General features: G+C 41.3%; 57 protein-coding genes and 14 pseudogenes (1 of these 71 running past the window's edge). 43 read left to right on the top strand and 28 right to left on the bottom strand.

All coding sequences use genetic code 11. The features are described 5' to 3' along the window. On the top strand, window positions 1-332 hold the 3' portion of the coding sequence (locus tag JCM19055_RS18010; protein WP_042360737.1) for a BsuPI-related putative proteinase inhibitor. The gene continues 40 nt to the left of window position 1, outside the view; only the last 332 of its 372 coding nucleotides appear in the window; the start codon falls outside the window, past its left edge; it ends in the stop codon at window positions 330-332. Here JCM19055_RS18010 and JCM19055_RS18005 read toward each other — a convergent pair. Beyond that, on the bottom strand, window positions 285-791 hold the full coding sequence (locus JCM19055_RS18005) for a GNAT family N-acetyltransferase (protein ID WP_042360736.1): 507 nt from the start codon (window positions 789-791) through the stop codon (window positions 285-287). The genes JCM19055_RS18010 and JCM19055_RS18005 overlap by 48 nt on opposite strands. Before the next feature lie 185 nt (window positions 792-976). On the opposite strand from JCM19055_RS18005, the gene JCM19055_RS30260 reads away from it, so the two are divergent. The 14 genes and pseudogenes from JCM19055_RS30260 (at window position 977) to fabF (ending at window position 15,429) form a co-directional block, all read left to right on the top strand. Then, complete coding sequence (locus JCM19055_RS30260; protein ID WP_265182328.1) at window positions 977-1,375, top strand: cytochrome c oxidase assembly protein; 399 nt, start codon at window positions 977-979, stop codon at window positions 1,373-1,375. Between the two features lie 46 nt (window positions 1,376-1,421). Next, the gene (locus JCM19055_RS30255; RefSeq protein ID WP_265182327.1) at window positions 1,422-1,901 is read left to right on the top strand and encodes a cytochrome c oxidase assembly protein; all 480 of its coding nucleotides are present in this window, start codon (window positions 1,422-1,424) and stop codon (window positions 1,899-1,901) included. Between the two features lie 38 nt (window positions 1,902-1,939). After that, window positions 1,940-2,260, top strand: coding sequence for an SCO family protein (locus JCM19055_RS24550; protein ID WP_081833818.1), 321 nt, complete (start codon window positions 1,940-1,942; stop codon window positions 2,258-2,260). Window positions 2,261-2,645: 385 nt separating this feature from the next. Next, window positions 2,646-3,680: pseudogene (argC, locus tag JCM19055_RS17990) on the top strand (N-acetyl-gamma-glutamyl-phosphate reductase). 42 nt (window positions 3,681-3,722) lie between these two features. After that, a complete protein-coding gene (gene argJ, locus JCM19055_RS17985) occupies window positions 3,723-4,934 on the top strand; it encodes a bifunctional ornithine acetyltransferase/N-acetylglutamate synthase (RefSeq protein ID WP_042360758.1) in 1,212 nt (403 codons plus the stop codon). Between the two features lie 131 nt (window positions 4,935-5,065). Continuing rightward, on the top strand, window positions 5,066-5,695 hold the full coding sequence (gene argB / locus JCM19055_RS17980) for an acetylglutamate kinase (RefSeq protein ID WP_265182326.1): 630 nt from the start codon (window positions 5,066-5,068) through the stop codon (window positions 5,693-5,695). A gap of 16 nt (window positions 5,696-5,711) precedes the next feature. Then, window positions 5,712-6,855 (top strand): annotated as a pseudogene (locus tag JCM19055_RS17975) (acetylornithine transaminase). 25 nt (window positions 6,856-6,880) lie between these two features. Further along, complete coding sequence (locus tag JCM19055_RS17970; RefSeq protein ID WP_052366518.1) at window positions 6,881-7,921, top strand: carbamoyl phosphate synthase small subunit; 1,041 nt, start codon at window positions 6,881-6,883, stop codon at window positions 7,919-7,921. Window positions 7,922-7,944: 23 nt separating this feature from the next. Then, a complete protein-coding gene (locus JCM19055_RS17965) occupies window positions 7,945-11,100 on the top strand; it encodes a carbamoyl phosphate synthase large subunit (RefSeq protein WP_042360734.1) in 3,156 nt (1,051 codons plus the stop codon). A gap of 4 nt (window positions 11,101-11,104) precedes the next feature. Beyond that, complete coding sequence (gene argF, locus JCM19055_RS17960) at window positions 11,105-12,055, top strand: ornithine carbamoyltransferase (RefSeq protein WP_042360757.1); 951 nt, start codon at window positions 11,105-11,107, stop codon at window positions 12,053-12,055. A 58-nt stretch (window positions 12,056-12,113) separates the two neighbouring features. Next, window positions 12,114-12,611, top strand: a complete 498-nt coding sequence (locus JCM19055_RS17955; protein ID WP_152549966.1) for a hypothetical protein — start codon at window positions 12,114-12,116, stop codon at window positions 12,609-12,611. A 75-nt stretch (window positions 12,612-12,686) separates the two neighbouring features. Next, window positions 12,687-13,142, top strand: a complete 456-nt coding sequence (locus tag JCM19055_RS27630) for a hypothetical protein (protein WP_042360732.1) — start codon at window positions 12,687-12,689, stop codon at window positions 13,140-13,142. Between the two features lie 81 nt (window positions 13,143-13,223). Further along, window positions 13,224-14,159, top strand: a pseudogene (locus tag JCM19055_RS17945) (beta-ketoacyl-ACP synthase III). 31 nt (window positions 14,160-14,190) lie between these two features. Next, window positions 14,191-15,429: a beta-ketoacyl-ACP synthase II gene (fabF, locus tag JCM19055_RS17940; RefSeq protein WP_042360731.1), complete on the top strand. Its 1,239-nt coding sequence runs from the start codon at window positions 14,191-14,193 to the stop codon at window positions 15,427-15,429. 35 nt (window positions 15,430-15,464) lie between these two features. Here fabF and JCM19055_RS25810 read toward each other — a convergent pair whose 3' ends face one another. The 3 genes from JCM19055_RS25810 to JCM19055_RS17920 all read right to left on the bottom strand — a co-directional run bounded on the left by JCM19055_RS25810 (window position 15,465) and on the right by JCM19055_RS17920 (window position 19,395). After that, window positions 15,465-15,905 (bottom strand): M15 family metallopeptidase, encoded by a 441-nt coding sequence (locus JCM19055_RS25810; protein WP_370543217.1) that lies wholly within the window; start codon window positions 15,903-15,905, stop codon window positions 15,465-15,467. A gap of 155 nt (window positions 15,906-16,060) precedes the next feature. Beyond that, a complete protein-coding gene (locus tag JCM19055_RS17930; RefSeq protein WP_042360729.1) occupies window positions 16,061-16,984 on the bottom strand; it encodes an LCP family protein in 924 nt (307 codons plus the stop codon). A 404-nt stretch (window positions 16,985-17,388) separates the two neighbouring features. Further along, on the bottom strand, window positions 17,389-19,395 hold the full coding sequence (locus JCM19055_RS17920) for a CBS domain-containing protein (protein ID WP_052366502.1): 2,007 nt from the start codon (window positions 19,393-19,395) through the stop codon (window positions 17,389-17,391). Between the two features lie 215 nt (window positions 19,396-19,610). Between JCM19055_RS17920 and JCM19055_RS17915 the strand changes: the two genes are divergently transcribed. Further along, complete coding sequence (locus tag JCM19055_RS17915) at window positions 19,611-19,865, top strand: hypothetical protein (protein ID WP_052366501.1); 255 nt, start codon at window positions 19,611-19,613, stop codon at window positions 19,863-19,865. 63 nt (window positions 19,866-19,928) lie between these two features. Beyond that, a pseudogene (locus JCM19055_RS17910) lies at window positions 19,929-20,680 on the top strand (DUF3603 family protein). A gap of 245 nt (window positions 20,681-20,925) precedes the next feature. Here the strand turns inward: JCM19055_RS17910 and trpS are convergent. After that, window positions 20,926-21,904 (bottom strand): annotated as a pseudogene (gene trpS, locus JCM19055_RS17905) (tryptophan--tRNA ligase). Between the two features lie 69 nt (window positions 21,905-21,973). Further along, complete coding sequence (locus tag JCM19055_RS17900) at window positions 21,974-22,156, bottom strand: hypothetical protein (protein ID WP_042360727.1); 183 nt, start codon at window positions 22,154-22,156, stop codon at window positions 21,974-21,976. A gap of 55 nt (window positions 22,157-22,211) precedes the next feature. Between JCM19055_RS17900 and JCM19055_RS27625 the strand changes: the two genes are divergently transcribed. Next, window positions 22,212-22,394, top strand: a complete 183-nt coding sequence (locus tag JCM19055_RS27625; protein ID WP_042360726.1) for a hypothetical protein — start codon at window positions 22,212-22,214, stop codon at window positions 22,392-22,394. Next, window positions 22,351-22,707, top strand: a complete 357-nt coding sequence (locus JCM19055_RS17890; protein WP_042360725.1) for a TlpA disulfide reductase family protein — start codon at window positions 22,351-22,353, stop codon at window positions 22,705-22,707. The genes JCM19055_RS27625 and JCM19055_RS17890 overlap by 44 nt, the downstream gene beginning before the upstream one ends. Before the next feature lie 93 nt (window positions 22,708-22,800). On the opposite strand, the gene JCM19055_RS17885 is transcribed toward JCM19055_RS17890, so the two are convergent. After that, window positions 22,801-23,646 carry a sodium:calcium antiporter gene (locus JCM19055_RS17885; protein WP_052366500.1) on the bottom strand — a complete coding sequence of 282 codons (846 nt, stop codon included), beginning with the start codon at window positions 23,644-23,646 and terminating at the stop codon, window positions 22,801-22,803. Between the two features lie 168 nt (window positions 23,647-23,814). Here JCM19055_RS17885 and JCM19055_RS17880 point away from each other — a divergent pair, with 168 nt between their 5' ends. From JCM19055_RS17880 to JCM19055_RS17860, 5 genes and pseudogenes are all read left to right on the top strand, one after another. Then, complete coding sequence (locus JCM19055_RS17880; protein ID WP_042360724.1) at window positions 23,815-24,090, top strand: YciI family protein; 276 nt, start codon at window positions 23,815-23,817, stop codon at window positions 24,088-24,090. Window positions 24,091-24,111: 21 nt separating this feature from the next. Beyond that, a complete protein-coding gene (locus JCM19055_RS17875) occupies window positions 24,112-25,272 on the top strand; it encodes a putative glycoside hydrolase (protein ID WP_265182325.1) in 1,161 nt (386 codons plus the stop codon). A gap of 273 nt (window positions 25,273-25,545) precedes the next feature. Continuing rightward, window positions 25,546-25,942, top strand: a pseudogene (spxA, locus tag JCM19055_RS17870) (transcriptional regulator SpxA). Between the two features lie 313 nt (window positions 25,943-26,255). Further along, entirely contained in the window at window positions 26,256-26,915 is a 660-nt protein-coding gene (gene mecA / locus JCM19055_RS17865; RefSeq protein WP_042360723.1) for an adaptor protein MecA, read from the top strand. Window positions 26,916-27,013: 98 nt separating this feature from the next. Beyond that, complete coding sequence (locus JCM19055_RS17860; RefSeq protein WP_042360722.1) at window positions 27,014-28,141, top strand: competence protein CoiA; 1,128 nt, start codon at window positions 27,014-27,016, stop codon at window positions 28,139-28,141. A gap of 1 nt (window position 28,142) precedes the next feature. Here the strand turns inward: JCM19055_RS17860 and JCM19055_RS27620 are convergent, their stop codons facing one another. The 5 genes from JCM19055_RS27620 to JCM19055_RS17840 all read right to left on the bottom strand — a co-directional run bounded on the left by JCM19055_RS27620 (window position 28,143) and on the right by JCM19055_RS17840 (window position 31,080). Next, window positions 28,143-28,313, bottom strand: a complete 171-nt coding sequence (locus tag JCM19055_RS27620; RefSeq protein ID WP_193745170.1) for a hypothetical protein — start codon at window positions 28,311-28,313, stop codon at window positions 28,143-28,145. 73 nt (window positions 28,314-28,386) lie between these two features. Further along, window positions 28,387-29,289, bottom strand: coding sequence for a ClpXP adapter SpxH family protein (locus JCM19055_RS17855; protein ID WP_052366517.1), 903 nt, complete (start codon window positions 29,287-29,289; stop codon window positions 28,387-28,389). Between the two features lie 27 nt (window positions 29,290-29,316). Continuing rightward, on the bottom strand, window positions 29,317-29,700 hold the full coding sequence (locus JCM19055_RS17850; protein WP_042360721.1) for a globin: 384 nt from the start codon (window positions 29,698-29,700) through the stop codon (window positions 29,317-29,319). A 138-nt stretch (window positions 29,701-29,838) separates the two neighbouring features. Further along, window positions 29,839-30,450 carry a lytic transglycosylase domain-containing protein gene (locus tag JCM19055_RS17845; RefSeq protein WP_042360720.1) on the bottom strand — a complete coding sequence of 204 codons (612 nt, stop codon included), beginning with the start codon at window positions 30,448-30,450 and terminating at the stop codon, window positions 29,839-29,841. A gap of 57 nt (window positions 30,451-30,507) precedes the next feature. Further along, window positions 30,508-31,080 (bottom strand): CYTH domain-containing protein, encoded by a 573-nt coding sequence (locus tag JCM19055_RS17840; RefSeq protein WP_042360719.1) that lies wholly within the window; start codon window positions 31,078-31,080, stop codon window positions 30,508-30,510. A gap of 65 nt (window positions 31,081-31,145) precedes the next feature. On the opposite strand from JCM19055_RS17840, the gene JCM19055_RS17835 reads away from it, so the two are divergent. The 4 genes and pseudogenes from JCM19055_RS17835 to JCM19055_RS17820 all read left to right on the top strand — a co-directional run. Further along, window positions 31,146-31,517, top strand: a complete 372-nt coding sequence (locus tag JCM19055_RS17835) for a hypothetical protein (RefSeq protein WP_052366498.1) — start codon at window positions 31,146-31,148, stop codon at window positions 31,515-31,517. A 16-nt stretch (window positions 31,518-31,533) separates the two neighbouring features. Continuing rightward, window positions 31,534-32,181: a GTP pyrophosphokinase family protein gene (locus JCM19055_RS17830; protein WP_042360718.1), complete on the top strand. Its 648-nt coding sequence runs from the start codon at window positions 31,534-31,536 to the stop codon at window positions 32,179-32,181. Between the two features lie 20 nt (window positions 32,182-32,201). Next, window positions 32,202-32,996 (top strand): NAD kinase, encoded by a 795-nt coding sequence (locus tag JCM19055_RS17825; RefSeq protein WP_042360752.1) that lies wholly within the window; start codon window positions 32,202-32,204, stop codon window positions 32,994-32,996. 68 nt (window positions 32,997-33,064) lie between these two features. Then, window positions 33,065-33,871: pseudogene (locus tag JCM19055_RS17820) on the top strand (RluA family pseudouridine synthase); the annotation flags it as partial. 32 nt (window positions 33,872-33,903) lie between these two features. Here the strand turns inward: JCM19055_RS17820 and JCM19055_RS17815 are convergent. Together JCM19055_RS17815 and JCM19055_RS17810 are read right to left on the bottom strand one after the other, a co-directional pair. After that, the gene (locus tag JCM19055_RS17815) at window positions 33,904-34,314 is read right to left on the bottom strand and encodes a hypothetical protein (protein ID WP_042360716.1); all 411 of its coding nucleotides are present in this window, start codon (window positions 34,312-34,314) and stop codon (window positions 33,904-33,906) included. Between the two features lie 38 nt (window positions 34,315-34,352). Next, window positions 34,353-35,124 (bottom strand): annotated as a pseudogene (locus tag JCM19055_RS17810) (metallophosphoesterase). A gap of 141 nt (window positions 35,125-35,265) precedes the next feature. Here JCM19055_RS17810 and fabI point away from each other — a divergent pair. Together fabI and JCM19055_RS17800 are read left to right on the top strand one after the other, a co-directional pair. Next, the gene (gene fabI, locus JCM19055_RS17805; RefSeq protein ID WP_042360715.1) at window positions 35,266-36,048 is read left to right on the top strand and encodes an enoyl-ACP reductase FabI; all 783 of its coding nucleotides are present in this window, start codon (window positions 35,266-35,268) and stop codon (window positions 36,046-36,048) included. Between the two features lie 53 nt (window positions 36,049-36,101). Next, window positions 36,102-36,338: a hypothetical protein gene (locus JCM19055_RS17800; protein ID WP_152549964.1), complete on the top strand. Its 237-nt coding sequence runs from the start codon at window positions 36,102-36,104 to the stop codon at window positions 36,336-36,338. 77 nt (window positions 36,339-36,415) lie between these two features. Here JCM19055_RS17800 and JCM19055_RS30250 read toward each other — a convergent pair whose 3' ends face one another. Continuing rightward, entirely contained in the window at window positions 36,416-37,126 is a 711-nt protein-coding gene (locus tag JCM19055_RS30250) for an ABC transporter substrate-binding protein (protein ID WP_052366497.1), read from the bottom strand. Between the two features lie 2 nt (window positions 37,127-37,128). Next, complete coding sequence (locus tag JCM19055_RS30245; protein ID WP_052366496.1) at window positions 37,129-38,043, bottom strand: ABC transporter substrate-binding protein; 915 nt, start codon at window positions 38,041-38,043, stop codon at window positions 37,129-37,131. Between the two features lie 470 nt (window positions 38,044-38,513). Between JCM19055_RS30245 and JCM19055_RS17790 the strand changes: the two genes are divergently transcribed. The 4 genes and pseudogenes from JCM19055_RS17790 to JCM19055_RS17775 all read left to right on the top strand — a co-directional run bounded on the left by JCM19055_RS17790 (window position 38,514) and on the right by JCM19055_RS17775 (window position 42,431). Beyond that, a complete protein-coding gene (locus JCM19055_RS17790; RefSeq protein ID WP_042360713.1) occupies window positions 38,514-39,395 on the top strand; it encodes an ABC transporter permease in 882 nt (293 codons plus the stop codon). 12 nt (window positions 39,396-39,407) lie between these two features. Next, window positions 39,408-40,328 carry a nickel ABC transporter permease gene (nikB, locus tag JCM19055_RS17785; RefSeq protein ID WP_042360712.1) on the top strand — a complete coding sequence of 307 codons (921 nt, stop codon included), beginning with the start codon at window positions 39,408-39,410 and terminating at the stop codon, window positions 40,326-40,328. Between the two features lie 49 nt (window positions 40,329-40,377). Beyond that, window positions 40,378-41,425 (top strand): annotated as a pseudogene (locus tag JCM19055_RS17780) (ABC transporter ATP-binding protein). After that, window positions 41,422-42,431: pseudogene (locus JCM19055_RS17775) on the top strand (ABC transporter ATP-binding protein). The pseudogenes JCM19055_RS17780 and JCM19055_RS17775 overlap by 4 nt, the downstream one beginning before the upstream one ends. Window positions 42,432-42,477: 46 nt before the next feature. On the opposite strand, the gene JCM19055_RS25800 reads toward JCM19055_RS17775, so the two are convergent. Beyond that, a complete protein-coding gene (locus JCM19055_RS25800) occupies window positions 42,478-42,582 on the bottom strand; it encodes a YjcZ family sporulation protein (protein ID WP_152549971.1) in 105 nt (34 codons plus the stop codon). Window positions 42,583-42,781: 199 nt separating this feature from the next. On the opposite strand from JCM19055_RS25800, the gene JCM19055_RS17770 reads away from it, so the two are divergent. Continuing rightward, window positions 42,782-43,480: a CotO family spore coat protein gene (locus JCM19055_RS17770; protein ID WP_042360711.1), complete on the top strand. Its 699-nt coding sequence runs from the start codon at window positions 42,782-42,784 to the stop codon at window positions 43,478-43,480. Here the strand turns inward: JCM19055_RS17770 and JCM19055_RS17765 are convergent. Next, complete coding sequence (locus JCM19055_RS17765; RefSeq protein ID WP_042360710.1) at window positions 43,477-43,977, bottom strand: CotY/CotZ family spore coat protein; 501 nt, start codon at window positions 43,975-43,977, stop codon at window positions 43,477-43,479. The two genes, JCM19055_RS17770 and JCM19055_RS17765, sit on opposite strands and share 4 nt — an antisense overlap. A 197-nt stretch (window positions 43,978-44,174) precedes the next feature. Between JCM19055_RS17765 and JCM19055_RS17760 the strand changes: the two genes are divergently transcribed. Beyond that, window positions 44,175-44,405: a hypothetical protein gene (locus JCM19055_RS17760; protein ID WP_042360709.1), complete on the top strand. Its 231-nt coding sequence runs from the start codon at window positions 44,175-44,177 to the stop codon at window positions 44,403-44,405. A 26-nt stretch (window positions 44,406-44,431) separates the two neighbouring features. On the opposite strand, the gene JCM19055_RS17755 is transcribed toward JCM19055_RS17760, so the two are convergent. Then, on the bottom strand, window positions 44,432-44,860 hold the full coding sequence (locus JCM19055_RS17755; protein WP_042360708.1) for a GNAT family N-acetyltransferase: 429 nt from the start codon (window positions 44,858-44,860) through the stop codon (window positions 44,432-44,434). 21 nt (window positions 44,861-44,881) lie between these two features. Then, complete coding sequence (locus tag JCM19055_RS17750; protein WP_042360707.1) at window positions 44,882-45,601, bottom strand: esterase family protein; 720 nt, start codon at window positions 45,599-45,601, stop codon at window positions 44,882-44,884. Window positions 45,602-45,716: 115 nt separating this feature from the next. Between JCM19055_RS17750 and JCM19055_RS17745 the strand changes: the two are divergent. The 3 genes and pseudogenes from JCM19055_RS17745 (at window position 45,717) to JCM19055_RS17735 (ending at window position 48,047) form a co-directional block, all read left to right on the top strand. Beyond that, a pseudogene (locus JCM19055_RS17745) lies at window positions 45,717-46,270 on the top strand (phosphatidylglycerophosphatase A). A 17-nt stretch (window positions 46,271-46,287) separates the two neighbouring features. Beyond that, complete coding sequence (locus tag JCM19055_RS17740; protein WP_042360706.1) at window positions 46,288-46,467, top strand: hypothetical protein; 180 nt, start codon at window positions 46,288-46,290, stop codon at window positions 46,465-46,467. 263 nt (window positions 46,468-46,730) lie between these two features. Then, complete coding sequence (locus JCM19055_RS17735) at window positions 46,731-48,047, top strand: M20/M25/M40 family metallo-hydrolase (protein WP_265182324.1); 1,317 nt, start codon at window positions 46,731-46,733, stop codon at window positions 48,045-48,047. Window positions 48,048-48,110: 63 nt separating this feature from the next. On the opposite strand, the pseudogene fumC reads toward JCM19055_RS17735, so the two are convergent. Further along, window positions 48,111-49,500, bottom strand: a pseudogene (gene fumC, locus JCM19055_RS17730) (class II fumarate hydratase). 415 nt (window positions 49,501-49,915) lie between these two features. Between fumC and JCM19055_RS17720 the strand changes: the two are divergent. Together JCM19055_RS17720 and JCM19055_RS17715 are read left to right on the top strand one after the other, a co-directional pair. After that, window positions 49,916-50,461 (top strand): NADPH-dependent FMN reductase, encoded by a 546-nt coding sequence (locus JCM19055_RS17720; protein ID WP_042360703.1) that lies wholly within the window; start codon window positions 49,916-49,918, stop codon window positions 50,459-50,461. 80 nt (window positions 50,462-50,541) lie between these two features. Next, on the top strand, window positions 50,542-50,724 hold the full coding sequence (locus JCM19055_RS17715) for a hypothetical protein (protein ID WP_042360702.1): 183 nt from the start codon (window positions 50,542-50,544) through the stop codon (window positions 50,722-50,724). 21 nt (window positions 50,725-50,745) lie between these two features. Here the strand turns inward: JCM19055_RS17715 and JCM19055_RS17710 are convergent, their stop codons facing one another. The 3 genes from JCM19055_RS17710 to pdxK all read right to left on the bottom strand — a co-directional run bounded on the left by JCM19055_RS17710 (window position 50,746) and on the right by pdxK (window position 52,089). Beyond that, on the bottom strand, window positions 50,746-50,985 hold the full coding sequence (locus JCM19055_RS17710; protein WP_042360701.1) for a hypothetical protein: 240 nt from the start codon (window positions 50,983-50,985) through the stop codon (window positions 50,746-50,748). A 21-nt stretch (window positions 50,986-51,006) separates the two neighbouring features. Then, window positions 51,007-51,135: a hypothetical protein gene (locus tag JCM19055_RS30240; protein WP_255343403.1), complete on the bottom strand. Its 129-nt coding sequence runs from the start codon at window positions 51,133-51,135 to the stop codon at window positions 51,007-51,009. 117 nt (window positions 51,136-51,252) lie between these two features. Further along, window positions 51,253-52,089: a pyridoxine/pyridoxal/pyridoxamine kinase gene (gene pdxK, locus JCM19055_RS17705; protein WP_042360700.1), complete on the bottom strand. Its 837-nt coding sequence runs from the start codon at window positions 52,087-52,089 to the stop codon at window positions 51,253-51,255. A 291-nt stretch (window positions 52,090-52,380) separates the two neighbouring features. Between pdxK and JCM19055_RS17700 the strand changes: the two genes are divergently transcribed. Next, window positions 52,381-53,013 carry an SCO family protein gene (locus tag JCM19055_RS17700; protein ID WP_042360699.1) on the top strand — a complete coding sequence of 211 codons (633 nt, stop codon included), beginning with the start codon at window positions 52,381-52,383 and terminating at the stop codon, window positions 53,011-53,013. A 38-nt stretch (window positions 53,014-53,051) separates the two neighbouring features. Here the strand turns inward: JCM19055_RS17700 and JCM19055_RS17695 are convergent, their stop codons facing one another. Both JCM19055_RS17695 and JCM19055_RS32180 read right to left on the bottom strand, forming a co-directional pair. Further along, window positions 53,052-54,314, bottom strand: a complete 1,263-nt coding sequence (locus tag JCM19055_RS17695) for an ABC transporter ATP-binding protein (protein WP_370543213.1) — start codon at window positions 54,312-54,314, stop codon at window positions 53,052-53,054. Next, window positions 54,238-54,783, bottom strand: a complete 546-nt coding sequence (locus JCM19055_RS32180) for an ABC transporter transmembrane domain-containing protein (RefSeq protein ID WP_370543212.1) — start codon at window positions 54,781-54,783, stop codon at window positions 54,238-54,240. Before JCM19055_RS32180 ends, JCM19055_RS17695 begins: the two co-directional genes overlap by 77 nt. Before the next feature lie 462 nt (window positions 54,784-55,245). On the opposite strand from JCM19055_RS32180, the pseudogene JCM19055_RS17690 reads away from it, so the two are divergent. Further along, window positions 55,246-55,575, top strand: a pseudogene (locus JCM19055_RS17690) (DUF1516 family protein); the annotation flags it as partial. A gap of 243 nt (window positions 55,576-55,818) precedes the next feature. Here the strand turns inward: JCM19055_RS17690 and fdhA are convergent. Both fdhA and JCM19055_RS17680 read right to left on the bottom strand, forming a co-directional pair. Continuing rightward, window positions 55,819-57,069: pseudogene (gene fdhA / locus JCM19055_RS17685) on the bottom strand (formaldehyde dehydrogenase, glutathione-independent). Between the two features lie 111 nt (window positions 57,070-57,180). Beyond that, window positions 57,181-57,624, bottom strand: coding sequence for a hypothetical protein (locus JCM19055_RS17680; protein ID WP_042360697.1), 444 nt, complete (start codon window positions 57,622-57,624; stop codon window positions 57,181-57,183). Between the last annotated feature and the right edge of the window lie 47 nt (window positions 57,625-57,671).

Raw genomic sequence — 57,671 nt, 5'->3', positions numbered from 1 at the left:
GCGTTACAGTTTGGGTGAGTGTGCAAAACGAAAGTGAGGAAGTCGCTGAACTACTGTTTAACACGAGTCAGCGCATTTCAATCGCGGTATACGATGACAATCAAAAGCGGGTATATCGCTCTGAATCAGAGTGGATGTATTTGCAAGTCGTTGAACATGTGATGTTACAAGCAAATGAAGAAGTGGTGTTTCAAGAAAAGATGCCCTCCTCGTATTTCGAAGAAGGGCATACGTATAAAGGAAGCGTTCGGCTTGCTGTTCATACGATCAATGATGAGAAGACGTTACAGCAACCACAAACTTTCACGTTTACACGTCAAGAACTTTCTTGACGTGTTTTTAAAATTGGAACCATACCGCTTTGAGACGACATCATAAAAGCCTAATGAATTGTAAAGTCGTTTCGTAGCGATGTTATTAATTCCGGTTTCAAGTTCAATCCCTTTGTAATCATGTTGTTCTGCCCAATGGATAATAGCAAGAAGCATTTTTTTGGCGATCCCTTTGTTTCTTTGGTCTTCACGAACGTATAAGTCATTAAGCCAAACGTAGCGTCCACCTTTTCTTATGCTATACATCGTATTAAGAAATGCAGCGCCAACCATGATTCCTTGATCTTCTGCAATGAAGAGCTCTGCGTTTGAATCAGGATCTTTGGCTTCATGCAACGTCGTTAAGATGTTATCATAAGCATGTTCTCCGCCAATTGATTCCATTTGGCCCATGAGTAGCTCTGTCGCTTTTTGTACTGTTTGCTGATCATGTTGTTCAGTTAGTGCGTAGATCTTCATTTCGCACCCCTTATCTTTAATAATGAATGACCCTTTTCCACAAGGGAATACTTATCTATGATAGCATAGCTTGAGGAGATTCGGAATGTCCTTCTCCTGCACAAAAATGTAACAACTTGTTCAAAACTGAAGAGATCTCATGTGGTAAGATGAGAATAGCTCGGTTGATCATTTGGAGGGTCAATATGGAAGAATTGTTTGAAGTATTATCATTTCGGGCACTTTGGACGCCAGAATTGATTGCAATATTAACACTCGTTGCAGTTGCGTATTTTCTAATTACACGTCGTTTTCGATCACGATTTACGACAGAAGCGAAGCAAACACCTAAGCAAGACATTATGTTTTTAGGTGGTCTTCTCAGTTTATATTTAGGATGGGGAAGTCCGCTATATAGTATCGGACACATGCTCGTTTCCATCCATATGATTCAGATGGTTTTTGCTTATTTCTTTGCCGTTCCATTATTCATTTTGGCATTGCCTAAATGGTTGCTCTCCAATGTTTATGAATGGTTAGGAAAGAAAGTCAAGCCTATCAGGGATCTTATGTTTCATCCGATTATCGGCTTAATCTTTTTTTAATGCATTATTTTCTATTTATCATATTCCTGTCGTATTTGACTTTTTGATGCTTAGACCTGGGGTTCATAGCGTCTATGAAATCATCATGTTAGTTGCGTCGTTTATGATGTGGTGGCATATGCTTGCTCCGTTGCCTAGTAAACAATACTTACATGACTTTAGAAGAATCATTTATATATTTGGTAATGGTATTTTGATTACACCAGCGTGTGCGCTTATTATCTTCTCAGGTACTGCGTTATATGATACGTACACAGACCTTAACTATTGGTCACAAGTGATGGCATTTTGTATTCCAGGAGGAGCGGCTGTACCTGCATCGATGTTTGGTGGCTTCGGGTTTTTAGGTGGATTAGATGCATACAGTGATCAACAACTCGGTGGTGTAGCAATGAAAGTCGGTCAAGAGCTCGTTTACGGTACAACGATTGGTTTTGTATTTAAACAATGGCTACAAAAAGAAAGCCACCAAGAAGGTGAACTGACAATTAGTGATATTCCTTCTCACATCAAGACAAACCGCTAGGAGGGATTGTCATCTTAAAGAAACAAGCGCTGCTATTTATGATAGGAGCAATCTTCTTAACTGGTTGCGGCTGGTTGTATGAATCTGGCGCATCAGCGAATAACGGAACGGATACCTCAGATTTAGATTTATTTATGATACCGTTTGAGGCAACGAATCAACACGAAGAGACGATTACAGAGCAAGATATGGATGGCGAGTATTCGGTCGTCAATATGGCATTTACTCGATGTCCATCCGTTTGTATGATGTTGACACCGAACATGGCCCAAGTACAATCTGAATTAGAAAACGAAGGGATCGATGCTTCACTGTATACATTTTCTGTCGATCCTGAGTTGATACACCAGAACGGTTAGTCAGTTACGGTGAAGCGTACGCTGCTGATTTTGATAGTTGGCATTTTCTTACGGGCTATGACTTAGAAGTTATTCAGGAGATTGCTACAGAATCGTTTAATACGATTGTTCAGCCAGCGGAAGATGATATTATGCATACGACTTACTTTTTTTATCTTAGATCCTGACAATCAAGTTATCCGTTTTTATGATGGACTTGAAAACGACGTAAGCCCGATCGTTGAAGACCTGAAGGGACTAACAACCGAAAATGAATCGTAAACACACAGTGATTATGCTGTGTGTTTTTTTTCATTAATTATTATAAAAATACACTTGAATTTATGTTTACTCACGTTTATAATCAAATCAATAGATGCATAAATATAAATAGGAGTGAGGAATTATGAGGGTTGCGATCGTCGGAGCTACAGGTTATGGAGGCATAGATTGATACGTTTACTCAGACAGCACCGGCACGTATCTGAACTTTCCGTGTTTTCCTCATCACAAGCAGGCATGAATTATGATGATATTTACCCCCATGTCCAAGACATTTATCAAGGGGTTTTGAAAAGTGTAGATGCACATCAATTAGCTGATGAATACGATGTGATTTTTGTATCGGCACCTCCAGGAGTTGCAGCCGAACTGATGGAATACTTAATTGATGGTCAAGCGAAAGTGATTGATTTGTCAGGAGATTTCCGTTTGCTCGACGGTTCAATCTATGAAGATTGGTACGGGCGACCAGCGGCGAAATCTTCCCTCGTAGAAAAAGCAGTATACGGCCTTAGTGAATGGAATCGCGAAGACATCGCGAAGGCGAAATTGATTGCAAACCCAGGTTGCTATCCTACGGCGGTGCTTTTAGGGCTTGCGCCACTTGCACACAACAATGTGATTGACACTTCGACATTAATTATTGATGCCAAGTCAGGAACGACTGGAGCTGGCAAAAACCCGAGTGAAATGACTCACTTTGCGGAAATGAATGACTCATTCAAAGTATATAAAGTAAATCAACATAAACATACACCTGAAATTGAACAACAACTCGAGCAGTGGGTCGGTTTTAAAGAACCGATTACGTTTACTCCTCACCTAGTCCCGATGTCTAGAGGGATTATGGCGACGATGTATGCAAAAGTTGACGACTCATTAACGAAAACAAAAGTTGAACAGATCTATCGAGATGCCTATGAAAAAAACACCATTTGTTCGCGTGAATTCATCAAGATATCCAGCTACAAAAGAAGTATACGGTAGTAATTTCACGAACATTTCATATCATCTAGACGAAAGAACGGGGAGAATTACCGTCATATCAGTGATTGACAACCTTGTGAAAGGTGCAGCAGGGCAAGCGATCCAAAACATGAACTTGATGCAAGGTTTCGAAGAAACTGAAGGGTTGTGGGCAATGCCTGTATATCCTTAAGGATAAGGAGTGAAGGACGTGGCAAACGCACAAACAGTAGCAATGCAAGCCATTGAAGCAGTGAACGGAACGATTACGACGCCAAAAGGATTTAAAAGTGACGGCATTCATACGAAAGTGAAAAGAAAGCGTAACGACCTTGGTGTCATTTATTGTGACCAACCTGTTGCAGCAGCAGCGGTCTATACATTGAATCAAATTCAAGCAGCGCCGATCGCTGTCACAAAAGAAGCGATTCAAACAAATGGGAAGATCCAAGCTGTCGTTGTAAATAGCGGCCATGCAAATGCATGCACAGGAAAACAAGGGTTAATTGATGCCTATGAAGTGCAGGAAAAAGCCGCAAAAACATTCGCCATTCAACCTGAAGATATCGCAGTCGCTTCAACGGGCTTAATCGGTGAGCGAATGAAGATGGAAAAAATCATTCCAGGCATCGAACTACTTGAGCCAGTCGCAACGGATCAAGGTGCAGAGCAATTTGCACAAGCAATTCTTACGACCGATACGTTTACGAAGTCGGCGTGCGTGCAAACGGTGATTGACGGGAAAGTCGTTACAGTTGCGGGTGTCGCTAAAGGGTCAGGAATGATCCATCCGAATATGGCGACGATGCTCGGATTTATGACGACTGACGCGAACATCAGCCATGAGGCGTTACAACGTGTATTGTCGAACGTGACAGATCAGACGTACAATCGCATCACTGTTGATGGTGATACGTCAACGAATGATATGGTGCTTGCGCTTGCAAGTGCAGCAGTTGACCATGCGGAGTTAAGTGAAGCACACCCAGAGTGGCTGCAATTTGTTAGTGCAATGCAGGCAGTGAGTGAATCATTGTCCAAACAAATTGCACGGGACGGGGAAGGGGCAACGAAGCTAATTGAAGTACAAGTTAGCGGTGCACCAACAGATGCGGACGCGGGGAAAATTGCAAAGCAAATCGTCGGCAGCGATCTCGTAAAAACAGCAATTTATGGAACAGATGCCAATTGGGGACGAATTATATGTGCCATCGGTTATGCAGGCGTAACAATTGACCCAGACACGATTGATATTGCCATTGGATCATACGACACCCTGCTAAATAGTGAGCCTGTCATGTTTAGTGAAGAGGAAGTGCTTGCCTACTTAAAAGGTGAAGAAGTTACGATTCACGTTCATTTACATGTAGGTGAAGGTGTTGGTAAAGCTTGGGGATGCGATTTAACGTACGATTATGTTCGCATTAATGCGGGGTATCGAACATGAGTAGTGAATACGTTGTCATTAAATGTGGCGGCTCTGTCGTAAATAAATTGTCCGATCCATTTTTTTCTAGCGATTAAAGAGTTGCAAGACCGAGGCAAGAAGCTCGTCATCGTACACGGCGTGGAAGCGATGTGAATGACATGTTAGAAAAGATGGACGTCACGTCAACGTTTGTCGATGGACTTCGCAAAACGACGCCCGAAGTGATGGCAGTTGCTGACTTAGTGTTTAACGGTAAAGTGAACCCAGCGATTTGTCGTGGTGTTCAAAAAGCTGGCATGAAAAGTGTAGGGCTCTCTGGATACGACGGCCCCCTCATTCAAGCGAAGCTACTAGACGAAACGAAATTCGGTCTCGTAGGAGTTGCTGAACATGTGGACCCTACGCTGATTGAACAGTTAGCAGAAGCTGGATATGTTCCGGTCATTTCACCAATCGTCGCAGGTCCAGATGGAATGCGGCTGAACATGAATGCAGATACGGCAGCTTCTCATTATGCTTCTGCATTGAAGGCTGAAGAAATCGTCTTCGTTACGGATGTACCCGGAATTATGAAAGACGATCAATTAATTGACCATCTTACCGATGATGAGGTTAATACGCTCATGGAAGACGGAACGATTTACGGTGGGATGATCCCAAAAGTAAAAGCAGCACTGCATTCGTTATCAGGGCGCATTAAGACAGTACGAATCGTCGGAGCATATAGTCGAGGATTAGGAACATCGATTACGAAACAAGTTCAACTTCACGGTTCATAAATAGGAGAGTATTGGGATGCAAAATCACCTTTTTAATACGTATAAACGATGGGATTTAACCTTTGAGAAAGCTTTTGATAGTACGATTATCGCAAATGGTCAACCGTACCTCGATTTAATGAGTGGAATTGGAACCGTAAATCTTGGCCACAACCATCAAGGTGTTACCAATGCGATCCAAGAACAGTTACAAAAAGGGATGCACGGTTCGAATCTTTTTCATTATGAGCTCCAACAACAAGCAGCAGACAAACTAGCTTCCTTATCAGGCTTAGATTATGTGTTTTTCGCAAATAGTGGTGCTGAAGCAAATGAAGCAGCGATCAAACTTGCTCGAAAAGCAACAGGAAAACACGAAATTATAACGTGCGAACAATCATTTCATGGTCGAACGTATGGTGGTATGGCAGCAACAGGTCAGGAGAAAGTTCGACTAGGTTTTGGACCGGATTTGCCTGGGTTTTCTTACGTACCTTTTATCGATGTAGAAGCCATGAAAGCGAAGATACTGAAGATACAGCGGCAATTATGATTGAAATTGTGCAAGGTGAAGGTGGTGTTCATGAAGGGACCACTGAATACTTACAAGCGATCGAACGGATGGCAAAAGATGTAGGAGCTCTTCTAATCATCGATGAAATACAAACAGGAAACGGGCGTGTAGGTGCTGCATTTGCGTATCAACAAATTCCATTGTCGCCTGATATTGTGACGACTGCAAAAGGTGTTGCGAACGGATTTCCAGTCGGTGCAATGATCGGTAAGAAAGAACTTGCAGATTCATTTAGTTACGGAAGCATGGCAGTACATTCGGTGGGAACCCATTGGCAATGGCAGCGGTGAATGCGACTTTAAATGAGATGAATGATCATCTATTTGAATCCGTAAAAGAAAAAGGTGATCTCACGTTATCGCTCCTTCAAAAAGGGCTTGGACAGAACGATGCAGTAAAAGAGATCCGCGGTAAAGGACTTATGATTGGGATTGAACTTGACTTAAAGTCCAGTGATGTCGTTTTAGAACTACAAAAGAAAAACATTCTTGCATTGCAAGCGGGTGAGTACGTAGTACGGTTGTTGCCACCTCTCACCATCGATTCAACATTGCTTGAAGAAGGAATACAAACGGTTATACAGACGATTCAAGAGTTGTCAGCATAAAGGAGATGAAGACGATGAAAGGTATATTGTTTTAGAGAATGGTGAAGTGTTCACAGGTAAGGTCATCGGTGGTAATGAGTCAGGTACATACGGTGAAGCAGTGTTCTTCACGGGGATGACTGGCTATCAAGAAGTGGCGACCGATCCATCTTACCGGGGTCAAATTGTCATTTTCACGTACCCGCTCATCGGGAATTACGGCATTCAAGATTACACATCTCAAAGCGAAGAGTGGCAAGCGAATGCGCTAGTCATTGGCGAATGTTCGGAAGAAGGATACCACTATTTATCAAAGAAAAGTGTTATGAATGAAGCGAATAACATGAATGTTCCAATCATTGTTGATGTCGATACGAGAGCGCTCGTGAAATGTTTAAGAGAGCAAGGCGCGATGGGCGCTGTTATTACGACAGATTTGGATGGTGTTGATTGGTCGAATTATCAACCTGTCGATGAATACCCATTCGTCAAGGAAGTATCAACAAAACAAATCGAAACGTATGGAGCGGGAGATACGCATATCGCATTGTACGATTTCGGTCATAAAAGAGCGATGATTCAAGAGCTTACTCAATTAGGTGCCAAAGTAAGCGTCGTTCCATTTGATACACCATATGAAACGATTCAACATTTGGATGTCGATGGTGTATTGTTCTCAAATGGTCCGGGTAACCCGAAACAACTGGAGCATGAATTGCACATTTATCGAAAAGTAGCGAGTGTGTATCCAACGTTTGCTATTTGTCTCGGTCATCAGCTTTTAGCGTTAGCATTCGGAGCGGATACGAAGAAGTTAAAGTTCGGTCATCGAGGAGCGAATCAACCCGTCTTAGAAATTGCTACACAAAAAGTCGATATGACGGCTCAAAATCACGGTTTTGTCGTTGATGATGAGACGATTGGTCACAGTGAAATGCAAGTGACACACGTCAATATTAACGATGGGTCAATTGAAGGATTAAAGCATGAAGAGCTTCCGCTTTTTACCGTTCAATACCATCCAGAAGCAAGCCCTGGACCGAAAGACAGCCACCCACTTTTCCATCAGTTTTTTTGCATCCATTGAGAAAAAGAAAGAAGTGACCATCCATGCCTAAACAACAACATCTTAGAAAAATCCTCGTATTAGGATCAGGCCCCATTGTGATCGGGCAAGCAGCAGAGTTCGACTACGCAGGTACTCAGGCATGTTTGGCTTTGAAAGAAGAAGGGTGTGAAGTTGTTCTTTTAAACAACAACCCTGCCACTGTCATGACTGATGAACAATGTGCAGATCGTGTCTATTTCGAGCCATTAACTGTAGAAGTATTAACTAAAATTATAGAAAAAGAGCGCCCCGATGGACTGCTCGCAAGTGTTGGCGGTCAAACGGGTCTCAACTTGGCTCTTGCAGCGTACAATGAAGGCATTTTTGAACAATACAACGTTCAGTTGTTAGGAACATCCATGCAATCAATTCAACAAGGAGAAGACCGCGAATTGTTTCGAGCGTTAATGCATGACATTAACGAACCCGTTCCAGAAAGTGAAATTGTATCGACTGTAGATGAAGCCGTACAATTTGCAGATGTTGTCGGGTTTCCGATTATCGTTCGCCCTGCCTATACGTTAGGAGGCGCAGGAGGCGGTCATGCATACTCAAAAGAGCAACTAAAGGAGATTGTTGCTGGAGGACTAGCGGCGAGTCCGATTACTCAATGTTTAATTGAACAGAGCATTGCAGGGTTTAAAGAAATTGAGTACGAAGTGATGCGTGATGATAACGATACGTGCATTACGATTTGTAACATGGAGAACATCGACCCTGTAGGTGTTCATACAGGAGATAGCATCGTCGTTGCGCCGTCGCAAACGTTAAGTGACCATGACTATCAAATGCTTCGTTCTGCTTCAATCAAAGTCATTCGAGCACTCGGTATCGTTGGTGGATGTAACATTCAGTTTGCGCTTGATCCGTCAAGTAATCAATATTATCTCATTGAAGTAAATCCCCGTGTAAGTCGTTCTTCAGCGCTTGCTTCAAAAGCAACAGGGTACCCAATTGCAAGAATTGCAGCGAAGCTTGGTGTCGGTTATCACCTACATGAGTTGAAAAACCCTGTTACTGCACACACGTATGCTAGCTTTGAACCTGCACTTGATTACGTGATCGTGAAGTTCCCTCGTTGGCCGTTTGATAAATTCAAAGATGGGAATCGAGAACTTGGAACGCAGATGAAAGCAACTGGCGAAGTTATGGCGATTGAACGAAACTTACAAGCAGGGCTGCAAAAGGCTGTCCGTTCATTAGAAATTCCAGTCGATGGCTTAAAGGTAGCAAGCATTGAAGCAATTGCAACCGATGAACTAATCCAACGAATTGAAAAAGCGGATGATCAGCGTTTCTTTACGTTACTTGAACTGCTCCGAAGAAACGTGACCATTGATACATTGCACGAACAAACAGGCATTGATCATTTCTATTTGCAACACTTCAAGCGTTTAATTGAGTTAGAGCAGTTAGCGGAGAGCCTGGAGTTTGAAGGCGTTGACCGTGATACATTATATGAATTAAAGAAAAGCGGTTTTACAGATGTGGCGCTTGCGAAAGCGATGAATACAACCGAACAGAATATTACGCAGTTACGAGAGCGTTACGATCTGTATCCGAGCTATCAGCAAGTGGATACGTGTGCTGGAGAGTTCATGGCAGAGACACCGTATTATTACTCTACTTGGGGTACAAAAGGTGATCATCACTTAACAGAGAAACCGTCTGTGCTAATTGTCGGTTCAGGTCCAATTCGAATCGGGCAAGGGATTGAATTTGATTACTGTTCTGTGAGTGCCGCCCATTCATTAAAGCGCATGGGTTATGAAACGATTATGATTAACAACAACCCAGAAACGGTGAGCACAGACTATGAAACTGCTGACAAACTCTATTTTGAACCACTCACTGCAGAGGACGTCATTCACGTAGCAAAACGTGAAAATGTTCAAGGTGTGCTATTGCAGCTTGGAGGACAAACAGGCGTTAAGTTAACCGAAGCGCTCGAAAAAGCTGGAATTCCTTTATACGGGGCAACATTTGATGTAATCGATCAGTTGGAAGACAGAGGAAGATTCTATGAGTTAATGCAAACGTTAGACATTCCTCACATTCCTGGTACAACCGGGATGAACGCAGCGGATACTGAGATGAAAGCAAGTGAGATCGGATATCCAGTGTTGTTGCGACCATCGTACGTAATTGGTGGAGAAGGCATGGCGATTTTTACGAGCGAGGCGGAATTAAAAGCGTATTTGAACGACTCACTTAATGAAGTCGCATACCCGATTTTAATTGATCGTTATGTTGCAGGAAAAGAACTTGAAGTAGACGTTGTTACAGACGGTGAGCAGTGTTTTATACCAGGAATCTTTGAACACGTTGAAAAAGCAGGCGTACACTCCGGTGACTCGATGGCCGTGACACCCCCATACTCCATCCCTGATTCATTGAAAGAAACCATCGTTTCATATACGACGAAGATCGCAAAGCATGTATCATTTGTCGGCTTATTCAACATTCAATTTGTTTATGAAAATAACACGTTGTTCGTAATTGAAATCAATCCGAGAGCTTCTCGTACAGTCCCGATCTTTGCAAAGATTACTAATATAGATCTCGTTGATTGTGCTGTTCAATTGTTGCTCGGTAAACCATTTGAAGCGTGTGTTCCGTCTGTTGGTCTTCTAGAAGAGCCTTCATTTTACTCAGTGAAAGCTCCGGTTTTCTCAACCGAAAAATTACCAGATGTTGATATGCTCTTAAGTGCTGAAATGAAATCAACAGGTGAAACGCTCAGCTTCGGGTCAACCGTTGAAGAGGCATTCCAACAAGCCTTTGCATGGAAAGACGATCAAACACCGAAAATCTACACAGAGAATAGCGGTTCGATCTTTGTTGATGCTGGAGAGGCGCAACAATCGCTTATTCGTACCGATCTAGAAAAGCTAGAGCAAAGTGGGTTCACAATCGTTCAAGGCTCGAGTGAACAATTCAATGAGTGGATCACGAAAGAAGATGCACGTTTATACGTGAGTATTCCAGACCTCGGATCAAAACATTATAAAGACCAGCGCGAAAAAGCAAAGCGCAATCGAATTCAATTAACGACGCATAGCGAAACATTACATGCACTCGTTCAAGGAATGGACTTTAAAGAACGACATTCTCTATCGCTTGATGAATGGCAAAAGAAAGACTTACAAAGGACGTGAGACGATGCAACAGCAACTGACAACAGGTGGTATGGTCGGTAAAGATGTATTAACTTGGCTTGATTTTACGAGTATTGAAATCGAACGATTGCTCCAACAATCACTCGTTTTAAAAGAGCAATTACAAGAAGGGATTCCCCATGAAACGCTAAAAGGGAAATCACTCGGAATGATTTTTCAAAATGCATCGACGCGTACGAGAGTCTCTTTTGAAGTCGGCATGACACAACTCGGTGGCCATTCATTATTTTTAAGCGGCAAAGATATGCAAATCGGTCGAGGAGAACCGGTTCAAGACACAGCGAGAGTCATGTCTAGGTATGTGGATGCGATCATGATTCGCGCCAATGATCACAAAATGGTCAAGAAACTCGCTGAAATGAGCGAAGTTCCAGTCATTAATGCTTTAACAGATGAAGATCATCCTTGCCAAGCCCTTGCTGATGCGATGACATTGAAAGAGCAATTCACCGATTTGCATGGTCTGAAGGTTGTATATGTTGGAGACGGAAATAATGTTGCGATTTCATTAATGATCATTTGCGCCAAGTTAGGCATTCACTTTACGATGGCAGCACCAGTTGGTCATACTGGAGACGAAGCAGTATGGGAAAAAGCAAAAGCTGTCGCAAAAGAAACCGGCAGCATCATCGAACACATCGTAGACCCTCATGAAGCAGTTCAAGATGCAGACGTAATCTACACGGACGTATGGACGAGTATGGGTGCGGAAGAAGAACAACAAAGTCGCATTGAAATTTTTAAAGCATATCAAGTAAATGAGTCGCTTATGGAAGCAGCAAAACCTGAAGCGAAATTTATGCACTGTTTGCCTGCACACCGCGGCGAAGAAGTAACAGAAGACGTATTAGAAGGAGAGCATTCCATCGTCTTCGACCAAGCAGAAAATCGCTTGCACGTTCAAAAAGCAATCTTACAGAGTGTTATTGGCTAATGCAGCTGGTTGAGAGGCGAACCTCTCAACCGGTTTTTTTGTATGGATTAAGTCTGGGATGCGCGGAATAAGAGTCGGGGAGCGTGGAACAAGAATCTTGGAGCGTGGCACAAGAGAGAGTGTGTGTGGAACAAGAGTCGAGGAGCATGGAACAAGAGCCGTGGAGCGTGGAACAAGAGTGATGGAGGGTGGAACAAGAGCCGTGGATCGTGGAACAAGAGAGAGTGTGCGTGGAACAAGAATAGCGCAGCCCAGCCCAAGCCCGAATTGCCAATCAAGTGCTATAGCAATCACCATGCATTACAAACAAAAAAACCCCTCACGTCAACACCGTTACTTTTTAGCTGATGAAAGTTGCGCTACAATGGAGAGAGCGAATCAGAGAGTAGTGATGAATTTGAATCGACACGTTTTAGGTATAATTTTATTTGGAATTATTGCGATTAGCAGTTATTTAATGCTAGATCTATTCACTCCTTTGCCAGAGTGGGGAAATATTCTGGTGGCAATTGCAGCTGGGTTTCTCGTTGAGTTTCTCGTATTACGTCGATCGTGAAATCTTTGTCCGTTGTACAGGCGCAAAACCCTTGTTTAATCATAGGATAGTTAACGATTAGAAAGGGAGGTACCCATGCAACGAACGTACGCAGATACAGTGAGGCACGGGCGGTATAGTGGCTATGTAGAATACCCTTATCGCCAAGCGTATAGTCAACGTCCTGATCGCCATCAAGGTCACCATGTCCTCATGGAAAAGATGAACGATTTTTTTGGTCCATTCTTGCCCTTTTTGGCAGGCTTAGCGGTCGGACCATTGTTCTTTGGCGGTTTTGGTGGGGGTATGGAAAGTACGGACCACCAGGACCTCCTGGGCCACCGGGACCCCCAGGACCACCGGGATATTTTTATGGGGGACCGAATTACGGTCCTAATTATGGTCCGAATTTCGGACCAAACTACGGTCCGGGCTTTGGACCGAGCTTCGGCCCGAATTTTGGACCGAACTTTGGTCCATACGGACGACCAAGACCGAAATGGTAACCTTTTGCCACAGATGAATCTATTCATCTGTGGTTTTTGTCATTGAAGTCGACGATGATCTGCATTATAATTGGTACTAGGTCATAATACTAAGTGTAAACTAAGGTAGAACTAGGGAGGCACGGGGATGCGACGAGCAGGGATTTATGGTGTTGGGCGTTATACAGACGGAAAAGTTGTCAAGAATTCGGAATTTGAACAATCACTTGATACGTCAGATGAATGGATTCGTTCAAGAACGGGCATTGAACAACGTGTATTTGCACATGATGATATAAATACTTCGGACATGTCATATTATGCGGCATTGGATGCATTAAAAAAATGCTGAAGTAGATCCTTTAGAGCTTGATTTGATTGTTGTAGCTTCAGTAACAGGGGACTATTTGTTTCCTTCGGTATCCACGTTGATCCAAGAGCGACTCGGTGCTAAAAACGCTGCTGCAATGGACGTCGGTGCAGCTTGTGCAGGGTTTATATACGGTGTCGTTACAGCGAGTCAATTTATTCAAACAGGTACATACGACAAGATTCTCGTCGTAGGTGCAGAGAAGCTTTCTAAAGTAACGAACTTTGAAGATCGCAACACGGCAGTATTATTTGGAGATGGTGCAGGTGCTGCTGTAGTTGGACCAGTTGCAGACAACCGAGGAATTGTTTCCTTTGAGCTAGGTGCAAATGGTGCAGGCGCGGATCACATTAAAGCGGACCCGCAAATTATTATGAACGGACGTGAAGTGTTTAAGTTTGCCGTTCGTCAAATGGGTGACACGTGTATGAATCTCGTTGAAAAAGCGAACTTAACGAAAGATGATGTGGATTTCCTCGTTCCGCACCAAGCGAATATACGAATTATGGAAGCTGCGAGACAACGATTGGATTTGCCGAAAGAGAAGATGGCTGAGACCGTTCATAAGTATGGGAATACATCAGCGGCATCCATTCCAATTGCTCTTGTTGAAGAGTTAAATGATGGTAAGATTAAAGACGGAGACCTTGTCGTCATGGTAGCTTTGGCGCCGGCCTTGCATGGGGTGGAATCGCACTTTATTGGGGTCGTTAAATCATTTTTTTGTATTAAAGGAGAGAAGAAAATGACACGTCGTGTAGTAGTTACAGGGATGGGTACGGTTAATCCTTTAGGAAATGACGTTGAACGCTCGTTTGGTCGGGCATTAGCTGGAGAAACTGGAATTGACTATATGGAACGCTTAGATCGAGAACTGTTTAATGTGCATGTCGCAGGTGAAGTGAAAGACTTCAATCCAGAGCAGTATATGGATAAAAAAGACGCGCGTAAAATGGACCGCTTTACTCAATACGCGGTTGCTTCTGCGAAAATGGCTCTTGATGATGCGAAGTTTGAGATTAACGACGACAACGCTACGAGAGTTGGCGTCTGGATTGGATCAGGAATCGGTGGTATGGAAACGTATGAATCACAATTTCGCACGTTTTTAGAAAAAGGTGCTCGAAGAGTGAGTCCGTTTTTCGTACCAATGATGATTCCGGATATGGCTGCTGGACAAGTATCGATTCGGTTTGGCGCAAAAGGAATTAACTCTTGTACAGTAACCGCATGTGCTTCAGGAACAAATGCGATTGGGGATGCGTTTCGCGTCATCGAACGCGGCGAGGCAGATGCGATGATTACAGGGGGTAGTGAAGCTCCGATTACGAGCATGGCAGTAGCGGGTTTCGCATCGGCAAAAGCAATTACGACGAACGACAACCCTAAGGAAGCATCGCGACCATTTGATGCAAATCGTGATGGATTTGTAATCGGTGAAGGTGCTGGGATTTTGATTCTTGAATCGTTGGAAAGCGCACAGGAACGTGGTGCTCATATTTATGCAGAGATCGTTGGCTACGGGGCAACAGGGGATGCGTATCATATGACTGCGCCTGCACCTGAAGGCGAAGGTGCTAAACGTTCAATGGAACTTGCAATTGAAGATGCGGGTATTGATAAAGCAGACGTTGGTTATATCAATGCGCATGGAACGAGCACACCATACAATGATAAATACGAGACGATGGCAATCAAGGACGTGTTCCAAGATCATGCCAAAGAGCTAATCGTAAGCTCTACGAAATCGATGACCGGCCATATGCTTGGTTCGACGGGTGCAGTAGAGTCAATCTTTACGATTAAAGCGTTAGAGGACCGAATCGCACCACCGACGATTAACTTGCATGAAAAAGATCCAGAATGTGACTTGGATTATGCGGCGAATGAGAAAAAAGCGTTTAACGGAGATGCAGCGTTGAACAATTCATTCGGTTTTGGTGGGCATAACGCAACCCTACTCTTTAAACGATTTAAGCAATAGTAAAAAGGCTTGTCATGTATATGGCAAGCCTTTTTTTATTCCGTGTGAATCGTTTCATGTGCTTCTTGAAGTTCACGGATGGAAAAGTCAAACGTCATCTGCAAATGGGGGTAGTCAGGAAAGTGCGACCAGCGGCCACCCCATTCAAACCCGAGAGATTCAGCAATTTCAGCGACTTCGTACCAATCCGATTTGCCATTTCCATTCCCGTCAAAGTCAATGTCCCAAATGACTTCTCCAGCATCATTCATGAGGGCGTAATCGATTGCAAGCCCATAATTGTGGTACGATTCACCGCCTTGTGCGTGGGTGACAATTTGTCCGTCATCCTGCCTGCCTCTTGCATAAAGCTCATCTTGTTCAGCGAATGTTCGATACCCATCTGTTATAACGACTGTAATTCCGATATCAGAAGCTTGATCAATTAACGTTTCTTTCTTTGAGACAATTTCTTGGTGTAATTCTTCTTCTACAATGATTTCTTCAGCGAGTGCTTTGCGTTCAGATTGTTGTTCTTCATAAAAATGAATAACGAAAAAAAATTACGAATACAAACGATAATGTAAATAAGAAAGAAAGGAATGCTCTCACCTGTACACAAGTCTCCTACAGAAAAAAAACTCGCCATGAGTTATTCGAAGTCATGGTCGAGTTCATCTAATGATAATTGTTCATCTAAAAACGAATGAAGGTAATCTTTGTTTAATTGTGAGTCGAAAGAAATGATTTCTTCATCTTTATTCAAAGAGTATTCATAAGTGTAACTATCTCTATATGGAATGGTAATGGCTGCGATTGAATCAGATGCTGAATTAATATAATCCGTGCTGATTCTAAACAATTTACCAGTAGGTATATTCGTTTCTAGATGTGTCGTGAACGCTGCAATTAACGTTTGTGCATCACGAACGGTCATATTATCGAGCAAATAATCGTGAATGTGCGATACGATTTGTTGGTGGCGGTTTGTGCGATCAAACTCCCCTTGACCTACGTCTCGAATATAGTGCACGAAATCTTCTCCATAATATCGTTGATTGTCAAGGTTGATTCCTGTTGGAGCAATCGTGTTAACCATGCTCGCGAATCCTTCTATATCTACCTTAACGAAATAGTCAACTGATAATTGGAAGTTTTCTAGAAGTGTGTCTTCTAAAAGCTCTAGTCCCCCTAGTTGATAAACAGAGCCTAGCTTATGATTCTGATGTCCAGGTACTGATACGTAGCTGTCACTAAGCAATGATACGATTCTTGTATCGCCATCGGCCGGGTCAAATTGAGCGAGCATAATTGCTGAACTGTTATCAGACTCTTGATCATTAACTGAGAACATCAGCACTTGAAACGGTTCATCGACCGCCTCAATGTCACTAACAGATTCGTTGATCGCTTGTTGAGCATGTAATGTTTGCTCATCCAACTCATCAGATGCAATGAGACTGTTCGTGCTTTGAAAACCCAGTGGAATCGCAACCAGCAGAATGACAAGAACAAGAAGGAAATAGACCTTGTTGATTGTAACTTTTCCAAATAAAAGGTCGTTAATCTTTCTCATTGCTGTCCCCCTCCGTTTCGACTCATAATTATAACAGAAAGATTGCGATTATAAAATATCTATTACAAATTTATAAAGATATTTTTTTATAAACGCAATGGCCTCCTCTTTTGTTAAGGATGGGTTGTCTAGTTGTTTGCATTCTAGCTGTAGAAGTTGTCGTGAGATTTCAGGACCTTTCTGAACGCCGAGTTCAATGAGCTCTTCGGCTCGCAATCGTACATCCAAGTGTTCACGTTTTGTAACATAGCTCTTTAATGAAATTGGAAGTGAAACTGCGCAATTAAAAAGTAACAGTGATGACTGTTGCAAGTGATGCGTTTTTTTCGTGCCATGAACCGTATGTTTGTAATGATTGAACGTCTAAGTGATCTAGTTCAATAAGCTCTTTCATGATTCTTTTTTCATATTTTGTTTTCGCGATGAATTGTAAAGAAGAGACATTTTGTACGTACAATGGATATAACGTAAAAAAACGGGTGCTCATCTAGACGCTCATTAGCTATACAAGTGTAGACGCTTGCAACATTTGAAGCGTATGTAGCACCGGTAAAGAATGAAGTGAGTAGGTTCAGTTCATCAAGTCGTTTTGCGATGCGTTGATAGCTTTTTTCTTGAGTGACTTTTGCCCACTCTTGACCAATGCGTTCAAATGAAAGCTTTGAAATAGCGCTTTTCGCATCAGAAGCAAAGCGTTCTGCTTCGTCGGTCAACCGAAAGCCAAAACGACCTTCAAACCGCAATCCTCGAAGAATTCGAGTTGGATCTTCAATAAAACTAAGATTATGAAGAGGACGAAGCAATTGTTTTTCAAGGTCTCGTCTTCCGCCAAAAAGATCGATGAGCTTCATAAATGAATCCTGATTTAAGGAGATTGCCATCGCATTAATCGTAAAGTCTCTGCGGTACATATCTTCTTTTAAGTGAGTACGAATGATTTGTGGCAATGCTGAAGGATGGTCATAATACTCTGCGCGCGTCGTTGCTAAGTCAATCGTTAAATCATCTGAGACTTTCACTTTTGCTGTTTGGAACGATTCGTGGACGACCACTTCCTTTTGCCATGTACGCCCTACGAAATCAGCAAACTGTACGGCGTCTCCTTCGACAACAACATCGATGTCATCATTTGCTTTATCTAATAGAAGGTCACGCACAATCCCACCTACAAGATAAATGTGAACACCATAGTCATCCGCGAGGCTACCGAGACTTTCTAGGTCTTTTTGAATAAAAGTAGGAAGCTGGACACAGTCATCCGACTTTTGTTCCTTTGGCTTTCTTGAATAGAGCGATTGGAGAAGATCAGATCTCGTCAAAATTCCAACTAATCGATCATCTTCAATAATAGGAAGTCGACCGATATCGTGCTGAATAATAAGGGTTTCGGCTTCTTCTAAAGCTGTGTTTGCTGAAACCGTGATCACGTTCTCAGTCATGTGACCTTTAACAGGGGCATGACCTAGACCATGATGATGTGCTTTATTCGCATCCCGAACAGAAATGATACCGCGTAAGTGATCTTCATCGACAACTGGAAAACCAGAGTGGCCGAAACGTAACGATTGTTGTAAAACATCATCGATTGTAGCGTCTGCAGTGACAGTTTTTACTGGCGTACTCATCACTTGACGAACGGTCGTTGCTGGCTTAATGGCTTGTTTATACTGCGTATCAATGACGTCTTTTACGTCTTGAAGCGATTGGTCTTTAATTGTCGCTGCAGCAGCAGCGTGATGACCGCCTCCTCCGAGCTTTTCCATTAAGGTACGAACATCAAAGCGATCATGTGAACTTCTTGCCACGACAAAAATGGTGTCTTTCATCTTAACGATGGCAATGCAGCTGTCGCCACCGATTAATGGTACCCACCTTTCTACGATCGCACTTAAGTTTGAAACATATTGATCGAGTTCAATCACACTGTATACGAAGGAGATTCCTTCATGATTAATGGATTCATAGTGGTCCAACAGACGCTTTAGTATGTGTTGTTGCGTTTCTGTTAACGTTTGAGAATGAAATTGGTTGACGGTTTGCAATGAGATTCCGTCTGAGAAAAGTTGATTTAACATTTTTACGTCGCGAGCTGTCGTTGATTCGAACATAAAAGAGCCCGTATCGCTATACAATCCAAGTGCAAATAATGTTCGTTCCCAAGGTTCAATCGCCAAATTCTGCTTATAAATTTCCTCTAACAATAGTGTGACACACGCACCTGTCATTGCTACAATGCCCTTTGCCTTAGGGGCATTTGGATGATGATCGTAAATGATCGTTTCTACTGGATGGATGTCTTGTAGTTTGTTACTGCAACGTGCTGGATCTGATGTATCAACGAGAATTAATTGATCAAGTTCATCAATACGTAATTCCCGTTCCTCGATGTACGAGAAATTGTTGCGATGCAAGCTTACATACTGCTGAACTTCAGGGCTTAGTTGACCCGAGAGTAAGATGGAAGCTTCGGGGTGGAGCTTTTTTTGCGGCTAGTAAAGAAGCAAGTCCATCAAAATCGGTTTGTTTATGCGTTGCAATGAGCTTCATATCACACACTCGTTTCTGCACATGTGCATCATTTTTTGTGCATAAAGTTTAGTAAGAAGAGAAGAGAGGAGAAGGTGCCATGCTGTTTCGCATTTGTATGGCAATACTTGGCATTAGTGTAGCAACAGTTGGTGGCGTTGGTATGGTCGCTTACCTCAATTTAATCGTGTCAGGTTATAGCTTACACGAATTTTGGGATTTCATCATCCGTCGACCGGAATTATACTTTTTATTTGGCGGTTTATCGTTAGCTTTTATCTCCCTCTACCGTAGGAATGGAAGAAAAAAAGAAAAAAAACATGAAATTGTTAATCATAGGAGTGAGCACGAATAAAATAAATCGTCCCCGACTATACTGTAGGTACAATTTTAAATGGTAGAGGAAGGGGGCGTCCATATGGCACGGATTCGTGATGTGTGGGTCAATTGGTTTGAAGGCGAAGAGAATGGTTATAACATATGTTCATTCCATGAATGGAAGAGCGAAGATAAAATTGAGGTATTAGATCAAGCAGAAGTCGTCAAAGTCAGTGAGACGTTATTCTTTCAGTTAGAAAACAGTTTAGAAGAAATTCCTAGATTACTTTTAGATGCGGTGTACAAAAAAAAGTGCACTTCGTAAAAATATGTCAAAGTTGCCACTGGATTATTGTTTCGTAGCAACGAACGGAAAAAAACGCAATTGCCATTGATACGTTAGGATATGAAACGCCGATTCGGAAAAGCCGTTTAACACCTAGACAAGAGAAGCTTGCTTTGGAAGCAATTGTACAACTTGAAGACGAACGAGAATATGAGGCACTAGAAAAATCAGAGAAGCAGTACCATATCCTTTCACCACATCCTGATGATATGTATGGATTAACGAGAAGAGAACGTCAACTGAAACAATTGTTATTTATGGCAGTCGATCAATTAAAAACGACGGGGTATGACTCTGAGGTACGGTATTGGTATACCGAATGGTCACCAGATAAATACATGGACATTCAAATGCTTACAAAAGATGAAGCATGGGATCACATGTATACTGAAATTCGCAAAGGCTGGTCAGAGAAACATTATGAACTATGTGAAGCACTAGTAAAGGGCCAACCGTTCTTTGAGAAGCTCTGGGACATGCAACATGAGAGCGAAATGCATAAATAACATTTTTGCGAACATAGATGTCCTCCATTTACATGAAAACAATCTTTCATTATAATGAAATGAGTGTAGGTTTACGGACAAGGAGGAAGAACATGGACGGTCTTGCGATTACAATCATGCAAGTGTTTACCATTCTTTTGGCAGTAGGAACAATTGGCGGAAGCCTTTTTGTAGGAAAAGTTTGGAGAAATGACACGAAAAAGAACTAATAAAAAAAACACCAGCGTACTTACGCTGGTGTTTTTTTAGTCTCGAAGTAATCCCATCGCTTGTTCTGCTTTTTGTAGCATTGGAATAGCAATTTCATTTGCGCGATCTGCGCCTGCATCAAGAATACGATCTACTTCATCAGATTCATATAACTCTTTAAACCTCGCCTGGATCGGTCGCAGTGCATCAACAGCTACTTCAGCTAGGTCGGTTTTAAAAGCCCCGTATCCTTTGCCTTCATAATCAGCTTCAAGTTGACTAATTTCTTTTCCAGAAAGAATGGAGTAAATCGTAAGCAAGTTGCTAACCGCTTTTTTTGTTGTCCTCATCATAACGAATCAGATTGTCTGAATCGGTTACGGCGCTTTTAATTTTTTTCGTAATCGTTTTTTCATCATCCAGCATTGAAATGAATGCTTTTTGATTTTCATCAGATTTGCTCATTTTCTTTTCTGGTTGCTGTAAGGACATAATCCGTTTCCCGAGTACGACCGTTTCAGGGACCGTAAAGATTTCTGCATATTGGCGATTAAATCGCTCAGCAAGTGTTCTTGTAAGCTCTAAATGTTGTCTCTGGTCATCACCAACAGGCACAACATCAGTGTTATATAAAAGAATATCTGCTGCCATTAGTGGCGGGTACGTAAGCAGTGCAGCTGACACGCCATTTTTTCCTTCTGATTTATCTTTGAACTGCGTCATACGCTCTAATTCTCCGATATAAGCAATGCATTGCATCATCCATCCGAGTTGAGCGTGAGCCGGAACTTCTGATTGGTTAAAGATAATTGATTTGTTAGGATCTATTCCTGCTGCTAAGTATAGACTTGCAAGCTTTCGCTTATTGTCTTTTAGCGTTTCGGGGTTTTGCGGAACGGTTACCGCATGTTGGTCGACAATACAAAACAATGACTCATAGTCATGTTGGAGATCGACGAAATGTTTTAACGCCCCTAAATAATTGCCGAGTGTAATGACACCACTCGGTTGAATGCCAGAGAATACTCGCTTCATTTTTTTCATCCTTTCACAATGGCCATACATGGATCTGTGGTGAATCGTATAACCTAAAAACGGTGGTTGTTATTGTTCGTTATCTTTTAATGTACGTTCTTGCTTTCTGTTACGCCATCGTTCATAGACGAACGTTGGAATCAGTATGAGTAAAAAGGCAATTGCAATTGCTCTAAACGAGTATCCTGTCGTGTAATCCAAAATGACGAATACAAGTAGACAGACTGCAAGAACCATCGTTACGATCCTCACGTCAATGACCACTCCCTTAAACACTGATTATAGCAGAAACGAAGGAAGGGTTGCTATGGAATTCATGAAAAGCGTTGTCTATCTCTGCTTCATTGGTCTTATGCTTTGCTTTCCGCTGCATGCAGCTGCAAATGGACCGACGAACTTTACTTTAACAAGTACAGACGGTGAGCAAGTCGAACTGAGTGATTTTGATGGAAAGCGAAAGTTGGCTGTCTTTTTTTACAACGTGGTGTGAAGTATGCCAAGAAGAAATTGCAGAACTTGCGTTAACGTATGAAGAATTAGTTGATAAAAATGTACAAGTATTGGCCATTAATATGACTCATGAAGAACGAAGCAAAGAAGAAGTGAAAGTAATTGGTGATCAGTTGCCTTATCCAGTGCTCTACGACGAAGGGGGTTCTGTAAGTAAACAATACGGTGTGTTTGGTGTACCGCTAACCGTGTTACTTGATGAAAAAAATGAAGAATCGGCCCGTTTTTTTGGACCGATTCAAAAAGAGAAGCTGCATTCGTTTCTTACCGAAGCAGATAGAGCAGCACCATAGAGGAAGCGTAAAACAAGAGCATTAACAAGGGAAGCGCAATAGTCAGTCGTTTCGTTTGTGCTCTAAAAATGGCAATGGTGACGACGAGGCTGCTTAAAAGTAAGAATCCCCCGGTGTATATGTTCGTTGGTGAAGCGGCAAGTAAAATTGAGCAGGGTAAAGAAAGTCACAAAGAACTAAGATGAGTAAGTTAAATAAATTGCTACCGAGAATAGACGCTGCTGCAAGGTTATGGTTGTTCAGTTTAAGCGCAACATAAACAGTTACAACTTCAGGCAGAGATGTACTCGTAGCAATTAAAAAGCTTCCGACAAAACTCGAACCTAATCCGGTTAAGATCGCGATTTGGTCACCACTAAACGTTAAGACGGTTCCAGAGATTAAGATGATAATTGCAGCAATAATAAAACCGGTAATCGCATGCTTTAACGTGTATTTCTCCTCTGTCTCTTCTTCGTCACCAGCATCACTGCTCTGCTCATCAGCACCGCGTAAAAGCCAGATGCTTAGCCCGTAAAGAACGAGTAGAACAACCGATTCAATCCCGATGTTTACAACAGGAACTTCAATCGTATAAAAGAGGGCAACAACGACAAATGTTGTCATTAATACACCTAAGATTGCGGTGTGTCGTTGTTCCTTGTGCACTGAAGTTAGGATCGCGCGATGTCGATAAACAATTAGAAATACAGCAAGAATTGATAAGTTAAATAAGTTACTGCCGAGTACGTTTCCAACGGCCATGTCAGGGTTTTCTAGAAATACCGCGGTAACACTTGTCGTTACTTCCGGCAAAGAAGTCGCACCAGCAAGAAGGAACGTTCCGACAAACAGGGAACCGACTGAAGAAAGACGGGTGATTGCATCGGCATACGTACTAATCTTGATTGCAGCAAGAACAGTTACGATAACAGCTAAAATAAAGAGAAAGTAAACCATTTATCGACATCCTTTATATGTATTTCCAAGGATAGTATACCCAAAATTCACCGTTTCACACAGAAACCTGTCATGAACACGTTTGTTTTGATACGTTTAAAGGGAAACAAATAATTACCAGCCATAGACGTTGGAACATTTGAACATAGTAAAAGGAGACGATTATTCATGGCAACTTATGCAGTGTTTTTACCATTAAAAGACGAAGAGAAATCGAAAGAACACCGACCAGCACACCTAGATTACTTGGAACGGTTACACGAAACAGGGCATGTACTTGCTAGAGGTCCTTTCGTTGACGGTTCTGGAGGTCTTGTTATTTACGAATCCCCATCTTATGACGCTGTGGAGAAATTGGTGAATGAAGATCCATACGTTGTACACGGTGCAAGAGATTATGTGATTCATGAGTGGGCGCTCGTCGGACATCTTCGAACTACTTAGTAGCGAAAGGAAGTTTTGAGGGTGCGTCATGTTGTGTTGTTAACTACAATAGGACTTTTATTATTCTTTTATTCTCCTCTGACGATTGAAGCCCATCAATCGATTTTAGGAAAAGAAATTCATCAATTAGAGAAGCATTCAATGTTGAACGTTGAACGCTTCTCTAATGATGATGCAGTCCGCGGCATTTACGTATCAAGCCATTCTGCAGGTAGTAGCAGGTTCCATTCATTATTATCTCTTGTAGATGAAAGTGATTTGAATGCAATGGTGATTGATATTAAGGATGACTACGGGAACGTAACGTACGACCCTGGGCATTCGACTACATATAAAGACATTGCCACGAACTACATTCAAGATTTGGATGCAGTGATGAAAGAACTTAACGATCATAACGTGTATCCGATTGCACGAATTGTCGTTTTTAAAGATTCACTTCTTGCGAACAAAAAGCCAGAACTTTCGTTTCTAAATGAAAGCGGTGACGTTTGGCTTAACGGAAGAGGAGAAGCGTTTGTAAACCCTTTTCTCGAGGAAGTGTGGCACCACAACATCATGATTGCAAAAGAAGCGGCTAAGGCAGGGTTTAAAGAGATTCAATTTGATTATGTTCGTTTCCCTGAAGGTTTTGAGACGAGAGATCGCGAGCTTGAGTATTCAATTGGCAATTATGATCGCTTTGATCGTGTCCAGGCAGTCACAGACTTCGTATCGTTTGCAAAAGAAGAATTAGAGACGTTTGATGTTGATGTTTCTGTGGATTTATTTGGTTATGCAACGGTTGAGCAAGAATCGGCTGGGATTGGACAGAACTTCTCCCGAATTGCAGAATCAGTGGACGTGATTTCCTCAATGATTTATCCGAGTCATTGGAGTGGCAATTTCGGTATTGAAGCACCGGACACGATGCCGTATGAGCTAATTAGTGCGTATGCAAAGGTTGAAAATCAGCGGATAAGCGAATTATCATCACCACCGATTACACGCCCGTGGATTCAAGATTTTACTGCTTCATGGCTCGGCGAAGGCAAGTACATTCCGTACGGACCCAAAGAAGTTGAAGCTCAAATTCAAGCGCTTCACGATCACGGGATTGATGAATATCTCATTTGGAATGCTGGAAATACTTACTCAGAAGGGACAAATTACGCGCCGAAACGCACATATTCTACAAAGTAATCTAAGCTTTTGTTTATTTTTTTTAGGAAAAAAAGGTTTAGGGGAAGAGTGCGAAGGGTACAAGTCTTACGTGAAGAGAAAATCAGGTGAATTGCTCACAGAATTGACCTTGCTTAGATTAGAATAATTATTGTATAATGAATGTAATCTCACTTTTTTTAAAGCAAAGCAAGTGTGTACTTACGAGCAATTTGCTTTATGGAATACACGATGAAATGAGAATAGTAATCATTTTAGCATTGAACTTATTTGCAAAAGGGAGAGGGTCCTACTATGGTGACGTTGTTAACTTCGCCGAGCTGTACTTCTTGTCGAAAAGCGAAAAGTTGGTTAGAAGAACATAACATCCCGTTTCAAGAGCGCAACATTTTTTTCAGAACCTCTTTCAGTTGCTGAGGTGAAAGATATTGTTCGCATGACTGAAGATGGAACCGATGAGATTGTCTCAAAGCGCTCGAAGATTTTTCAAGAGCTTAATGTTGATGTGGACACGTTACCACTCCAGCAACTCTTTGAGTTAATTAGTGAACACCCTGGTTTGCTAAGAAGACCGATCATTTTTGATGAGAAGCGTCTTCAAGTCGGATACAACGAAGCGGAGATTCGCCGTTTCTTACCACGCCAAATTCGCACGTATTTCTTGCAAGAAGCGCAGAAGCTCGTTAATTGACAAAGTAAAACTTCTATCACCTTGCGGGTAGAAGTTTTTTTCTTTAAATGAGCAAATTACTTCATAAATGTATGCACTCTGATATACACTAATAAAACACCTTTTAAGATCACATTTCATGACAGATGTGGCTCTTGAAATTCCATTTGATAAATGGTATAAATGAACAACCTTAGGAATAGCATTCTTTTCATGAAATGGTACAGTTATCCTTAACAAAGCCGGAGAGTTCGTATAGAATATAATGTAGAGACCACGAACACATCTCCATGAAGAATGTGAGCATCCACTTTAACCCGAGGAGGGAGAAATCGTGGAAATAGAAAGAATTAATGATACAACCATTAAATTTTATATTACCTATGCTGATATTGAGGATAGAGGTTTTGACAGCGAAGAGATCTGGTACAATCGTGAGCGTGGAGAAGAGTTTTTCTTTGAGATGATTAATGAAGCGCATGATCACGAGAATTTCGAGATTGAAGGCCCTCTATGGATTCAAGTTCAGGCATTTGATAAAGGACTGGAGATTGTCGTTACACGTGGCCAGATGAATGATGGCAATGTGAAGCTTGAAATCCCTGTTTCTAAAGACCGAGATGATGATATGGATGAAAGCATTGTAGATATGCTTGATGAGCAGTTACGTAGTCGTAAGAAGGAAAGAGAAGCGGCAACTGTTGAAGATCCGTTAAGTATCGTCATTGCGTTTGCTGATTTTGAAGATTTGATTCGATTGAGTCAGTCCGTCACATTGAACCAAGTTAAAAATGAAGTTTACTCAATGGAGAACACGTATTACTTGCATATTGAATTTGATGATTTCTACGATGAAGATGAGCAAGACAATATTTTAAGTCGCGTGTTAGAGTTTGGAAATGAATCAGACGTATCGATTTATCGTATTAAAGAATACGGCAATACAATTGTTAGTGAAAATGGATTGCATGTCATATCCACGCACTTCTCATAAAAAAAGTGAATCCAACTGGATTTGCTTTTTTTGCAGGATTTTTTTATTCCTATGACGAATTACCTATTAGTTAAAGGGGTTATGAGAGGAAGTGGACAATGTTCACAGCGATTAATAGTCATGGTGAAACGATTTGTCTTTTGCATTTACAAAAGGATTCAACAAAAATGCGAGCGACTACATGGCATTGCCCCCAATGTCATGAAGAAGTGATCTACAAAAATGGACTTGCTAAGCGACCTCATTTTGCGCATACAAGCCAATCGATTTGTTCGAAGAAAGAAGAAGAGACAGAAAAGCATTTGCAAGGTAAACAACAATTGTATGAGTGGTTGCGTCCTTTTGCCGATGATCTAGAAATTGAGAAGTGGTTGCCCGATGTCAATCAACGACCGGATGTCTGGTGCGTTATAAATGGGACGGTATATGTGTTTGAAGTACAATGCTCAGCAATTGAAAGAAAAGAAATTAAACGACGCTCGTCTAACTACTTTAACCATGGAATTCAAGTCATTTGGGTTTTGCCAGAGCGGTATTTGCATCGGTCATCAAGTTCTGTGTATTTGCAAGAGTGGCAACTTGAGACGTGTAGTGTTTTCCCGCATTCTTATCCTCGTTTGTTGTTCATCGGAAAGCAGTTGCAAATGGTAACACTTGTGAGTTATCTTTCTCCTCGGAAATCCTCTGCATTTACAGAATCACTGCCTTACACATATTCCAGTTTCAAAAAGATCATTCAACCATCCTCCGTTAATTTAGAGCAATTATCTGGTCAACTGATCTATAAAAATGAGTGCCGTTATGGGAAGAGGCAACTGGCAAAAGGGTTGTCGTTACTCGTGCAGGAGGAGCTATTGGCTGCCCGGTGTCCAATCCACTTACATCCTTCAGAAGTTGGATGGTACGTTCCGGCACAAGTTTATATTAATGAACCCCCGTTAATTTGGCAATTGTACGTCTATTTAAACTTGCAAAAGCATCAAGATCAAGGTTTAGAGGAATGGATTGAAGGGGAAAGATCAGAAATAGCAAAACAATTGCAAATTACCGAACGCCAGGCGGAACTCGCAATGGTTCAATATTTTTATTTGTATAAACGAATGACCACCTTGGCGAATCGAGGAGTGACTCACCCATTCCCAAAGTCAGCTGATGAAGGTCATCGTTACGATCAAACGTGCTTTTTATATTCGAACTGCTCCATTACGAGAGCAGAGCTCGGTTAATTTAAGAAAAGCCTTTAAATCGTTTACGTTCATTGAACAAATGAACGGTAAACAAAATAGATATGAATAGCAATGGAACAGCAACCCATAAGGGAATAAACCGAAGTACAGACATTAGAAAGAGAACGTAGCTAACTACGATTGTTGTAATTCCTAAAACGAATGGTTTCATCATGCTACCTCCAATCTAAGTACAGTATATGTACGTAGTAACGGTAAACATGCTAAAAAAAACGGAAGAGTCATCACTCTTCCGTTCGACAATTGTATTTCCAAAATTCACCGTGCTTTACAGGAACACATTCAACTTTTTGTTGAAGTTGTAGTCGTTTCATGGCTGATTTGGTTTCTTTTGTCGTCAAATCAAACACTTCCGCAATTTCTGCGGTTGCAACGAGTGAATAATGCCTGACAAACGACAATAAATCATGTTTCATCTCGGGCACTGGTGTTTTCCCTAATACCTCAGTGAGAATATCTTCATACACATCATAAGAATGTAGCCCCGAGATCATCACACCTGCATCTTCAATACAATCATTAAAGAAAATCATAGAAGGTACTTCACTGACTCCCATTTCATTCTTCGTGCGAAGATCACTTTCTAATGCTTGTTTAGCTAAGTCAGAATGAAAGTCTTTTTGAAATTCAATCTCATCTAGACCCGCTTCTTGTGCACACTTGAGTAAGACATGGTCGTCTGTCACATCTTGCTTGTTTAGAAATAACGCTTCTCGCACGCGTCTTAAAAAGCGCAGTCCACATTGTCTGCCTTGCATCTCTGCTGCTTTTATAGCAATCGACGGTGTTTCAGGAACAGAAATCGGATTCTCGTACCAGAAATCTCCGTCACAACACATCCCTGTTTGCGTACTCGTAATGTCCCATAGATCTGAAAGTGTACGTTGGTTTTGCTCATGAATTCGTGCACTTGCGTTTTCGGGCATGACTACATACCGTACTTTAATATATTGATTATATTCATTGAGTAATTTCTTTAGTTTCGGCTCAATGCCCCAACAGAGTGGGCAAAGAGGATCAGTAAATACATAAATTTCTACACGATGATCGTTGATGAGGTGCTCTCGTTGTTCGCCATCAGCCTCACCGCAAGTCCCTGTATAATAATTGCACTGTTCTTTTGTCATTACCAAGGTACATCCCCCTTTCAAGATCTAATGTTGATTTACCATGTGTGAAGCTGTAAGTGTTAATCGATGAAACCATTCTTCTGAAGCTTCTTGTGGTAGGTCATGATCCTCGATGGCAAGCTTCATACATACGAGCCATGCTTCTGCGCGCCTCGGTGTAATTTCAAATGGTAAATGTCTTGCCCGAAGTCTCGGATGCCCATGTTCTGCAGTATATAAGGGTTGTCCCCCTGTGAATTGTGTCATAAATTGAACTTGTTTCCGCTTCGTTTCGGTTAATTCTTCTGGAAACAATGGACTAAGATCAGGATGCTCAGAGACGTAATCATAAAAGGTCCCAATCACTCGCTCAAGAGCTTCTGTTCCGCCAAGACGTTCAAATAATGACGTTGGTTGAATGGATGTCATAACTTGTTAGCTCCCTTATAACGAACTATTATCATTGTAGCAACGAGTGAAGATCTCGGCAAATAGTACGAACTGGACAAAAAGAAGCATGAACTGTCGGTCGTTCATAATGACAGTTCATGCTTCTTAATTAATAAGTTAGGCAAGTCCATTATATGTGTTTAGTACTTTAGGAACATACCGCTCTGTTTCCCTAAATGGAGGAACACCATTGTAACGATCAACATTACCAGGCCCAGCATTGTAAGCAGCCAAAGCGAGTGTTACATCCCCATTGTAGCGATTCAACATGTCGCGTATGTATCGAGTACCACCATCAATATTCGCTCTTGGATCATAAGGATTGTCGACATTTAATGATCGTGCAGTACCAGGCATGAGTTGCATTAACCCTTGCGCACCTGCATGACTAGTAGCGTTAGGGTTAAACGATGATTCGTTTTCAATAATTGCATAAATTAGTCGTTCATCTACACCATATTTAGCAGCACTTTCTTGGATGTAAGTATTGAAAGGCGTTGTCGGTAATGAGCTAGGCATCCCATCTGTTACATTACCATGTAGAAGCGTTGGGAATGTAGGTGGGCTCATGTTTTGGTCATCTGTAGCTATTCCGCTGTGAATCGATTGCGTTTGTAACGATTGCAAAATGGACGCAAAAGATAACGTTGCCGTTTGCTCTTTTACAATACTCGGTGCCTTTAGTGAAGATGTCGTGGGAAGGTGTGACAAAGGATGGATAGCTTTCAATACAACCCGCTCCTTATTCTGTAGTATACTTTGACTATAGCAAATGTTTTATCGTTTTTATAGCTTTTCTTTCCGTTTGAAGAAGCGTTTGACTTTCGGATCAGGTTCATCGGTAATTGACAAGTTAAATGATGACTGGATCGTATTCATTACGGAGTCGACATGTTGTTTTGACGTGCCTTCGAATTCTAGTTCATAATCATCTACCCCTAGATAGCGACTCTGATCAAAGAACAACGTCCCGCCTTCATATGGAATGCTCGCACGATTGGTTTCTAAAGACCCTAAATGGATAAGTTGAGTGCTTTCTATAGACCATTGCTCTTTCAGCCAAGTGAGTAACTGAGACTGATCGCTTTGTGGCAATTCATTCGTATGAAGAGTTTCATGCCGCTCCAAAGAGCCACCTTTTTCTTTAACTTTCAAGGTGAGCACATAGCTTCCTAATTTTTCGCGAATGCGTAACACGGCGTTTCGTTCTTTTATTTGAAAGCTTCCTGTGTCAAAATAATGATTGTGCTGTGACTGAAAGTCCTCTTTTTTTAGCTTGAAATGGTTACATAGCTTTGTAAACTCATCAACTGTAAGTAATTGTTTCGCTTCAATTTCAAATTCTTCATGAGTTGTCATGATCATCAACCTCCTGTTGCATTATGTCATAATCTAGGAGTAGTAAGCAAAGGAGATTAGCATTTATGTCCAATATAACCGTAGATCAAATTGCAATTGTCGATCAAAAAGCGATGATCATTCCGAAAGACGATTCGTTTAAAGTATCCTCATTTAAAGATGCTGAGCGAATGTTAGCTGATTCGGATGAATTAGCGTTCGTCTATGTCGTTGAAAACGAAGGATCATTTTATCAAGTTAGGTTGCCAGAGATGTTTTGGCCAATACTCGAAGAAATTTATGAACACCATTATCCCGTTTATCTAGGTAAAGAAGAGTTATTGCTTGACTCTTTTCAAGATGAAATGGAATATTTACTTGATAATATCCCAGATAATAATAACTACGGAAGCGAAATGGCTGACGCTGTGGTGAAACATTTTCTCGAAAGAAAGTGACTAAGGGAGAAGGTGTATGATGGAAAATTGGGAGTTAGACTTACAACCGTATAAACAAGCCGTTGAAGAATTAAAAGTGAAACTAAGAAGTTTACGTGAGCAATACCAACGCTCTTCTAGACATACACCGATTGAGTTTGTCACTGGAAGGGTAAAGCCAATTGGTAGCATTGAAGAAAAAGCGAAACGGAAAAACATACCTTTACGTGAATTAGAGCAGCGGATGCAAGATATTGCTGGGATCCGTATCGTTTGCCAATTTGTAACAGATATCGATACGATTGTAGACATGATTCGAAGTCGTAAAGACATTACGATCATTAACGAGCGTGACTATATAAAGGAAAAGAAATCGAGTGGGTATCGTTCATTCCATATGGTGATTGATTATCCAGTTCATACGATTAAAGGAACGAAGCATATTCTCGTTGAAATTCAGGTGCGAACGATGGCAATGAATTTCTGGGCGACGATTGAGCATTCTTTGAACTATAAATATCGTGGTGAAATTCCAGACGATATTAAAGAGCGATTGTATCGTGCTTCTGAAGCTGCTTATAATTTGGATGAAGAAATGTCAAAAATACAAGGTGAAGTGCGAGAGGCACAGTCGATCATTGCACTAAGGCAAGGTGAACATCGAACATCATTTAAGAACGGATGATAAGGAGGGAACTCGTGAACATGAAATACGACGTCACATCTCGTGGCGATGACACGTCTAATGAGATTGCTGAGTTAATTCGTAAAGGCTTAAATGAGCATCAGTTACAACAAGATGAACAAGAACCCGAGATTGTTATATCAGTTGGGGGAGATGGAACGTTACTTGAAGCTTTTCATAAGCATAAGCATCGGCTTCAACATACCTGTTTTGTTGGTGTACATACAGGACATTTAGGTTTTTACGCAGATTGGATCCCGGATGAAGCAGAAAAATTGGTTATCCATATTGCAAAGACCCCTTTCCAAGTTGTGGAGTACCCGTTACTTGAAGTTACGGTTCGTTATCATCGTGCAGGATCATCAGATCGCCATTTGGCGCTTAATGAATGCACAGTTAAAACGACAGAAGGATCACTCGTTTGTAACGTTGAGATTAAAGGAGAAGTGTTTGAGACATTCCGTGGAGACGGACTGTGCATTTCTACACCTTCTGGGAGTACGGCGTACAACAAAGCATTAGGAGGAGCGATTTTACATCCATCACTCGCTTCAATGCAAATTGCTGAAATGGCATCGATTAACAATCGTGTCTACCGAACAATCGGTTCACCACTCGTGCTACCAGAACATCATACGTGCTTGTTAAAACCTTTAAATGATGTGAGTATGCAAATGACGATTGATCATTATTCGCTCGTAAACAAGGATATTGAATCCATTCAGTGCCGCGTTTCTGATGAATACGTACGCTTTGCACGTTTTCGTCCGTTTCCATTTTGGAAGCGAGTAAAAGAGTCATTTATTGGTGAGTAGATTACTACATTGGGAATGGGAAGTACGTTCACAGCATCATCTACTAAAGCACTTTCTGCAAGACGAAAAAAAAGATGTCACGTCGAACGCTTACACTCATTAAACGCTTTGGGGAACTTCGTGTAAATGGCATAAAAACAAATGTTAACACAGTGATAACGAATGGGGATCTCGTCACTGTTGGCATGCCATTAACGGATCACCCTGAACATTTTAGTGAAAACAACCGAGACATTGACATTCTATTTGAAGATAAACACCTCATTGTCGTAAACAAGCAACCGGGGATGAGTACGTTACCAACCCAAGGTGTACGCGGACGTTCATTAGCAGAAGCCATCATGCACTATGCGCGTATAAGCGACCAACATTTTGGAGTGCATCCAGTAAATCGACTCGATCGCTTTACGAGTGGCGTAGTAGTGTTTGCAAAACACCGGTACGCACATGACTTTTTAACAAAGTCTTTCCATGATAAACGTTACGTCGCAGTTGTTGATGGACAGTTTCCAGATGAAGAGAAGAAGATCTCATTACCAATCGGTCGCCATCGTTCATCAATTGTGGAACGTCAAGTGACGGTAACAGGCAAACCGGCAAAAACAATAGTTAAACGTATTGAAGAACATAAACGGTACACAGTATTATCAGTGAAATTGTTTACGGGCCGTACACACCAAATACGTGTCCATCTAAGTGCTATTGGCTACCCAATTTTAGGCGATACATTGTATGGTTCATCATCGAATCAGCTCAATCGGCAAGCCTTGCATGCAGCCAATTATGTAACGGTTCACCCGATTACTCAAAAGCAAATACAATTTCATGCACCTACTCCAAAAGACATCGTTCAACTTCTAAATACCAACTTATAAAAACAACCAGACGCCTTAGCGTCTGGTTGTTTTTAATCAGTTTCAGCGTTTTCGAAAGTAAAGCGGTAAATCTCATTGCCTTCATCGTCTTCAACGTAAGCTTCAATTCCAGTTAGTACGTGTTCTTCTTCAATAGGTTCTGAAAGAGGGAATGAAGCATTTACGACATAACTCCCTTCAGCGCTAATGGAAAATTCCTCGCCGTCTGCAGCGATTGCATCGTAATCAATAACGTCTTGAAGATCTTCGTCTACAACATCAAAGTGTAAATAAATATCCTCAGTTGGCGTATCTTCCTCATTGATCATGCGAGCATGGATTGTCATAGAAGGTGGATCAGTCGTCAAATAAAGAGCGGACTCTTCAGGGTCATGTTGAACAATTCCATCAGTTTGCTTGGGGGTAGCACCACAAGCAGTAAGAAGACTGAGTGTTAGTGCCAACGGTAAAATTCGTTTTGTTTTTTTGCATAATCTATTCCTCACTTATAGTCATCGATTGTTTCTTCGTGTTCATAAGAATTAAATTTGTCTTCTTGTAATGGCTGGTTGGATTTAACCATTGAAAATGTTAATTCAGGGTAATGAAAAGCGGTTAACTTGCCACCAAATACACAACCAGTATCAATATTAATGGTAGCGTTAACGACTCTTGGCGAAATGACGGGAGTGTGTCCGTATATTACCCAAGGCATAGTTCGCTTTTCATTTAACGCCCAATCGCGACGTATTGGCGGCTGTCCTTTTTTTCGTTGATTGATGATCAACGTCACCATAAAGCACAAATGATTGTATCTGGCGTCCATTCTTACCGATGTCTTGTCGTTTAATGCCTGCATGGCTACAAACAACGTTTCCATGATCTAAAACTAAGTATAACGAAGACTGCTCATACAGTTGCATAAATTTCCTCTTGATGAGTTGATGTTCGTCTTGAGAGAGGGCATGTAGCTCCGCAACAGTCGTTTCGAGTCCATGATTAATGACGACTCGATTGCCTTTAAAGTAGCGGTACAATTTGTTGCAATGGTTCCCAGGAACATAAAGGGCTGTTTTACGCTCATATACGAGCCAGTGAACGAGATTAATCATTTGTAATGAGTCGGGACCACGGTCTGTAATATCTCCGATAAATACGAGCGTACGGTTTTCTGGATGAATTCCATTTTTGTAACCACAAGTTCGTATTAATTGTAAACATTCATCATAACAACCGTGTGTGTCACCAATGATGTCATAGAACTGTTCAGACATAATACGATTCACCTCTGATTAAAAATGATAGCAGTTTCAAATGGAGAATTCTAGTGAACGTATCGTGATTTTTCATTTCGACTATGTTATAATTATGACCAGGTACTAGAACGTGCATACAACCGGAAGGGGAAATGAATGATGGCTTTATCATTAGAAGGACGTACATACGTCATTATGGGAGTTGCCAATAAAAGAAGTATCGCTTGGGGAATTACTCGCAGTTTAGCAAATGCAGGGGCAACACTTGTGTTTACGTACGCTGGTGAGCGGTTAGAGAAAAATGTGAGAGAGCTTGCGAGTTCAATTGGACAAACAGATTTTATTTACCCTTGTGACATTACGAGTGATGAAGAAATCGATGCAACGTTTAAACAAATTAAAGAAGACGCAGGCGTCATTCATGGACTGGCTCATTGTATTGCATTTGCAAAATCCGAAGATCTAGACGGTTTTTTTGTTGAAACGTCAAGAGAAGGGTTTAAGCTTGCGCATGACATTAGTGCATATTCATTAACAGCAGTTGCTCATGCAATTGATCGCCACGAATTAATGGCTGAAGGCGGTTCAATTGTAACATTGACTTACCTAGGTGGAGAGCGTGTTGTGAAGAATTATAACGTTATGGGTGTCGCAAAAGCCGCACTAGATGCTAGCATGAAATATTTAGCGAACGACTTAGGAGCTAAAGGCATTCGTGTAAATGCGATTTCGGCAGGGCCGATTCGTACACTTTCTGCTAAAGGAATTGCAGGATTTAATAGTGTACTAAAAGAAATTGAAGATAAAGCACCTTTACACAGAACTGTAACGACAGAAGAAGTTGGTGACACGGCACTGTTCTTAATGAGTGATCTATCTAAGGCAATTACTGGTGAGACAATCCACGTCGACGCAGGATACCATATCATCGGTATGGGATAATTGCTTGTAGTTTTGGCTATGCTTCTTAGTAAACGTATAGAGAAGCAAAGTGAGTGATGGGTATGTATTCAGCAGTTTCAGAACGTTTTCTTCGTCTCGTCCTTGAAGAGGATTATCGTCCTTTAACCGATATGGAACGAGCAGAACTTAATGAAAGTAAAACGTATTTACAAAACTATTATTGGGAAAAAGAGAAGCTACAAGCGATGAGTTACTTGGCTTATGCAACCGAAGACGATGCATGGCAACAAACGATCCATGAACAAGTCGATCGCTTAAATGGTCAATAAAAAAAGCATGCGCTATACTGCGCATGCTTTTTAATGATGAAATTAGTAACTAGAGCCACCAGCTTCTTCAGAGATTGTTACATCAGATAAGTCGAATTGACCGTTTGGTACTTGGATAAAGCCTTCAACTGAATCAGCAACTCCGATACGGAAGTCATCGAAAACCGTATAAACATTGGTGCTTCTTCAATTAGAATTTCTTGAACTTGGCTATAGAGGTCTTCACGCTCTGCATCATCAGTAGATTGACGAGCTTGATCTAATAACTCATCAACTTCTTCATTTGTATAGAAAGAACGGTTACCTGGGTCACCATGTTGACTAGAGTGGAAAAGCGAGTACATACCATAGTCAGCATCACCAGTTACAGTAACCCAACCTAGGATAAACATTTGAGAATTACCTGCTCCAGTTTGATCGAGGTAAGCTCCCCACTCAACATTTTCAAGAGTTGCATTAATACCGATTTCACTTAATTGATCTTGCACAATTTCAGCAGTTTGTTGACGAATAGGGTTATCAGAGTTCATTGAGAAAGTGATATCAAGTCCATCCTCATAACCTGCTTCTTCAAGAAGTTCACGTGCACGATCTGGATCGTAACCGATATCGTCAAGTCCATCGTCAAATCCAAATGTTAAATCGTTAATAGGACCTTTTGCAGCTGTACCATAACCTTCATAAATCCCTTCAACGAGTGTATCGTTATCAACAGCTAAAGATACGGCTTGACGAACACGAACATCATCAAAAGGTTCTGCTTCAGTATTGAAACCAATGTAAGTCAAGCTTAAGCTTGGTACTGCAACGAGCTAGCGCCGTCAATGGCTTCAACTTGATCAGCAAGTGCTGGCTGAATTAAGTCAGCGACGTGAACTTCACCAGTTTGTAAGTTACCGATACGAGTAGCATCTTCACCAATTACTTGGAAGTAGACACTATCGATGTTAGCAGGCTCTCCCCAATAGTTGTCGTTACGAAGCATACGAAGGTCTGCGCCTTCATTCCACTCATCAAATACGAATTGACCAGTTCCAGCTTCACCTTCACCGATGTCTAAGTTAATTTCACCAGCGTAATCTGCTTCAATTGCTGTTTCACTAATAATTCCACCAGCGTTATGAGCAAGGTGAGAAAGAAGTGGAGCAAATGGATATTCAGTTGTCATTTGTACAGTATATTCGTCAAGAGCTTCCACGCTATCAATCATGTCAAATAAGAAACTAGACGGTGCTGCAATTTCTGGATCGAGCATTCTGTCAAATGTAGCGACAACATCGTCGGCTGTTAACTCTTCACCATTATGAAATTCAACGCCTTCTTGAAGTGAAAATTCAAATGTACTTTCGTCGATTTGTTCATAACTTTCTGCAAGTCCTGGTTCTAGCTCATATGTTTCAGGGTCGAACGTCATTAATGTTTCATAAATAAGAGAACGGTATTTAGCAGATGGATTATCATTTTGACCATGAGGGTCTAATGAAACCCCATCAGCAGAAAGTGCGATCACTAACTCACCGCCGTCACCAGCTGCAGCCTCACCATCACCCTCGTCGTCACCATCTTCAGTCTCTTCTGTCTCTTCTGCTGCGCCGTCAGTACCTTCAGTTTCTTCAGTCTCTTCTGGATCGGACGAACATGCAGCAAGTGCCAATGTAGCGGCTAATGATAGCGTTACGACACTTGACTTTTTAAACTTTCGCAATTTTATATCCCCCTTTTAATGTAAAACAAGTTTAGAAATACTATAAACTACGAATTAAAAACTTTCAATACTCTTTTTTTGCGAAAAAAAATATTAAAACAATACATTTATTTACGATTTACAACAATTTATTCCTGTTGTAAGCTTTGTATTATTGATTTTCGTTAAGTATAGTAAAAGGGGGCAACATGAAAGGTATTAGTTTCCAATAGTTTTCTTGAGGAAATGAGTGTACATTAAACGAATATCAATCACATTAAAAGAGAGAACGCATCGTAAACGGAGGAATATGACAGAAAAATTAACAGATTATATTGTATTCAGAGTGAACATTGATATAATTAAACGAACCATGTAAAATCATGTCGATGTTTCATTGTGCATGTAGCGCTTGTCGCTAAAGAATCATAATAAGAAGGGGTTGAGCAGCACATGGGTCAACCGTTAACCAAAGCCCGGGTAAAGCAGAAATTGGAGCTCCGGAGTCTCGGTTTAAAGGATTAATTAAGCAACTTATTCGTAACAAATCATCTTTATTTGGCGGGATCATTCTCATTTTCTTCTTATTGATCGCGCTATCAACGGTGCTTTCCCAATGGATTCCAGGTTGGAACTTCTCTTTAATGACGCATAGTCCAACCTCAACAGACGTCTTAAATCGTTTTGCACCACCGTCTGCAGATCATTGGTTTGGTACTGACCAAAACGGACGAGACATTTACAGTCGAATTATTTTTGGTACACATCTTACGATTTGGATTGGAACTTCTGCAGTACTTATAGGTGCCGTTTTCGGAATATTTTTCGGTCTTTTAGCAGGCTACTATGGAAAGATTTGGGACACAATTATTATGCGTGCAGCAGATATCCTACTTGCGTTCCCAGGAATTCTTTTAGCACTTGCAATCGTTAGTGCTTTAGGTGCAAGTATGAACAACGTAATTATTGCACTTTCCATCTATAATATTCCTGTATTTGCGAGGATTGTTCGTGGTTCCGTACTTGAAGTGAAGAACATTGAGTACGTAGAAGCGATTCGAGCACTCGGTGCAAGAGACGGCAAAATTATTTTCCAACATATCTTACCGAACGTATCTTCACCAATCATTGTACAAGCCTCTTTACAAATTGCGACGACAATTCTAAGTGCCGCAGGTTTATCTTTCCTCGGTGTAGGGGTGCAACCACCGCTTCCTGAGTGGGGTGCAATGTTGAATGATGGAAGATCGTACATGTGGGACAACCCACACTTAACTATATTCCCAGGGATTGCAATTGTGTTACTCGTACTCGCTTTCAACATGTTAGGTGATGGTTTACGAGATGCACTTGATCCGAGATCGAAAAAGTAAGGAGGAATAGACGTGCATATTTTCATTTTACGCCGCTTGTTACAGCTTATACCGGTATTGTTCGGTGTTACCCTCGTTGCCTTTTTGATCATTCAATTAGTACCTGGGGACGTAGCCCAAGTTATGGCAGGGGAAGCTGCTTCTGAAGCTCAATTAGAACAAATGAGAGAAAATTTAGGTTTAAATGATCCACTCGTCGTTCAGTACGGTCGTTTTTTAGGAGATCTCATCATGTTTGACCTTGGAGAATCGGTTCGAACTGGACAACCAGTAATGGATATCATAGCACCGCGCTTTATAATAACTGTTGAACTTGCCCTTTGGGGTATGGTCGTAGCTGTTTCTGTAGGTCTGTTCTTCGGAATCCTTTCAGCGACGTACCGTAATACGATTCGAGATTATGGAACAATGACGTTGGCCGTTGTAGGTCTGTCAATGCCGAACTTCTGGCTAGGTCTTCTTTTGATCTACTGGTTCTCGATACAACTCGGAGTTTTACCGACCTCTGGTTGGGGGACGTGGCAGCAAGTCATCATGCCAGCCATAACGATGGGTACAGCAGGTGCCGCAGTTATTGCAAGAATGACACGTTCGAGCATGTTAGAAGTCATTGATCAAGATTATGTACGTACAGCTCGTGCTAAAGGTGTAAGTGAGCGCTTTGTCGTCTATAAGCACGCATTTCGTAATGCATTAATACCTGTTGTGACAGTTATTGGTCTACAATTCGGTTATTTCTTAAGTGGAGCTGTACTTACAGAGAACGTATTTGCGATTAACGGACTAGGGCGACTCGTTGTAGATGCCATTAGTCAACGAGATTTTCCAGTTGTACAAGGTGCAGTAATCGTACTTGCAATCACGTTTGTTTTCGTGAACTTCCTCGTCGATATTGCGTACCGAGTATTAAACAAACGAATTGATTTGAACTAATTCATGGTAGAAGCCCACGATCCGATATTGTATAAAGGAGGTCATGGACATGGCTTCAAACGAACAGACACCTGTACTTGAAGTAAAAGGATTACAAACATCATTCTTTACGCCTGATGGAGAAGTTAAGGCCGTTGACGGCGTTGATTTTAGCGTTAATAGTAACGAGACATTAGGAATCGTAGGAGAGTCAGGTTCAGGTAAGAGTATTACGTCACTTTCAGTTATGCGATTAATCCAACATCCTGGTAAAATTGTTGGGGGAACGATTGAACTAAGTGGCGAAGACCTATTAAAGAAATCAAAGCAACAATTTGCAAAGTATCGAGGCAACCGCCTTTCAATGATTTTCCAAGAGCCAATGACATCGTTAAACCCAGTGTTTACAGTCGGTTCTCAAATTGCTGAAGCGGTTCGTATTCATAAGAAACTCGACAAAAAAAGCAGCATGGCAAGAAGCAGTTAACATGCTGAAACTTGTCGGAATTCCAGCACCAGAGGACCGTGCTAAGCGTTATCCTCATGAGTTATCTGGAGGGATGCGTCAGCGTGTGATGATCGCGATTGCACTTTCTTGTGACCCTGAACTTCTGATCGCCGATGAACCAACAACAGCACTTGACGTAACCATTCAAGCGCAAATTCTAGAACTGATCAAAGAGCTTCAAGAGAAGTCAGGAATGGCCGTTCTAATGATTACACACGATTTAGGTGTTATTGCTGAAACGGCTGATAAAGTTGTTGTAATGTACGCGGGTGAAGTAGTGGAGCAAGCAGATGTGAAGACATTGTTTAAGCGACCATTACACCCATATACTCAAGGGTTAATGAATGCGATTCCACGTCACGATATTGACCTTGATGAGCTTGAAATGATCCCAGGAACGGTTCCAACGCCGCAGAACATGCCGAGCGGTTGTCGCTTCGCAGAGCGTTGCCCTTATGCTAGAGATCTCTGTGTAGAGAAGCATCCAGAACTTGCAACACCTTCTAAAAATGTGGATGAAGGTATTACGACAGGTCAAACACGTTGCTGGATTTATACGGATGAATGGGATGGACCGAACCCGACGAAAGGGGTTGCAACGAATCAATGACAACACCGTTATTTGAAGCAAAGAATTTACAAAAGTATTTTCCAGTAAAAGGCGGAATTCTAAATCGTACGCAAGCCCAAGTTAAAGCGGTCGATGACGTATCCTTCGCTATAAATCCTGGTGAGACACTTAGTATTGTAGGAGAATCTGGTTGTGGTAAATCAACGACAGGTCGAGCAATTTTACGACTTGATGACCCTACTGACGGAGAAATCCTTTTTGAAGGGCAAAACCTTATGGAGCTTAGCAAATCTGATTTACGTCAAAAGCGTAAAGAAATGCAGATTATTTTCCAAGATCCATATGCGTCTTTGAACCCACGACAAAAGGTTAAACAAATTCTCGATGAAGCGATGGCAATTCAAGGTGTTGTTCCTAAAGCAAAGCGCCCTGAGCGTATTCGTGAATTGATGGAAGTTGTTGGTTTAAGGCCAGAACAAGCAGAACGTTACCCATTCCAATTTAGTGGGGGACAACGTCAAAGAATCGGGATTGCCCGAGCTTTGTCTGTAGATCCTAAGCTCATTGTTTGTGATGAAGCTGTATCTGCCTTGACGTGTCAACACAAGCACAAGTATTAAACTTGTTAAAGAAACTACAAAAAGATCTAGATTTAACGTATTTGTTTATCTCTCACGATTTAGGGGTTGTTCGTCACATCTCTGATCGAGTGATCGTTATGTATCTCGGTAAGATCGTCGAAATCGCCGATAAAAGAGATCTCTTTGATAGTCCAAGACATCCATATACTCGTGCATTGTTATCGGCGATTCCTATTCCAGATCCATCGAAAACGAGAGAACGAATCGTCTTACAAGGTGATGTTCCTTCACCAATGAATCCGCCATCTGGCTGTAGGTTCCACACTCGTTGCCCATTTGCAACAGATATTTGTAAGACAGAGGAGCCAGAGCTTCGTTCAACGACGTTCATGAATGAAACTCATAAGGCTGCATGTCATCATATCGAAAAGATTGCGGAAACTGAAAAGACTTCAATCGTATAAGTAAAACAAGTCGCTCTAAGGAGCGACTTGTTTTTGTTTATTTGCATTAGCAGTATGCAGAACCTACGATTACGAGTAAGATGAAAAGCACAACAACAAATGCAAATCCGCCTAAACCGTTTGATCCACATATCCACCGCTGTGACAACATTCTGACATGTAGCATTCCTCCTGGAATCTTGAATTCTTAGAGAACCGCTTGCTCTCCATACTAACCTATGCAAAGCACCTAAAACGGGTGTGTAAGAAATTTGAAATCGGGCGCTTTACCTACTCAGCTTTGAAAGTAATCATAGCTTGTAATTCCATGAATACAATGTGGTAATACGATGGGTAAAGGGAGGAAGGGTATGAGTACGAAAAAAAGACACAATCAAGTTCAACCTCTTCTATATATTGATAATCCGAACCATTCAATGCCAACGGTTGGTGATAATGAACTTGAACTTCTATACAAAAGAACGGTAAAAGAACATTTGGAAGAAGTTGAGGAAAAAGAGCCTGTAAAAGAGCTTTCTCCAACGCATGTGAATGACGAACTAGTGTCGGAACAAAACGATGTAAGTGAAGAAGTTTTACCTGATTCCAATGAAGATGAGGTGCCAAAGAAGCGATCGTTTGATTTGAATCGACACCTTGGACCGAATTGGCAGAAGTCCATTGAATCCCCAAATTCTAAAGCAAATGAAATATTGCGTGATGCGATTGAAGAAAGAGTTAGAAAAACGAACGAGACGAACAAAAAAGAAGAACGAACGAGTGAAGAAAAGACGCATTCACGCAAATCTTCAGAACAGCTCGTCCAGCCTTCACGTAAAAAAGGGTTTGAAAATCGTTCGACAGAAGATAAAGTAAGGTTGCTTTATAAAATGAGAACGTTAAATCCAACCGTTTGTATTTGCCAAACGAAAGAAGAAACATGGGTCGGCAACGTAACTGATATTGAAGAAGATCAATTTACGATGCAGACCCAACAATTACCTTATCAAGTAACGATACGATACGAGGATGTCATTGACTTAACCCTCGACCATTTCTCTAGTGTTTAATACCTTAGATGCCAGGTGCTGGTGGAATTGTCCCGATAGTTATCAACAAGGCCTGGATCTAAACATTGGATTGCGCAGAAGCAGCTTAAATCTACTTCAATGCAGCAGTTCGTGCGTTCTAGTGAAACAACATCTGATAAAGATGTTGGATCTACGCAACAAGATTGTGTAAAGAGAATGTCGCCTGTTGGACGAAGTAGTGATAATGTCGCACAGCAAGACTTTTCACAAATGTTCTCAACTCTGAAGAATACAGTTTCAAAAACATCTGGGAAGTCGGCTGTTAAACCACCAGTTGCCCAAAACAATTCACCTGTTTTACCTTTTAACATGAATGGGATCGTATCATTGAAACGCCCGTTCGGCTTTAAGAGATTAGTAAAACAACTGTTTGCGCAGCTCCCTTTTTTTTCTACGGCATCTTGTGCTTCACTAATCGCAAGCACTGCATCGCACACGCAGTTGCCAGTATCGAAATCTTTGCGACCGCAGCTCACGCTCATCACTCCTTTAGGTTTTCCTTCATGTTCGCTATATCGTATGTACGTTTACCCTAAAGCGTGTGTAGTTTTATTTTCGATTAAAAAAAATCGCTTCGTATCAATGGTTTACGCCGATTAATTTCAGCTGAATTGATCGTGAAATGTGTTTGATTTCTAAAATACGGGTAAATGATTTGTAAGGAGTGATGATGATGGGTTATGTTCCACATGTGCATAATGATGTCGCAATTCAATACGGCTCACGTTTGTCAGGGAAACAATCTAATCACGCGTCTGTCCTTCAAGTAGCAAGAGTAAATCGGTACTCAAGTGAACAACAGCCGTCTTCTTATGTAAAGAACATGGAACAAAGGTGGTTGCACCAACGAAGGCTACAAGCGAACGCAACCGGTAAAGGGAAGCAAATCGATCGTATCATATAAAAATCCGACCCGTTAAGGTCGGATTTTTAGTTTATCGTTTTCTCCATCGTTACGTGCGGAATTCCTGCATCCAAAAATTCTTCTTCAGACGTTACGGTGTAGCCAATACGCTCGTAGAACCCACGAGCTTGGGTTTGGGCATTAAGCTTAACCTTTTCTCCATTATTCATAGCTACATAACTCTCAAGTGCATCCATGACCGCTTTACCAGCACCAGTTCCACGGTGTTGTTCTAAAATACAAATCCGCTCGGCTTTACCAGTCGTTCCAAGCCAGCGTACTCGTCCTGCTCCAACGTATTGTTGATCACTTTCTAGAAGAAAATGAACGCTTTCATCTTCAAATTCATCCCACTCGTCTTCTTCAGACACTTCTTGTTCAATAACAAAAACGTCGTAGCGGATTTGTTGGACTTGTTTCATTTCTTCTTCAGTTGTAGCGATGATTGCTTTCATATTTATTCTCTCCTTACCGTTTTAAAGCCAGTGGAATTCAAGTGCTTCCGGAAGTAATGGCCCCCAAGTGAACCACGTATGGTTGCCTTGATCGATCATTTTGTAGTCATAGGATTGAAGTTTATTTGCGAGCAATTCATGTAGCGATTCATTCATTTCAATAAAGTCTAAGACTCTACCGTCTGTCGCTTTTACTTCACGCTCATCACTTCCAAATTGGTGATACATCTTAAGTGAATGTAGGGAGTTGCTTTCAGTGACCATCGTTTTCAATTGATCATCAACATAGGGAGAGAAGAGAACGGCTCGTTGGAATGTATCAGGGTAAGTTAAGCAAGCCATTAATGCTAAAGATGCTGAAAGTGAATCACCCATTAGTAATCTAGAATCAGGGTCTTGATTTAAGTTGTAGTGATCTTCAAGCATCGGTAAAAGTTCTTCTTTGATAAACCGTAAATAATCGTTCGTCTGTTCTCCATCAGGAGCATACCATTTCCGTCTCATGGCGACCCGTGGGTATGGAACTCCAACGACAATCGTTTCAGGACCGCTATCTTCTAGAATAAAGTGTTCAACTTTTTGGTCGACTTTTCCGAGTTTAAAGAAGTCTTGTCCATCGCCTGTAATAATTAGGTTATAGCTGAAATTTTCATGATAGTTCGGTGGAATATATACGTGCAAATCAAACTCATGATCAAGCAAATTACTTTGTAAATGAAGGGTTTCAACAGTTCCGTCCAAGTGAAAATCGCTCCTTTTATGACTTCAAATTCTCTCCAAGTATAGCATATTACAGTAAAACTTGGCGTTGTATGTGAATATGTTACATTAATGACAGGGGGAATGATCGTGAGGGATGAAAAAAATTATCGTTACTGGCGATATCATTTCGCATCACGCACGAACGAAGTTACAAGAACGGGGAGTAGAGATTGACGCGATCGCAGAAATTGTATATGCTTTACAACATCCATACGCACCTAATCTTACGATGGCGGAGTGTATTGAAAGCGTTGATGCTGTACTCATAAAAAGAGAGATCCAGCATGCGGTACTCGTTGGCATAGAATTGGACATATTAGCAGAAGAAGGTCGTTTAAGTGAGCCGTTGTTATCGTTAATTACTGGTGACGAAGGTTTATTTGGAGTCGATGAAACGATCGCCCTTGGTTCTGTTTTTGGGTTCGGTAGCATTGCTGTGACATCATTTGGGTATCTTGATAAAGAGAAGACTGGGATTATACGAGAACTGGACCGTTCAACGGATCAGGTGAATACGTTTTAGATGATTTAGTATGTAGCATTGCAGCGAATGCTTCTGCGCGGTTAGCGCATCGACTTCGAGATCGTGATGAAGCAGCAACGACAGTCGTCATAAGAAAGCCTGAAGATGAGGAACTGATCGGTTAGTTAAAGGAGCAATAGGAATGAAGCGTGGACCACATTGGATTTATTTTAAGCAAACATTCCGTTCTAAATTTCAAGCTGGTTGTATAAAAGCAAAGCTTGAAGACAATTGGCAAAATGGGTATGAGGTTGGTCCACTTGTCGAGATCATCCGCCTGAGAAATGATAAATATGTCGTACGTTATACGTATGATGAATAAAGACTCCTTGAGAAGAGGGAGTGTGAAACATGGTATGACTCAGATGAGTCATACCATGTTTCATTTTAAGATAAATGTAGTCTCGTTGAGTAGGTTGAAAAGTTGGATATGGTGCGCTATGGTTAATTGAATAAGGAGTTTGAAAATTCATTACATACTAATGTATTCAGAAACGTAAACAGAACGATCTTGCCGGAGGGGATTAATCGTGAATACACATGTGTCAACAACGCTGAAAAAAACAAATTAAAGATCAAATTGCGTTGAATGAAGAAGAGTATTTGAATCTTTTATTTGAGTTGTTACGGCAACCGAGCATAAGTGCTCAACAAATTGGTGTAGACGAATGCGCACAGATTTTAAAGCGTCAATTGCTAGATTACGACATTGAAGCTACGATTTACGAAACAAAAGGTAGTCCGATTGTATATGGTGAAATCATTAATCCGAAGAACACAAAAACAATTTTGATCTACGGACATTACGATGTGCAACCTCCAGAGCCAATTGAAGCTTGGGAGACACCACCATTTGAACCGTCAATTAGAAATGGAAAGATCTATGCAAGGGGAGTTGGGGATAATAAAGGGCAAATGCTTGCACATGTCTTTGCAATTAAGACGTTGCGAGATCTTCAAGTTGACTTGCCTGTCAATGTCAAATTTTTATTTGATGGGGAAGAAGAAAGCAGTAGCCATAGTCTTCCTGCGTTCATAAAAGAGCACCAAGAGTTACTAGCTGCAGATGTGTTGTACAATGCAGATGGTCCGCTGGATAGTACAGGTCGTCCAATCGTCTATCTAGGCAATCGGGGAATGTTGTATGTCGAGCTTACAGCGATTGGTGCGACACAAGACAATCACTCTGGCAACAAAGGCAATATCGTACCAAACCCTGCATGGAAACTAATCAATGTATTGCAGTCGATGCGAGTAGGAACGGATGGAGACGTTCTAATTGAAGGGTTTTATGATGATGTTCGTCCAGTGACGATCGAAGATATTCGGCATTTGCAAGAGCAGCCATTTGATCTTCAAGAGACAGGGCGAGTTATTGGGTATGAAGCGTTAGATATGAGTGGTGAAGAATATTATGAGAAGTTGACACTTACACCGACATTTAACATTAGTGGTCTATCAAGTGGCTATTCTGGAACTGGGAAAAAGACGGTCATTCCAAGTGAGGCCAAAGTGAAAATTGATATTCGACTTGTTGCTGATCAAGACCCTGACGATATATATAGGAAACTCGTTGCTCATATTCAGCAGGTGGATCCGTCTTTAGACATTGAATGGGTTGGTGCGAGTAAGCCAACGAGAACATCAATGGAACTTGAAAGCGTTAGGCAAATCATTTCCTCCGTACACGATGCTCATGAATTGAAGCCAATCGTTTTACCAGCGATTGGAGCAACGTTTCCCGGTTATCTTTTTCAAGAGTTACTCAAAACGCCATCACTGTTAATTCCATACGCGAATGCAGATGAAGATAACCACGCACCAAATGAAAATATGGATGTGGAGTTGTTTTTCAAAGGGATTGAAACAACGTGTCATGTCATCCTTAATATTGGGAAGTGACAGCCATAAACACCAATAAAAAAACCTAGCATTCGCTTATGCTAGGTTTTTCCTAAGTTCGCTTTACGCGTTTGGTTGAACCATCTTCGCAGGATCTACCCATTCGTTGAACTGCTCTTCAGTAAGGTGACCGCTTTGAAGTGCTGCTTCTTTAAGTGTTAATCCTTCTTGATGAGCATGCTTAGCAATCGCTGCAGCGTTCTCATAACCAATGTGTGGATTTAACGCTGTTACAAGCATCAGTGAGTTCTTCACGTGGTTTGCAATGTTTGCTTCTTCAGCTTCTAATCCTTCGATACAACGATCGTGGAACGAGTGCATGGCATCTGTAAGAAGTTGAACAGACTGTAAGAAGTTATAAATAATAACTGGTTTAAAGACATTTAATTCAAAGTTCCCTTGGCTAGCGGCAAATCCGATTGCAGCATCGTTACCCATCACTTGTGTCGCGACCATCGTAAGTGCTTCACTTTGAGTAGGGTTTACTTTCCCAGGCATAATTGAGCTTCCTGGTTCGTTCGCAGGAATCGTTAACTCGCCGATCCCAGAACGTGGACCGCTTGCTAACCAACGAACGTCGTTGGCGATTTTCATTAGGTCAGCAGCAAGTGCTTTAATTGCACCGTGAGCGTAAGTCGTGTCATCGTGACTCGTTAACGCATGGAATTTGTTCGGTGCAGAACGGAATGGGAATGACGTGTATTCACTAATGAAGCCGGCAGTACGATCACCAAATTCTGGGTGAGCGTTAATTCCTGTTCCTACTGCAGTTCCACCAATAGCCAAGTCGTGCAAGTGGCGAATACTTTCGCTAATCATCGTTTCAGATTTACGAAGCATTTCATACCAACCGCTTACTTCTTGTCCGAGTGTAAGTGGTGTTGCGTCTTGAAGGTGTGTACGACCAATTTTAATGATCGAGTCAAATTGCTCTGATTTTTGTTGTAGCGTTTGTTTAAGCTTTGCCAATGCAGGTAGTAATCTCTGGTTGACATCGCTTACAGCTGCAATGTGCATTGCAGTTGGGAACGTATCATTCGAGCTTTGTGAACGGTTCACATCATCGTTTGGATGAATGGTAATGTCTTTTCCTTGTTCTTGAAGGATTTCTGTTCCTCTTCGCGCAAGAACTTCGTTCATGTTCATGTTTGATTGCGTTCCACTACCTGTTTGCCAAACGACAAGCGGGAAGTGGCTGTCCCATTTACCTGCGAGAACTTCATCTGCAGCTTTTGCAATGGCATCTGCACGTTCGCTATCAAGCTTGCCGAGACTTTCATTTGCTCGTGCTGCAGCTTTCTTTAAAATTGCAAAACCGAGTACCACTTCACGTGGCATTTTTTTCTGAACCGATTGGGAAGTTGTGAACACTACGTTGTGTTTGGGCACCCCAATGTTTATCTGCTGGTACTTGCATTTCACCTAGTGTATCTTTTTCAATACGATATTCCATCTAGTAATCGCTCCCTGTAAATAAGAATAAACATGGATTGACAGATTTCACTGTCCTTTCTATCATAAACCACTTTTCATGGAAGAAAAAGAGAGCGATAAATAAAAACAAAAAAATAATGATTTTTTTTATAAAATCTGGTTTAAAAGGTAGGTTATTGAGGTATATAAGAGCTAACAGGGTAAATGGTGAATACGAGAAGCGTCGACACGTTATCGGGTAACGTGCTTGTACACATAACTTCTTAACAGTATCAGGAACTACGCCCTCCTGAAGATATAGCATATGTCCCCCTGTAACGTGTGCGACTATCATTTACTGTTATTCCCACCCTGCCTGCATCCCTCATCCTCTGTTGTGACTCCGCCGTCCCCTGCGGAGTCACTTTTTTTGTTCAAAAAAAGGAGTGTATAAGATGAAGATCATTGCAATTAGTGGTAGCTTACGACAGCATTCGTTGAATTCTAAACTATTAGCAGAAGCGGGATCAATGAAACCAGATGATGTAACGATCACTCCATATGAGATTCAAGAGATTCCGCTTTTTAATGGAGATTTAGAAGAAGATGGTGATCCTGAGGCTGTATTGAGTCTTAAACGAGCCTTGAAAGAAAGTGATGGTTTGTTGATTGTAACGCCTGAATATCATGAGAGTATGCCGGGAGTTATCAAAAACGTGCTCGATTGGGTAGGTAGTGATGCGAATGAAAACGTATTAAGGAACTTACCCGTTGGTGTAATTGGCGCATCACCGACACGATTTGGTACAGCTCATGCGCAAAAGCAAGTGAAACAAGCGCTCATTGCCGCAGGTTCGGAAGTGTTCCAAAAACCTGAAGTGTATGTCGCAAAGGCTAATGAAAAGTTCGATGATAAAGGTAATCTAACCGACGAACGCACACAAAAAGCAGTAACGCGTTATTTACAATCATTTTCTTCTTGGATCGGTGAGAAAATCTAACGTTTAAATCATAGTAGAGCGGGAATAGCCATAGTAAGGCCATTTTTTTTGAAATGGTTAAACTTAGGAGGCTATTAATCGTGAAAAGCAATGAGCAGCCCATGAATTACACAGAACTAATGGAAAAGGCAATGCACCAAGCTCACGGAGTTAGCACGCAGGAATATCAATCAGACGTAGACAAGATGATTGAAGTTGAAAAGAAGCGTGAGCAGAGCTACGAACAAGCAAAAAAAAGTTCATCTAATATGAAAAACCCTTGAACGAGTTTTCGTTCAAGGGTTTTATTTTGTATTCATAAAGAGATCCCAAACATCGCCAAAGCGCATGTCAGCGACTTCTTTAAACATTTTATCTTTGTCTTTCTTCTTACTTAAATCACCTTGAATGATAATTTCCACCGTTTGATTTCGATCAACTAAGATCGCCCTCACACTCAAGACATTCGTTAATAACCCTGCAATCACAGCGATCTGTTCGGGTGTAAGTTGATTTTTGTTGGATTTCTTTTTATCTCCACTCATGATTGCAGCCTCCCTAGTGAATTAGGATAATGCTACGACTTCCAACTCATCGTCATCACCAGCATCTCTTGAATAGCCAAGAGAGAAAAGACCAAATAATAAGATGACGATAAATAAGAGGAGTTCTTGGTTATCATTTTGATCGCTCAAAGAGACCAGCTCCTTCATTGTCTTCATATTAACCTATGCAAAGAGTAGGCGAATGTGAAGGCGTGAAACAATAAAACCGTCTCCTCATATTAAAGGAGACGGTTTTATGGAGTGTTATTAGATGGTACGCTCAGTAATCTTTGTTTCTTGACCACCAAAAGTACGGTATGCACCGTGGCGGACTGCACCGACATACTCATTTAAGCGAACACCGTGTTCAATGGCAGCTGTCACAAAAGCTTTAGCTGTACGAATTGCGTCGTGTACATCAGTTCCTTTTGCTAATTCTGCTGTAATTGCAGCGGCGAATGTACATCCAGCACCATGATTGTACGTTGTGTCAATTTTCTCGGTTTCAAGGACAATAAAGGATTTACCATCGTATACAACATCGACCGCACGATCGTGTTCGAGTTGCTTTCCACCTTTTACAACTACATATTGAGTACCACGTTCGTGAATTTTGCCTGCTGCTTCTTTCATTTGTTCAATCGTAGTGATTTTCTCCATTTGAGCAAGTTGAGAAGCTTCGAATAAATTCGGTGTAGCCACTTTCGCAACGGGTACGAGCACTTCGCGTAATGCATCTGCAGTTTCTGGGTGTAGTACTTCGTCCTCGCCTTTGCAAACGAGTACTGGGTCTACGACAGAGTTTGTTAGGTTGTGTGCTTTTATTTTATTTGCAGCAAGTTCAATGACGTCAACAGAACCGAGCATGCCTGTCTTCATGGCATCTACACCAATTGATAAAATGGTATTCAATTGGGTTTCGACTGTATCGACAGGTTGTGGAAATACTTGATGATGCCATCCTTCAGGTTTCATCGCAACTATCGTTGTTAATGCGTTCATTCCATAAACGCCGAGATCTTGAAAGGTTTTTAGGTCAGCTTGTATTCCTGCTCCGCCGCTTGAATCAGATCCTGCAATCGTTAATGCTTTAGCAATTGACATAATCGTTATAGATCCCCCTTGATGATAAGCTCATACTACGTTTATTATAAGCTGTTTTGTAGAACATTGACAACAATTGTAACTGAATAAAGACACATGTGTAGCTGAACACGTTCATCGTAAACTTGTGTGCTTGATTAAGCGCTCATTGCTTAGAAATTTTATGAGAGAAAATCAGAACAGTTTAGAAATGTAGACATGTTTGCCAAGCTATTGCATATTCCTCAAAGTAGAGAATTGTTTACGAAAGAGAACCCCAAGACGACTACTTAAAGGAGGAAGGAACGTTATATGAAGAAGCGATGGGTGTTTGTGAGCGCGTTAGCATTAACGTTAGTATTAGCAGCTTGTGGATCTTCAGAATCATCCGATGTTGAGGGTATGGAAGATGCGAATGAAACGGCTGCAGTAGAACAAGAGTCAGAGGCAACAGGATTGCATGAATTTGAGTATATGAATCAAGATAATGAAGTCGTTACAAATGAAGATTTGAAAGGGAAGTATTCCCTCGTCAATATGGTCTTCACACGTTGTCCAACTGTTTGTAATTTAATGACACCGAACATGACGAATTTGCAAAATGAGTTAGATGAAAAAGGGTTGGACGTAAACCTTGTTTCGTTTACGGTAGATCCTGAACATGATACACCTGAAAAACTTAAAGCGTATGGTGAACAATACGATGCAGATTTCTCTAATTGGGATTTCCTAACTGGATATGACCGTGAAGAAGTTGAAAGCTTTGCAGCTAGTTCATTTAATAGTGTCGTGCAATCGCATCCTGAAAATGATGATATTATCCACTCGACACAAACGTATTTACTCGATATGAATGGTCAAGTTGTAGAACAATTTGACGGATTAGAAGTCGATAAAGAACCAATTATCGATGCAATTGAAACACTCGTAGAAATGGAAAAATAAAAAAACTGAGCTGACGGTTGTTCCGTCCAGCTCAGTTTTTAGTCATTCATCATTTGATGATCCACAAGCTCTCGATAAAGTGGATGATTTTCATATAATGCTTGGTGGTTGCCAGCACCAGTCACGATCCCGCGTTCCAACACAATGAGCTGATGTGCATCTTTCACGGTTGAAAGTCGATGTGCAATCACAAGCGTTGTACGGTTTTTCATGAGAGATTGTAGTGCTTCTTGAACTAACGCTTCAGAGTGACTATCTAAATGAGCGGTTGCTTCGTCTAGTAGTAGCAATTCAGGATCACGAATAATAGCTCTAGCAATTGCTAGTCGTTGTCTTTGTCCACCAGATACGCGTATACCTCGCTCGCCAACTTCGGTTGAGTATCCTTGCGGAAGGTCTTCAATAAAGCTCGATAAATTCGCTTTTAAAACGGCGTCTTTGACAGTCTGTTCGTCAACATCGTCCAAGCCGTACGTGAGGTTTTTGTAGATGCTTCCTGCCATTAACGGGGAATCTTGTGATACGTAAGCGATTTTGCTACGCCAATCATGTAATTTATCCGATTGAATGTCTGTACCATCGTAATAAATGTTTCCTTCATTCGGGAGGTAAAACCGCTCAATCAAAGAGAATAACGTAGTTTTACCTGCGCCACTTGGACCGACAAATGCTGTCATTTGTCCAGAGCGTGCGGTAAATGAGACGTTAGATAAAATCGTTTTCTCAGTGTTGTATTGAAAAGATACGTTGTTAAACGTCAGGTCGGTTGAATCGGTTTTCTCCGATGAATTGAGTTTTTCTTTTTCAGAATTAAATTCAAAGATCGATTGAATACGATCGGTGGCGCCCATTGCTTTTTGAAATTGCGTATAAAATTGAGCCAGTTGTGTCACAGGGAAAATAATTTGGAAAATGTAAAAGACAACCGCAACGAGTGCACCAGCGGTCAAAGTTCCTTGAGCGACTTGGATGCCTCCATATCCAAAGACGATAACGAGTGCTACGAGGGTTACCGTAGTCATGAGTGGCATAACAATAGCCATAATCTTGCCTTCCCTCATCCCATAACCAAACAATGATTGAATCCGTGATTTTCCTTGTTTCTCTTCTACAGGTTCTGCGATAGACAATTTCACGAGTCTGATCTCGCCTAAAACACGCCCTAAATCCCCTTGGAATGCAGCCGTTTCATCTTGCAGTGATTTAGAGACTGTATACATGCGACTACCTAATGGTAAGATGACGAGCATCGCTAACGGTAAAAAGAGGACAAGAAGAAGCGCCATTTTCCAATCGATCACAAAAAGTAAAATGACAGAACCGATAATCGATATAAAGCTCGAAAAAAAATGGAATAAGTTGCATCGTGAAGAAGTCCTTGATCACATTCGTATCATTCGTGACTCGGCTCATCGTCTCACCAGATGAATGTTGATCGAAGAATTGAATCGGTAAATACAATATTTTGTTCCACAACGTTGTACGTAATCTTGCTACAATCGTTTCCCCAACATAAATCATCATATAAAGTGAAACACCGGATAAAATGATTTGTGCGACAAAAACAACAACAAGGGTAGCTATAATTTGAAGTTGAAATCCTTCAACGACCATTGCGTTCACGATATTCATCGTAATTAAAGGTACGATTAAAGAAAGTAAAGACTCGCCTATGACGAGAGCAATTGCTACAATAACGATCCACATACGTGGTCGATACTGTTGGAATAAATGATAGAAGTCTTTTATGGTGCGTTTCTTTTCGGACATCATAGTCTCCTTATGTAGGTGTAATGGAATGGTGAATATACATTCAATGTTTATTGTATGTCATTACGTAACGTTAGGGGCAAAAAAATATTAAAACAGACTAGACAGATTGGAATTTAATGATTAAACTATACTTACTCCTGTAACTCCTTGAGTAAATTGCATGGATTCACTTTGACTCCTACTAATCCGTTTAGTAGGAGCTTTTTTTATGAAATCTAGTATTCAGTTTAACTTGCGTTTTATTAAACTCATAAAAATAGTAGGGTATATCCCCGGCATCTAGAATTTTTTTTGTCTTAATGTCCGTTTGTTCATGAGATGTTCATATTCAATTGCGAAGATAAAGAGAGTAAGAGGTTTATCAGTGCTTGTAATCGGCAATCCTGTTAAACTAAAGATGTCATTGTAATTTATAAAGAGGGGAGATGAGAGCATGTTTAATATGTTTTTTTTGCTTCACATCAAGGATCTTGGGCATTTGTAGCGATTTTCTTTGTAATTGCTTATTTCCTTTACAAAGCACATAAGCGTAAAGCAGGTACGATTTTGCATATGATTTTACGTCTGTTCTTTATTATTATGATCGTTTCAGGGATTGGAATGCTTATCGAGTATAATTGGGCAGCGATGTATGTTATTAAAGGAATCTTAGCCATTGTTATGATGGGATTAATGGAAATGTCTTTAGGAAAGACAAAACGTGGAGAAAACGGTATGGGTGGATTCATTGGTGCCGTTGTTATTCTAGTTATTGTCGCTCTTATGGGCTTTGGAGTGATTAGCTTCTAAAAAGGGTGTCATTAGACGCCCTTTTACTAGTTCAATCCACTTATTTTTGTTGTTTTCCGTTTGAAAAACAGTCAATGATGGTATACATAAGTACGTCAAACAAAAAGAGGTGTGCGCTAATGTTACGCACGATCCTTATGATTATCGGCCTTATTGTAGTCATCAGTATTGTACTTAGCTTAATCTAATGCAAAAAAGACACCGCCAGGCGGTGTCTTTTTAATTGTGACATGAAAATGAAAGTTAAGAGTTGACCATTCCGTGTGGATCAATAACGAATTTCTTTGCGGCACCTTTGTCGAAATCTTCATATCCCTTAGGTGCTTCATCAAGTGTAATTAACTGAGCGTTAACTGCTTTTGCAATTTGTGCTTTTCCTGAAAGAATTGATTTCATTAAGTTGCGATTGTACTGCATTGCAGGTGTTTGCCCTGTCGCAAACGTATGAGCTTTCGCCCAACCGAGACCAAACCGTACTTTCAAAGAACCAGTCTTCGCATCTTCATCTACGCCGCCAGGGTCATCTGTAACGTAAAGTCCTGGAATTCCAAGCCCGCCTCCCGCTTGCGTCACGTCCATAATTGCGTTCAGCACCGCAGCGGGCTGTTCACCACTCTCGCCGTGGCCTGAAGCTTCAAAGCCGACCGCATCCACTGCAGCATCCACTTCAGGAACACCTAAGATTTGTTCAATTTGCTCTCCTAAACGATCATGTTCTTTTAAGTTGACTGTTTCACATCCAAAACTCTTGCTTGCTGTAAACGCTCTGCATTTAAATCACCGACAATGACAGCAGATGCGCCGAGTAGTTGTGCAGAGTGAGCAGCAGCTAGTCCAACAGGTCCAGCTCCTGCAATATAGACCGTAGATCCCATTTTAACGCCGGCAGTATAGGCGCCGTGGAATCCAGTTGGAAAAATATCGGTTAACATCGTTAAATCCATAATTTTTTTCTAATGCTAAGTCCCGATCTGGGAAGACGAGTAGTTGGAAATCGGCGTAAGGAACCATCACATACTCTGATTGTCCACCAACCCATCCACCCATATCCACATAACCATAAGCAGCCCCAGGTCGTTCAGGGTTAACGTTTGTACAAATATGTGTTTTTTGAGTTTGGCACATGACACAACGACCACAAGCAATATTAAATGGAACAGAAACGACGTCACCTTTCTTGATGAATTCAACATCTCGTCCAACTTCAATTACCTCACCAGTGATTTCATGCCCGAGAACGAGACCTTCTGGAGCGGTTGTCCGACCTCTGACCATGTGTTGGTCACTACCACAAATATTCGTCGTAATGACCTTTAAAATGACGCCATGTTCACATTTTCGATCAACATTTGACTTTGGGACACCTGGACCATCTCGTAATACGAGTTCCGGATAAGGCGTATCTTGAACTTCAACACGACCTGCACCTTTGTAAACGACAGCACGATTGTTCGTCAATGTAACTGATGCCTCCTTCGAACTAAATTTAGCCAACTTGGCTATAAATTTAATACCCTGAAAATTGATGTTTAAATCCGAAAGTTCAGTAAATATAAGTAAAGAAAAAAACGACTCTCAATCTAAAGACGAGAGTCGTGCTTTCTATTAAGTTGTTGTAATTAATGTGCCTAAAAACCCTGGTGCAAAACGGAAAATACTTACGTGACCTGCGCTGTTTGCTTGGTTTGCACCGTTGACAATGTTTACTGTGAATGTTGATGTGTTTCTAATTTGAATGGTGTCGCCAGCCGCATAGTTTTGGACCCGAATTACTGATATTTGACCACTAGTAGCAGAACTTGCCCCAGGGGCTGCTGGAGTAACTGTATTGTTATTAATAATAAGAGAAAATACGGCACCTGTCGTCGTAGGGTTAGCAGTGTTTAAGGTAACCTCAATAAAGTAAAGACCTGGAGTAACGACTGTAAAGGTTCCGTTCGCTGCATTGTACGTAATCCCTGCATACTGATTAGGGGTTAGCTGAAGTACGTTTGCATTCGAAGCGATCGCTTGTGGTTGAACATTGCTATTAAAAAAATGGTTGAGCAAGTGTTGGAACTATACCAGTAACACCAGTGATGCCGGTAGCCCTGTAA

Source organism: Geomicrobium sp. JCM 19055, from assembly GCF_000698185.1.
GTDB lineage: Bacteria > Bacillota > Bacilli > Bacillales > Marinococcaceae > Geomicrobium_A > Geomicrobium_A sediminis.
Note: the sequence above shows the minus strand (reverse complement) of the source record. Positions and strands in the feature narration are given on the sequence as shown.

Excerpts from the sequence above, each read along its gene's own strand:
- JCM19055_RS18005 (WP_042360736.1), bottom strand. The coding sequence starts at position 791 with ATGAAGATCTACGCACTAACTGAACAACATGATCAGCAAACAGTACAA.
- JCM19055_RS30260 (WP_265182328.1), top strand. The coding sequence starts at position 977 with ATGGAAGAATTGTTTGAAGTATTATCATTTCGGGCACTTTGGACGCCA.
- JCM19055_RS30255 (WP_265182327.1), top strand. The coding sequence starts at position 1,422 with ATGCTTAGACCTGGGGTTCATAGCGTCTATGAAATCATCATGTTAGTT.
- JCM19055_RS24550 (WP_081833818.1), top strand. The coding sequence starts at position 1,940 with ATGATAGGAGCAATCTTCTTAACTGGTTGCGGCTGGTTGTATGAATCT.
- argJ (WP_042360758.1), top strand. The coding sequence starts at position 3,723 with ATGCAAGCCATTGAAGCAGTGAACGGAACGATTACGACGCCAAAAGGA.
- JCM19055_RS17965 (WP_042360734.1), top strand. The coding sequence starts at position 7,945 with ATGCCTAAACAACAACATCTTAGAAAAATCCTCGTATTAGGATCAGGC.
- argF (WP_042360757.1), top strand. The coding sequence starts at position 11,105 with ATGCAACAGCAACTGACAACAGGTGGTATGGTCGGTAAAGATGTATTA.
- JCM19055_RS17955 (WP_152549966.1), top strand. The coding sequence starts at position 12,114 with ATGCGCGGAATAAGAGTCGGGGAGCGTGGAACAAGAATCTTGGAGCGT.
- JCM19055_RS27630 (WP_042360732.1), top strand. The coding sequence starts at position 12,687 with ATGCAACGAACGTACGCAGATACAGTGAGGCACGGGCGGTATAGTGGC.
- fabF (WP_042360731.1), top strand. The coding sequence starts at position 14,191 with ATGACACGTCGTGTAGTAGTTACAGGGATGGGTACGGTTAATCCTTTA.
- JCM19055_RS17930 (WP_042360729.1), bottom strand. The coding sequence starts at position 16,984 with ATGAGAAAGATTAACGACCTTTTATTTGGAAAAGTTACAATCAACAAG.
- JCM19055_RS17915 (WP_052366501.1), top strand. The coding sequence starts at position 19,611 with ATGCTGTTTCGCATTTGTATGGCAATACTTGGCATTAGTGTAGCAACA.
- JCM19055_RS27625 (WP_042360726.1), top strand. The coding sequence starts at position 22,212 with ATGGAATTCATGAAAAGCGTTGTCTATCTCTGCTTCATTGGTCTTATG.
- JCM19055_RS17890 (WP_042360725.1), top strand. The coding sequence starts at position 22,351 with ATGGAAAGCGAAAGTTGGCTGTCTTTTTTTACAACGTGGTGTGAAGTA.
- JCM19055_RS17885 (WP_052366500.1), bottom strand. The coding sequence starts at position 23,646 with ATGGTTTACTTTCTCTTTATTTTAGCTGTTATCGTAACTGTTCTTGCT.
- JCM19055_RS17880 (WP_042360724.1), top strand. The coding sequence starts at position 23,815 with ATGGCAACTTATGCAGTGTTTTTACCATTAAAAGACGAAGAGAAATCG.
- JCM19055_RS17860 (WP_042360722.1), top strand. The coding sequence starts at position 27,014 with ATGTTCACAGCGATTAATAGTCATGGTGAAACGATTTGTCTTTTGCAT.
- JCM19055_RS27620 (WP_193745170.1), bottom strand. The coding sequence starts at position 28,313 with ATGAAACCATTCGTTTTAGGAATTACAACAATCGTAGTTAGCTACGTT.
- JCM19055_RS17855 (WP_052366517.1), bottom strand. The coding sequence starts at position 29,289 with ATGACAAAAGAACAGTGCAATTATTATACAGGGACTTGCGGTGAGGCT.
- JCM19055_RS17850 (WP_042360721.1), bottom strand. The coding sequence starts at position 29,700 with ATGACATCCATTCAACCAACGTCATTATTTGAACGTCTTGGCGGAACA.
- JCM19055_RS17840 (WP_042360719.1), bottom strand. The coding sequence starts at position 31,080 with ATGACAACTCATGAAGAATTTGAAATTGAAGCGAAACAATTACTTACA.
- JCM19055_RS17835 (WP_052366498.1), top strand. The coding sequence starts at position 31,146 with ATGTCCAATATAACCGTAGATCAAATTGCAATTGTCGATCAAAAAGCG.
- JCM19055_RS17830 (WP_042360718.1), top strand. The coding sequence starts at position 31,534 with ATGATGGAAAATTGGGAGTTAGACTTACAACCGTATAAACAAGCCGTT.
- JCM19055_RS17825 (WP_042360752.1), top strand. The coding sequence starts at position 32,202 with ATGAAATACGACGTCACATCTCGTGGCGATGACACGTCTAATGAGATT.
- fabI (WP_042360715.1), top strand. The coding sequence starts at position 35,266 with ATGGCTTTATCATTAGAAGGACGTACATACGTCATTATGGGAGTTGCC.
- JCM19055_RS25800 (WP_152549971.1), bottom strand. The coding sequence starts at position 42,582 with ATGTTGTCACAGCGGTGGATATGTGGATCAAACGGTTTAGGCGGATTT.
- JCM19055_RS17770 (WP_042360711.1), top strand. The coding sequence starts at position 42,782 with ATGAGTACGAAAAAAAGACACAATCAAGTTCAACCTCTTCTATATATT.
- JCM19055_RS17760 (WP_042360709.1), top strand. The coding sequence starts at position 44,175 with ATGGGTTATGTTCCACATGTGCATAATGATGTCGCAATTCAATACGGC.
- JCM19055_RS17755 (WP_042360708.1), bottom strand. The coding sequence starts at position 44,860 with ATGAAAGCAATCATCGCTACAACTGAAGAAGAAATGAAACAAGTCCAA.
- JCM19055_RS17740 (WP_042360706.1), top strand. The coding sequence starts at position 46,288 with ATGAAGCGTGGACCACATTGGATTTATTTTAAGCAAACATTCCGTTCT.
- JCM19055_RS17720 (WP_042360703.1), top strand. The coding sequence starts at position 49,916 with ATGAAGATCATTGCAATTAGTGGTAGCTTACGACAGCATTCGTTGAAT.
- JCM19055_RS17710 (WP_042360701.1), bottom strand. The coding sequence starts at position 50,985 with ATGAGTGGAGATAAAAAGAAATCCAACAAAAATCAACTTACACCCGAA.
- pdxK (WP_042360700.1), bottom strand. The coding sequence starts at position 52,089 with ATGTCAATTGCTAAAGCATTAACGATTGCAGGATCTGATTCAAGCGGC.
- JCM19055_RS17700 (WP_042360699.1), top strand. The coding sequence starts at position 52,381 with ATGAAGAAGCGATGGGTGTTTGTGAGCGCGTTAGCATTAACGTTAGTA.
- JCM19055_RS32180 (WP_370543212.1), bottom strand. The coding sequence starts at position 54,783 with ATGTCCGAAAAGAAACGCACCATAAAAGACTTCTATCATTTATTCCAA.